Raw genomic sequence first — 57,671 nt, 5'->3', positions numbered from 1 at the left:
CGGCACCGCCAGCAGGCCGCCTACCGGATCGTCAGCCAGTTCCGCCAACAATTTGTCGAGGTCATCACGGCTCAGGTTAGGCCGCGCAGCGTCGTGCACCAACACCCAGTCGTCATCACTGGCGCCCAGGGCGTTGAGTTGCAGCAGCGCATTGAGCACCGAGCCGGAACGTTCCGAGCCCCCGTCGGCACGCTGGATACGCGGGTCAGTGGCGCATGCCAAGGTGGGCCAATAAGGATCGTCAATTGCAAGACTGACCACCAGGCCCTTGAGGCGTGGGTGGTCGAGAAAACAGCCGAGGCTGTGTTCGAGAATAGTGCGCCCGCCCAGTTGCAGGTACTGCTTGGGACGGTCTGCGGCCATACGGGCACCGACGCCCGCGGCAGGGATCACGGCCCAGAAGGCCGGTAAATCGTGGCTCATTGGGCCAACTGGTAGAGGGTCTCGCCCTCCTTGACCATGCCCAACTCATGACGAGCCCGCTCTTCAACGGTCTCCGTGCCTTTTTTCAGCTCAAGCACTTCAGCGTCCAGGACACGGTTGCGCTCCAGCAGGCGTTCGTTTTCGGCACGCTGGTCGGCAATTTGCTGGGTCAGCTCTTCCACCTGCGCAAAGCTGCCATTACCGACCCATAGGCGGTACTGCAGGCCAGCCAGCAACAAGAGTAAGACGAGGAACAACCAATTGGGACTGCGCATCGAAATCCGGGTATCCAGTGAAAAAAGACAGTCATGCAAACCTTTTGCAGCAACTGATAGCACAAAGCCTGGAAAAACCAGGCTTGCGCTTGTCAGTCAGCAGATTAGCGCCGAAATTCACATTTTCGTGAGATTTCTGACGCAATCCGCCGACTTTTTACCATTTACTGCTTAGCCGCGAAACTCGCCGCGACCGTTGTACTTGGCTTTACCTGCCAATTGCTCTTCGATGCGCAGCAATTGGTTGTACTTGGACACGCGATCGGAACGGCACAGGGAACCGGTCTTGATCTGGCCCGCCGAAGTACCCACGGCCAGGTCGGCAATGGTGGAATCTTCGGTTTCGCCGGAGCGATGGGAGATCACGGCGGTGTAGCCCGCGGCCTTGGCCATCTGGATGGCTTCCAGGGTTTCGGTCAGGGTGCCGATCTGGTTGAACTTGATCAGGATCGAGTTGGCGATCTTCTTGTCGATGCCTTCTTTCAGGATCTTGGTGTTGGTCACGAACAGGTCGTCACCCACCAGCTGGATTTTTTCGCCGATCTTGTCGGTGAGGATTTTCCAGCCATCCCAGTCGGACTCGTCCAGGCCGTCTTCGATCGAGATGATCGGGTAGCGCTGGGTCAGGCCTTTGAGGTATTCAGCGAAGCCTTCGGAGTTGAACACCTGGCCTTCGCCGGACAGGTTGTACTTGCCGTCTTCATAGAATTCGCTGGCGGCGCAGTCCAGGGCCAGGGTCACGTCGGTGCCCAGCTTGTAGCCAGCGTTGGCCACGGCTTCGGAGATGACTTTCAGTGCGTCTTCGTTGGAGGCCAGGTTCGGCGCGAAACCGCCTTCGTCACCCACGGCAGTGCTCAGGCCACGAGCCTTCAGTACAGCCTTGAGGTGATGGAAAATCTCGGTACCCATGCGCAGGCCTTCGGAGAAGGACTTGGCGCCAACCGGCTGTACCATGAATTCCTGGATGTCGACGTTGTTATCTGCGTGCTCGCCACCGTTGATGATGTTCATCATCGGCACCGGCATCGAGTAGACGCCCGGGGTGCCATTCAGATTGGCAATGTGTGCGTACAACGGCAGGTCCTGGTCCTGCGCAGCCGCCTTGGCAGCTGCCAGGGACACCGCGAGAATGGCGTTGGCGCCGAGGCTGCCTTTGTTTTCAGTGCCGTCGAGCTTGATCATCGCGTGGTCCAGGGCTTTCTGGTCCAGCGGGTCCTTGCCCAGCAACAGGTCACGAATCGGACCGTTGATGTTGGCTACAGCCTTGAGTACACCCTTGCCCAGGTAACGGCTCTTGTCGCCATCACGCAGTTCCAGCGCCTCGCGCGAACCGGTGGAAGCACCGGACGGCGCGCAGGCGCTGCCGATGATGCCGTTATCGAGAAGCACGTCGGCTTCGACGGTGGGGTTGCCACGGGAGTCGAGAACTTCACGACCTTTGATGTCGACGATTTTTGCCATTGTTGTAAACACTCCAAAGTTGACGAAAACGACGCAGCTGAAGGAAATCTTTTGACCGACCGCAAGGGTGGAACAACGGGGCAGGCTTGCAGACGACAAGGCTCAGGCCCGGGGGCCTGAGCGTAAAGCGTGGGAAATTCTACCGGAGAAATGCCAGTTACGCGGTCTCTACCGTCGGAAAACTCTTGACCAGCTCGTCCAACTGCTTGAGTTGGGCCAGGAATGGCTCCAGCTTGTCCAGGCGCAGGGCGCATGGGCCATCACATTTGGCGTTGTCCGGGTCCGGGTGAGCTTCAAGGAACAGGCCCGCCAGGGACTGGCTCATGCCCGCCTTGGCCAGGTCCGTCACCTGGGCACGTCGCCCGCCAGCGGAGTCCGAACGACCACCGGGCATTTGCAGCGCGTGGGTCACGTCGAAGAACACGGGGTATTCGAACTGTTTCATGATGCCGAAACCGAGCATGTCCACCACGAGGTTGTTGTAGCCGAAGCTCGAACCCCGCTCGCAGAGGATCAACTGGTCGTTACCCGCTTCCACGCATTTGCTCAGGATGTGTTTCATCTCCTGAGGAGCGAGGAATTGGGCTTTCTTGATGTTGATCACAGCGCCGGTCTTGGCCATGGCGACCACGAGGTCGGTCTGGCGCGACAGGAAGGCCGGCAACTGGATGATGTCGCACACCTCGGCGACCACGGCAGCCTGATCAGGCTCGTGGACGTCGGTGATGATCGGCACGCCGAAGGCTTGCTTGATGTCCTGGAAGATCCGCATGCCTTCTTCAAGGCCCGGGCCGCGATAGGAGGTCACGGACGAACGGTTGGCCTTGTCGAAGCTGGCCTTGAAGACGTAAGGGATACCCAGTTTCTGGGTGACCCGCACGTACTCCTCACACACCTGCATCGCCATGTCACGGCTTTCCAGCACGTTCATGCCGCCGAACAGCACCATGGGCTTGTCGTTGGCAATCTCGATGTCGCCTACGCGAATGATCTTCTGGGCCATCAGGTTTACGCCTTCTTCTGATGTTGCGTCAGTGCTGCTTTGACGAAACCACTGAACAACGGGTGACCGTCGCGCGGCGTCGAGGTGAACTCCGGGTGGAACTGACACGCCACGAACCACGGATGATCCGGTGCCTCGACCACTTCAACCAGCTTGCCATCACCGGAGCGGCCGGAGATTTTCAGGCCAGCTTCTTTGATCTGCGGCAGCAGGTTGTTGTTCACTTCATAGCGGTGGCGGTGACGCTCGACGATCACGTCCTTGCCGTAGCAGTCGTGTACCAGCGAGCCAGCTTCCAGCAGGCAATCCTGTGCACCCAGGCGCATGGTGCCGCCCAGGTCGGACGTTTCGGTACGGGTTTCAACGGCGCCAGTGGCGTCTTCCCACTCGGTGATCAGACCCACGACCGGATGGCCGCTGCTGTGATCGAACTCGGTGGAGTTGGCGTCTTTCCAGCCCAGCACGTTACGGGCGAACTCGATAACGGCCACTTGCATGCCCAGGCAGATACCCAGGTACGGCACCTTGTTTTCACGGGCGTACTGCACGGCAGTGATCTTGCCTTCCACACCACGCAGGCCGAAACCGCCGGGAACGAGGATAGCGTCAACACCTTCGAGCAGCGCGGTGCCCTGGTTCTCGATGTCTTCGGAGTCGATGTAGCGCAGGTTGACCTTGGTACGGTTGCTGATACCGGCGTGGCTCATTGCTTCGATCAGCGACTTGTACGCGTCCAGCAGTTCCATGTATTTGCCGACCATGGCGATGGTGACTTCATGCTCTGGGTTGAGCTTGGCGTCGACAACCGCTTCCCACTCGGACAGGTCTGCACCCCCGCACTGCAAGCCGAAACGCTCGACCACAAAATCATCCAGGCCTTGCGAATGCAGGATGCCCGGGATCTTGTAGATGGTGTCGGCGTCTTCCAGGGCAATCACCGCACGTTCTTCAACGTTGGTGAACTGCGCAATCTTGCGGCGCGAGGAAATATCGATCGGGTGATCGGAGCGGCATACCAGCACATCCGGCTGCAGGCCGATGGAACGCAGTTCCTTGACCGAGTGCTGGGTAGGCTTGGTTTTGGTTTCGCCGGCAGTGGCGATGTACGGCACCAATGTCAGGTGCATCAGCATCGCGCGCTTGGCGCCGACTTCGAAACGCAACTGGCGGATGGCCTCGAGGAACGGTTGGGACTCGATGTCACCCACGGTGCCACCGATCTCGACCATGGCCACGTCGGCATCGCCTGCACCCTTGATGATGCGGCGCTTGATTTCGTCGGTGATGTGCGGGATCACCTGGATGGTTGCACCCAGGTAGTCACCACGGCGCTCTTTGCGCAACACGTGCTCGTAGACACGGCCGGTGGTGAAGTTGTTGTTCTGGGTCATGGTCGTGCGGATGAACCGCTCGTAGTGGCCCAGGTCCAGGTCGGTCTCGGCGCCGTCGTGGGTGACGAACACTTCACCGTGCTGGAACGGGCTCATGGTGCCCGGGTCGACGTTGATGTACGGGTCCAGCTTGAGCATGGTGACCTTAAGTCCCCGCGCCTCCAGGATGGCCGCCAATGAAGCGGAGGCAATGCCTTTCCCCAATGAAGAAACAACACCGCCCGTGACGAATATGTAGCGCGTCATGAAAAACCCTAGAAGTCTGCGTTAAAGCGGTCCGAGCCGCCGGGGAAAGCGAAGGAAGGCCGAAGCCCCCGATCACCTGCATTAATCACAGTGCACCTTTCAAAAAAACCGCCGCGTTGTGACAGACCAGCAATGAAACACCGGTACGTTGATCGCTACACATTTTTTGGAATCGCCCAGCAAAGACTGCTTGGTAATCGGCAACGACTGCGATTCAGGCGAATCCACAGAAGTTGTATCAAGAAGGGAGCGTAGTCTACCGGAAAGGCGCTATCAGCTCAAACCTTGATCGCAGGTCTGTGGCAACCAATCCAATTGCACCTCACCCATCGACCGGGCCCATGCCCCCGCAACGCTTGGCACAGCCAGCAATTGCTCGCCCCGATAGACCAGCGGCAATCTGCCACGGACGAAGCCCGGCATGCCGCTTTCATTCAGCAGACGCTTGAGATCGCGCCGGCCTCGGCCCGGTACGTCGATGATTTCGCCACCCTGGCGATAACGCACCTGCAGCGGGCCTTCGGGAGCCTTGCCGATAAATCTCAGTTGGCCATTACCCGATAACTCTAGTGGATTTTGCGGATCGGGCCAGCTCTCCGATGCGTCGGAAAACTCCGACCATGTTGTGGGCAACCACCAGATGCGTTCACCGCTACGCTGCATTTGGCCGTCGGCCAGGCGCCACAGAGGCTGTGCGTCACGCTTGGCATCGCGCAGGGCATGCCAACCGGCCCAGTGATCGCTGTCGGGTAAACGGGTCAGTGGCATGAGCCAATGCCGCAGGGCGTTACGCTGGCGGGCATCGGACAATTCACGCAATGGTTCAAGCGCCAGGGACTGCAGAGGCAACCAGGGAAACGCAGAAGGCTGATCGGCGCGCTGCAGGTCCATCAGCGCCAATTCGTCGAGCAGCCCCTGAGCCTCAGCCATGTGTTCAGCCGTGCGAGCCAGGTGGGTGATGGCCTGGGGCCAGCGCTCCGTCACGGCAGGGAGTACACGGTGACGCAAGTAATTGCGGGAAAACCGGGAATCAACGTTGGAGGGGTCTTCGATCCACTGCAACTGATGCTGATGGGCGTAGGCTTCCAGCTCGCTACGGGTGCACGCCAGCAACGGCCGCACCAAGCGGCCTTGGGCCAACGGGCGATGCTCAGGCATAGCCGCCAACCCTCGCACACCGGCGCCACGCAGCAGGCGAAACAGCAGGGTTTCGGCTTGATCGTCGCGATGCTGGCCAGTGAAAAGCACCTCCCCTGCCCCCATGATTTGCATGAACGCTTGGTAGCGCGCATCGCGCGCCGCACGTTCAATGCTCGCGCCGGGCCTCACCTGCACGCGCATGACGCGCAAGGGTACGCCCAGGCTGTCGCAGACCGATTGGCAATGAGCAGGCCACGCCTCGGCAGCAGCTTGCAGGCCATGGTGGACATGGACGGCGCTGACAGGAGGCAGATTTTCGATGTTGGCCAGTGAGACCAGGAGGTGCAGCAGGACGGTGGAGTCGAGACCGCCGGAGAACGCGATATGCCAGGCCGGGGCGTTGCGCCAGGGGGCCAGGGTGTGCAGGAGTGTGGCCGGCAGGGTTGGTTTCATCACACGTCACCGCCGCAAAGCTTGAATACGTTCGTCAGCATACACAAAGCAAATGTGGGAGCCGGGCTTGCCCGCGATGCAGGCACCTCGGTGTATCAGTGATACCAAGGTGATGCTATCGCAGGCAAGCCAGCTCCCACACAAGCCGGCTACTACATTGGGTACAGCGTCGGCTTAGAGGCCGTAGCTCATCAGGCGCTCATAACGACGAGCCAGCAGCGCTTCGTTATCCAGCTTCTTGAGCATCGCCAGTTGCGACCCCAACTCGGCACGGATGGTCGCAGCAGCGGCAGCCGGATCACGGTGAGCGCCGCCCAGTGGCTCGGCGATGACCTTGTCCACGATACCCAGGCCTTTGAGGCGATCGGCGGTGATGCCCATGGCTTCGGCAGCGTCCGGCGCCTTTTCGGCGGTTTTCCACAGGATCGAGGCACAACCTTCCGGCGAGATCACCGCGTAGGTCGAGTACTGCAACATGTTCAATTGGTCGCAGACACCAATGGCCAGGGCACCGCCGGAACCACCTTCACCGATCACGGTGGCAATGATCGGGGTTTTCAGGCGCGCCATGACGCGCAGGTTCCAGGCAATCGCTTCGCTCTGGTTGCGCTCTTCGGCGTCGATACCCGGGTAGGCACCCGGCGTGTCGATGAAGGTCAGGATCGGCATCTTGAAGCGCTCGGCCATTTCCATCAGGCGGCACGCCTTGCGATAGCCTTCCGGGCGCGGCATGCCGAAGTTGCGGCGTACTTTCTCGCGCACTTCACGGCCTTTCTGATGACCGATCACCATAACCGGCTGATCGTCCAGGCGAGCGATACCGCCCACAATGGCCGCGTCGTCGGAGAAGTGACGGTCGCCGTGCAACTCGTCGAACTCGGTGAAGATGTGTTCGATGTAGTCCAGGGTGTAGGGACGGCGCGGGTGGCGAGCCAGGCGCGCGATCTGCCAGCTGGTCAGCTTGCCGAAGATGTCTTCGGTGAGCGTGCTGCTCTTGTCTTGCAGGCGAGCGATTTCATCACCGATGTTCAGCGAATTGTCATTGCCGACCAGGCGCAGCTCTTCGATCTTGGCTTGCAGGTCAGCGATCGGCTGTTCGAAATCAAGAAAATTCGGGTTCATAAGCGTCCGTCTTGGGTCGACGGCCAAGGGGTGCCTGGCCAGCCGGTTGTCTATTCGCGCCCTACCTTAAGGGAGAGGCGCGTTTAGGTCGAGATTAAATGTTTAGTCGAGATCAGATCTATCTGACCGTCAACGGTATTGGAGGAAGACGTTGTCTCGCCCGAACTGGTCACGCAAAGCTTGAATCAAGCCATCAGCGGGATCAATTCGCCACGTCTCACCAAACTGCAACATGGCCTTGGCATCGCTGCCGGTGTACTCCATGGTCACCGGGCATGCGCCACGATGGCGTTTTAGCAGGTCACCCAACCAGCGTAGCTGATCGCCTTTAAGCGCTTCGGTTTTGACCTTCAGGCGCAGGCTTTCGGCCAGGTTGGTGCGGGCGTCTTCCATGCTCATCACGCGCTTGATGCGCAGGCGCAGGCCACCGGAGAAGTCATCATTGCTGACCTCCCCTTCCACCACCACCATGGCGTCGGTCTGCAACAGCGATTGGGCGGAGTGAAACGCGTCGGCAAACAATGACGCTTCGATGCGGCCCGAGCGGTCATCGAGGGTGATGAAGCCCATCTTGTCGCCCTTCTTATTTTTCATCACCCGCAGGGCGATGATCATACCGGCGACGGTCTGGGTATCCCGCGCCGGTTTGAGGTCGATGATGCGCTGACGGGCAAAACGGCGGATTTCGCCTTCGTACTCGTCAATCGGGTGACCGGTGAGGTACAGGCCCAAGGTGTCTTTTTCACCCTTGAGGCGTTCCTTCAGAGTCAGCTCCTTGGCCTTGCGGTGATTCGCGTAGACATCCGCATCCTCTTCGACGAACAGCCCGCCAAACAGGTCGGCGTGGCCGCTGTCATGGGTACGAGCGGTCTGCTCGGCGGCCTTGATCGCCTCTTCCATGGCGGTCAGCAGCACCGCCCGGTTACGATCGATATTGGCCTGGTAAGCCTTGGGCTCATCATGAAAATACGGGCCAAGACGGTCGAGTGCGCCGCTGCGGATCAGGCCATCGAGGGTACGTTTGTTGATGCGCTTGAGATCCACCCGCGCGCAGAAATCGAACAGGTCCTTGAACGGCCCGTCCTGACGCGCTTCGGTAATGGCCTCCACCGGACCTTCGCCCACGCCTTTGATCGCGCCGAGGCCATAGATGATGCGGCCTTCGTCGTTCACCGTGAACTTGAACTCCGAAGCGTTCACGTCCGGCGCGTCGAGGCGCAGCTTCATGGTGCGCACTTCCTCGATCAAGGTCACGACCTTGTCGGTGTTGTGCATATCCGCCGAGAGTACCGCCGCCATGAACGGTGCCGGGTAGTGGGCTTTCAACCAGGCGGTCTGGTACGACACCAGGCCATAGGCGGCGGAGTGGGATTTGTTGAAGCCATAACCGGCGAATTTTTCTACCAGGTCGAAGATGTTACCGGCCAGGTCGGCATCGATGTTGTTGGTGGCGCAACCTTCAATGAAACCGCCGCGCTGCTTGGCCATTTCCTCGGGCTTTTTCTTACCCATGGCGCGACGCAGCATGTCCGCACCGCCGAGGGTGTAGCCGGCCATCACCTGGGCGATCTGCATCACCTGTTCCTGGTACAGGATGATGCCGTAGGTCGGCGCCAGTACGGGCTTGAGGCCTTCATACTGATAGTCGGAATGCGGGTAAGCCAGCTCGGCGCGGCCGTGTTTACGGTTGATGAAGTCATCCACCATGCCCGATTGCAGCGGGCCCGGACGGAACAGGGCCACCAGTGCGATCAAGTCTTCCAGGCAGTCGGGCTTGAGCTTTTTGATCAGCTCCTTCATGCCCCGGGATTCAAGCTGGAACACCGCCGTGGTTTCGGCTTTTTGCAGCAGGCTATAGGTCGGTTTGTCGTCCAGCGGGATAAACGCGATATCCAGCGGTTCTTCGCCGACCTTGGCACGGTCGCGGTTGATGGTCTTGAGTGCCCAGTCGATGATCGTCAGGGTCCGCAGGCCGAGGAAGTCGAACTTCACCAGGCCGGCGGCCTCCACGTCGTCCTTGTCGAACTGGGTGACCAGGCCGTCGCCTTCTTCATCGCAATAGATCGGCGAAAAGTCGGTGAGCTTGGTCGGCGCAATAACCACGCCACCAGCGTGTTTACCGACGTTACGCACCACGCCTTCGAGCTTGCGCGCCATGTCCCAGATTTCGGCGGCTTCTTCATCGACCTTGATGAAGTCGCGCAGGATTTCTTCCTGCTCGTAGGCTTTTTCCAGGGTCATGCCGACTTCGAACGGGATCATCTTCGACAGGCGGTCGGCCAAACCGTAGGACTTGCCCTGCACCCGCGCCACGTCGCGAATTACCGCTTTGGCGGCCATAGAACCGAAGGTGATGATCTGACTTACTGCGTTGCGGCCGTATTTCTCGGCCACGTATTCAATGACGCGGTCACGACCATCCATGCAGAAGTCGACGTCGAAGTCGGGCATGGATACCCGTTCCGGGTTCAGGAACCGTTCGAACAGCAGGTCATATTCAAGCGGGTCAAGGTCGGTGATCTTCTGTACGTAGGCCACCAGCGAGCCAGCACCTGACCCCCGGCCCGGACCTACCGGCACGCCGTTGTTTTTCGCCCACTGGATAAAGTCCATTACGATCAGGAAGTAGCCGGGGAACCCCATCTGGATGATGATATCCAGCTCGAAATTCAACCGATCGACATACACCTGGCGCTTGGCTTCGTAGTCCTCGGTGGTGTCCTTGGGCAGCAGGACGCTGAGGCGTTCCTCCAGGCCATCGAACGACACTTTGCGAAAGTATTCGTCGATGGTCATGCCATCGGGAATCGGGAAGTTGGGCAAAAAGTGCTTGCCCAGCTTTACTTCGATGTTGCAGCGCTTGGCGATCTCGACGGAGTTTTCCAGGGCCTCGGGCAAGTCGCTGAACAGCTCCGCCATTTCCTCGGCGCTTTTGAGGTACTGCTCTTCGCTGTAGTTCTTCGAGCGGCGCGGGTCATCCAGGGCCCGGCCTTCACCGATGCACACACGGGTTTCGTGGGCTTCGAAGTCTTCTTTCTTGATAAAGCGCACATCGTTGGTCGCCACCAGCGGCGCACCCAGCTTATCGGCCAGGGCGACGGCAGCGTGCAGATGTTCTTCATCGTTGGGACGGTTGGTGCGCTGGACTTCCAGGTAGAACCGGCCTGGGAACACCTGCATCCACTCACGCGCCAGCACTTCGGCTTCCTGAGGGTTGCCGCCCAGCAGCGCGATACCGATTTCGCCCTCTTTGGCCGCCGAGAGCATGATCAGGCCTTCGCTGGCTTCGGCCACCCACTCGCGCTCGATGATGATCGAGCCGTTACGCTGGCCATCGATAAAGCCACGGGAGATCAGTTCGGTGAGGTTGCGATAACCCACGCCGTTCATCGCCAGCAGGCTGATGCGGCTCAGGGGGTTATCCGGGTCTTTGTTGGACAGCCAGAGGTCGGCGCCGCAGATCGGCTTGATGCCGGCGCCCATGGCGTTCTTGTAGAACTTGACCAGGGAACACATGTTGTTCTGGTCGGTAACCGCGACCGCAGGCATGTTCATGCCCACCAGGGTTTTGACCAGCGGTTTGATCCGTACCAGGCCGTCGACCAGGGAGTACTCAGTGTGCAGGCGTAGATGAACGAATGAAGCCGGCATAGTGATCCTGTCTTGATACATGAAAACAACAAGGCCCGGATTGTACCGGGCCTGGGTAAAAACATCAGCCTTGCTGCTAAACCTCGATCAGGCTTTCACGGGCCTCATAAGCCTGGCGCACCGGGGCAAACGAGCGGCGATGGATCGGGGTGGGGCCGAGCCGAGCCAGAGCTTCCAGATGAACGGGGGTCGGGTAGCCTTTATGGCCACCAATGCCGTAGCCGGGATAGATCAATTCGAACGCGGCCATTTCACGGTCGCGGCTGACCTTGGCCAGGATCGAGGCAGCCGCAATGGCCGGAACCTTGCTATCGCCCTTGACCACCGCTTCGGACGGCATTGTCAGTTTAGGGCAGCGGTTACCGTCGATCATCGCCATTTTCGGGGTGATGTGCAGCCCTTCCACAGCACGCTGCATCGCCAGCATGGTGGCGTGCAGGATATTCAGCTCGTCGATTTCTTCGACTTCAGCCCGGGCGATATGCCAGCTCAGGGCTTTTTCACAGATTTCGTCATAGAGTTTTTCGCGACGGGCTTCGGTGAGCTTCTTCGAATCGTTGAGCCCCAGGATCGGGCGGTTCGGATCAAGGATCACCGCCGCCGTAACCACTGCGCCACAGAGCGGACCGCGCCCGACTTCGTCAACACCCGCCACCAGTTCGTGGGCCTGGGCAACGAGGCTGAAATCCAGGCCCATTTGCATGGTCATAAGGCTTCCTGTTTATGGCCGATCAAGGTCAACACGGCGTCGGCCGCCTGGTTCGAGGCATCACGGCGTAACGTGCGGTGAATATCGTCGAAACCACGGGTCTGCTCTTCGCCGCCGTCAATCAAGGGTAGTAGGGTTTGCGCAAGCGCTTCGGGCGTTGCATCGTCCTGCAACAACTCCGGGACCAGCAGGCGCTGGGCCAGCAGGTTGGGCAAGGAAATGTAAGGGCTCTTGACCATGCGCTTGAGGATCCAGAAGGTCAGTGGCGCCAGGCGATAGGCCACGACCATCGGCCGCTTGTACAGCAAGGCCTCAAGCGTGGCAGTGCCCGAGGCGATCAACACCGCATCGCAGGCTGCCAGGGCCAGGTGGGACTGGCCATCGAGCAGCGTCAACGGCAGGCTGCGACCTTCCAGCAGGGTTTCGATCTGGGCACGGCGTTGTGGGCTGGCACAGGGCAGTACAAAGCGGATCCCCGGCTTTTGCGCCTGGAGACGTTCGGCGGCATCAAAAAACAGCGCTCCCAAACGTCCTACCTCGCCGCCACGGCTCCCTGGCATCAACGCAACCAAGGGGCCATCGCGCAAGCCCAGCTCGGCACGCGCAGCCGCACGATCAGCTTGCAAGGGAATGGCGTCAGCCAGGGTGTGGCCGACAAACCGCACCGGCACGCCCTTCTCTTCGTAGAACCGGGCTTCGAATGGCAGCAAGGTCAGCATCAGGTCGCAACCTTCGCGGATTTTCAACACACGCTTCTGGCGCCACGCCCACACGGATGGGCTGACGTAGTGCACGGTCTTGATCCCGGCCTGGCGCAACTTGAGTTCGATATTGAGCGTGAAATCCGGCGCATCGATGCCGATAAAGACGTCAGGCTGTTCTTCGATCAGTGTCTTGATCAACAGCTTGCGGCGAGCCAGCAGCTCACGCAGGCGCCCCAAGACTTCCACCAGCCCCATGACCGACAGGCGCTCCATGGGGAAGTAGGAGGTCAGGCCTTCGGCCTGCATCAACGGGCCACCGACCCCGATAAATTCCACCGCCGGATGTTGGGCCTTGAGCGCCCGCATCAAGCCGGCACCCAGGATATCGCCGGAAGCTTCACCGGCCACGAGCGCAATACGCAGAGTGGCCATGATCAGCGAGTGATGCCGCGAGTCGAGGTCTGGATGGAGTCACGGAACACCGCGACTTCCGAGAACTGCGTGGCAGGCTCGGCCAACTCGGCCAAGGCCTGTTCCACGGTCAACCCTTGGCGGTAAACCGTCTTGTAGGCACGGCGCAGGGCGTGGATGGCGTCTTCGCTGAAACCGCGACGACGCATGCCCTCGAAGTTCATGCTACGGGCTTCGGCAGGGTTGCCGAACACCGTCACGAACGCCGGGACATCCTTGCCGATGGCGGTGCCCATGCCGGAAAAGCTGTGGGCGCCGATGTGGCAGTATTGATGCACCAGGGTAAAACCGGAGAGGATCGCCCAGTCATCAACGTGCACATGGCCTGCCAACGCAGTGTTGTTGACCAGAATACAATGGTTGCCGATCACGCTGTCATGGCCGATGTGCGCATAGGCCATGACCAGATTGTGATCACCCAAGGTGGTTTCGGCGCGATCCTGCACGGTGCCGCGGTGAATGGTGACGCCTTCACGAATGATGTTGTGGTCACCGATGACCAGGCGTGTTTCTTCACCCTTGTACTTCATGTCCGGGGTGTCTTCGCCTACCGAGGAAAACTGGTAGATACGATTGTGTTTGCCAATTCGGGTGGGACCCTTGAGGATCACGTGCGGCCCGATGACAGTCCCCTCGCCGATTTCCACACCTGCGCCGACGATCGACCAAGGGCCGACCTCAACGTCGGCGGCCAGTACGGCCGACGGATCGATGATTGCGCGAGGGTCAATCAAACTCATAGTTTGCGTTCCGCACAGATGATCTCGGCAGAGCACACCGGCTTGCCATCTACCGAGGCCTGGCATTCAAACTTCCAGATCTGGCGTTTGCAACTGATGAACTTGGCTTCCAGGATCAACTGGTCACCCGGGGTGACCGGGTTGCGAAAACGCAGTTTGTCGGAACCCACGAAATAGTAAAGCGTGCCGTCGGCAGGCTTGAGGTCGAGCATTTTGAAACCAAGGATACCGGCAGCCTGGGCCATGGCTTCGATGATCAACACACCTGGCATGATTGGATGCGCAGGAAAGTGACCATTGAAGAATGGTTCGTTGATGCTGACATTCTTGTAGGCACGAATGCGCTTTTCCTCGACGTTGAGGTCCACTACGCGGTCCACCAGCAGGAACGGGTAACGGTGAGGCAGGTATTCGCGAATCTCGTTGATGTCCATCATTTCGGGGGGAAGCCTGTAATAAAGATTGGGGGCGGGCGCACCAGGCGCACGCCCCGCTAGCAAATCAAGGAGGCCGTCTAGCGGCCGCGCACACTTGATATGGAAATGGTATCAGCCTTCTGATGAAGCATTACCGCCAGGGGTCACGTCCCCGACACGCTTTTCAAGCTGTTTGATACGTCGTGCCATGTCGTCGATCTTCCTCAAACGCGCGGCACTCTTGCGCCATTCGGCCGCAGGTTGCATCGCGGTACCGGATGAATAGGCCCCTGGCTCTGTGATCGAGTGGGTCACCATGGTCATGCCGGTGATGAAGACGTTGTCGCAAATGTCGATATGCCCCACCAGCCCCACGCCACCGGCGAGCATGCAATGCTTGCCGATCTTGGTGCTGCCGGAAATACCCACGCAGGCGGCCATGGCGGTGTGATCGCCAATCTGTACGTTGTGAGCGATCTGGATCTGGTTATCGAGCTTCACACCGTTACCGATCACGGTATCGGCCAAGGCTCCGCGATCCACAGCAGTGTTCACACCGATCTCCACATCGTCGCCGATCAGTACGCCACCGACCTGGGCAATCTTGTGCCAGACACCTTTGGAGTTGGCAAAGCCAAAGCCTTCGCCGCCGATAACAGCACCGGACTGTATGACCACACGTTGACCAATACGCACATCGTGGTAGAGAGTCACGCGGGGGGCTAGCCAACCATCGGCACCAATTTCACAGCGTGCACCGATAAAGCAGTGGGCACCCACGGTGACACCAGCACCAATACGCGCCCCGCTCTCGATCACGGCAAACGCACCGATGCTGGCGGCAGGGTCAACCTGGGCATCCTCGGCGATCACGGCAGACGGGTGAATACCGCCAGCCGCCTTCGGCTTGGGATCGAACAGGTGCGACGCCTTGGCGTACGACAGGTACGGGTCGGCCACCACCAGCGCATCCCCGGTAAACCCTTCGGCGTCAGCGGCCTTCAGCAACACGGCTGCGGCCTGGCAGTCGACCAGGTATTTACGGTATTGAGGATTTGCGAGGAAGCTCAACTGAGCTGGGCCAGCCTCCTGCAAGGTGGCTAGCCCAGTGATTTCTTTCTCCTTGGAGCCACGTAAGGTGGCCCCCAGGAACTCGGCCAACTCGCCGAGCTTGATAGTCGCTGTCATGGTTTACTTCAGCTGGTTCATGCGCTCGATCACCTGGCGGGTGATGTCGTATTGAGGCTTGACGTCGATCACGGCGCCACGCTCGAACACCAGGTCAAAGGCACCCTTCTTGATGACTTCTTCCACAGCGCTGTCCAATTTAGGCTTGAGCTGCTTGAGCATTTCGCGGTCGGCCACAGCCTTGGCTTCGTTTAGCTCCTTGGATTGGAACTGGTAGTCACGGGCCTTTTGCTTGAATTCAAGCTCCAGACGCTCGCGCTCGCCTTGCTGCATCTTGTCGCCACCGGCTACCAGGCGGTCCTGGATACCCTTGGCGCTGCTTTCCAGCGTCTTGAGCTTGGTCAGTTGCGGACCGAATTTCTTCTCGGCATCCACGGCGTATCGCTTGGCCGCATCGGACTCCAGCAGGGCCATCTGATAGTTCAGGACCGCGATTTTCATTTCGGCGAAGGCCGGGGTGGTGACCAGCACAGTGGCCAGCAAGACCAATTGAGTCAACTTACGCACGATGTACTCCTACAGAATCCGTTGTCGTTATCTTAGGTCAGACGCTTAGAACGTCTGGCCGAGGGAGAATTGGAAAATCTGGGTTTCAGCGTTATCCGGTTTCTTGATCGGCATGGCCAGAGCAAAGCTCAACGGGCCCAGCGCAGTCACCCAGGTCACACCCACGCCCACGGAGCTCGCCAGGTTGCTGAGGCTTACGTCGTTGCACTGAGTGTTGGACTTCAAGCCACTTGGGTTCTTGATCTGTTCGCACTTGGAGTCGAACACGTTACCCACGTCCCAGAAGACAGAAGTACGCAGGGAACGCTGGTCCTTGACGAACGGCAGCGGGAACAGAATCTCCGCACCACCCTGGATCAACACGTTACCACCGAATGGCAGCGGGTCGTTGTCCGAGTCAGCGACAGTGCCCTGGTTACCAGTCCGGTCAACACCGCGGCTTGGCGTACCACGCGGACCCAAGGTGCTGTCCTTGAAACCACGTACCGAATTGAAACCACCTGCATAGTAGTTTTCATAGAACGGCAAGCCATCGGTCGAACCATAACCGTCGCCATAGCCCAGCTCTGTGTGCAGGCGCATGGTGTAGTTATCGCTCAACGGCTGGAACAACTGGCCACGGTAGTCGAGCTTGAAGAACGACAGGTCGCTGCCCGGCGTGGTGACTTCCGCAGTCAGGCTCTGGGAGTGGCCGCGGGTTGCCAGTACGCCTTTGTTCAGGGTCGACTCGGACCAACCGGCAGACGCCTTGAAGTTCAGGAACTTGTCGCCTTCACGACGGGTGAAGTCGAAGATTTCGTCCACGGTGTACACACCGGTCTTGATCTCATCCTGCTGGGCGGTAAGGCCAAAGGTCAGGCGCGAGGTTTCGCTGATCGGGTAACCCACGTTGACACCAGCACCCAGGCTGTCGATCGCATAGCTTGCAACGTCAACATCGAGGTCTTTGTAGTCGGTGGTGCGGTAGAAGGCGTTGTAGCCCAGGCTCACGCCGTCTGCAGTCCAGTAGGGGTCGGTGTAGCCGAAGTTGTATCGGCTCTGGTATTCGCTGCGGGTCAGGCCGATGGACACACGGTTACCGGTACCCAGGAAGTTGTTCTGCGTGATGGAACCACCCAGGATCAAACCGGCGCTCTGGGCGAAACCGACACTGGCAGTGATCGAACCCGAGGCTTGTTCTTCAACGGCGTAGTTCACGTCAACCTGGTCATCCACACCCGGTACGGCCGGGGTTTCGACGTTGACTTCCTTGAAGAAGCCCAGGCGCTCAAGACGGGTCTTGGATTGGTCGATCAGGTAGGTCGAAGCCCAGCCACCTTCCATCTGACGCATTTCACGACGCAGCACTTCGTCCGCAGACTTGGTGTTGCCTCGGAAGTTGATGCGGTTGACGTAGGCACGCTTGCCCGGATCGACGACGAAGGTGATGTCCACGGTGTGGTCTTCATCATTCGGGGTCGGCACGCCGTTGACGTTGGCGAAGGTATAGCCTTCGTTACCCAGGCGGCGGGTGATCAGCTCAGAGGTAGTGGTCATCAGCTTGCGCGAGAACACCTGGTCCTTCTGCACCAGCAACAGGGACTTGACCTGGTCTTCAGGCACTTTCAGGTCACCGCTGAGCTTGACGTCACGAACCTTGTACTTCTCACCTTCGTTGACGTTGACGGTAATGTAGACGTGCTTCTTGTCCGGGGTGATGGACACCTGGGTCGAAGCGATGTCCATGTTGATGTAGCCACGGTCCAGGTAGTAGGAGCGCAGGCGTTCCAGGTCACCGGAGAGTTTTTCACGGGCGTACTTGTCATCGTTCTTGAAGAACGACAACCAGTTGGTGGTCTTGAGTTCGAACAGGTCGACCAGGTCTTCATCAGGGAACTTGGTGTTGCCCACGACGTTGATGTGCTGGATGGCGGCCACGGTGCCTTCGTTGATGTTGACCTTCAGGCCCACACGGTTACGAGGCTGGGGGATCACTTCGGTTTCCACGGTCGCGGAGTAGCGGCCCTGGGCGACGTACTGGCGTTGCAACTCGTTACGCACACCCTCAAGGGTTGCACGCTGGAAGATCTCGCCCTCGGCCAGGCCCGATTGCTTCAGGCCCTTCATCAGGTCTTCAGTGGAGATGGCCTTGTTACCTTCGATCGCGATACTCGCGACGGAAGGTCGCTCGACGACCGTGATGACCAGGACGTTACCTTCGCGACCCAGTTGGATATCTTGAAAGAACCCCGTTTTGAACAGCGCACGAGTGGATTCCACCAGGCGACGATCATCCGCCTGTTCCCCGACGTTCAACGGCAAGGCACCAAAGACGCTACCCGCGGAAACCCGCTGGAGGCCGTTGACGCGAATATCGGAGATGGTGAAGGACTCGGCGTGAACTTCGGCGATCATCAATACGGTGAGAACCGCAGTTAGCAGCAGACGTTTCATGAAGTCCTTTCTTATTCCAACTGGCAATAAACAAACTGCCGCAAAATGCGGCAGATTCGCAATTCAGCGAAGCGTTACAGACGTCCCAGATCGTTGACCAGGGCTAACAACATCACCCCGACCACCAAACTGATACCAATCTGTATCCCCCAACCCTGCACCCGATCCGACAAGGGGCGACCACGCACCCACTCGACCAGATAAAACAGCAGATGCCCCCCATCCAATACTGGAATGGGCAGCAAATTCAGAACCCCAAGGCTAATACTCAGATAAGCCAGGAAATTCAGGAAATCCGCGACACCCGACTGGGCAGAAGCGCCCGCCACTTTAGCAATGGTTATCGGTCCACTCAAGTTTTTTACCGAGAGCTCACCGAACAACATTTTCTTGAGGGATTCGAGGGTCAGCACGCTCATGGTCCAGGTGCGTTTCGCACCCTCGCCAATCGCGGCCAAAGGCCCGAAACTGACCTCTCGCACCATCGATGGCGGCCATTCGACACCTTTGACCCCGGCACCCAGGTATCCGCCGGCCGCCTTGGCTTCCCCTCGCACCGACAAGGTCACGGGGACGTCGATTTGAGCACCCTCGCGCTCAACCTTCAGCACAATTTTGGTATCAGGGCGCACACGCACCAGGTCGACCACCTGCTGCCAGTCACCCAGCGCCTGACCATCAAGGGCCAACAGGCGATCACCGGTTTTCAGGCCAGCAGCCTGGGCCGGCCCCTTTGGATCGAGTTCGGCCAGCACCGGCGGCAAGGCCGGACGCCAAGGGCGGATCCCCAGGGATTTGATCGGATCGGGCTCATCGGCGCCCTTGAGCCAATGGTCCAGCGCCAATGCCCGCGGGGTTTCGGCGCTGGAGTCCTGGTCACGCACCACCACATTGACGGTGCCGCTTTCACCCAGGCGACGCACCAACTGCAAATTGACCGCGCCCCACCCTGTGGTGGGTTCGCCATCAATCGATACAATTTCCTGCCCTGCCGTCAGGCCCGCCTTGGCCGCGATGCTGTCGGCTTCGACCGCGCCAATGACCGGGCGCACCTGCTGGCTGCCCAGCATGGCCAAAACCCAGAAGAACACCATCGCCAACAGGAAGTTGGCAATCGGCCCCGCCGCGACAATCGCGATACGCTGACGAACGGTCTTGCGATTGAAGGATTGGTCCAATTGGTCTGCAGGCACTTCGCCTTCCCGCTCATCGAGCATCTTGACGTAGCCGCCCAACGGGATAGCAGCAATGACAAACTCAGTGCCGCGGCGATCATGCCAGCGCAACAACGGCATGCCGAAACCGACGGAAAAGCGCAATACCTTGACGCCGCAACGACGCGCCACCCAGAAGTGGCCGAATTCGTGGAAGGTCACCAACACACCCAGAGCAACCAGGGTGCCGACAATCATGTAGAGCGCACTCATCTAATTTCTCCGCATTTCAATCCAATGCCTGAAGACTCAAACCTGCCCGCGGCCTAACCCGCATTGCGATCCAACCAATGCCCGGCCAGGGCTCGGGCCTTGGTGTCGGCCTCAAACACCGCCTCCAGGTCATTCACTGCCACTACCGGCTCACGCGCCAGGACGTCCTCGATGATACTCGCGATCTGCGGAAAGCGGATGCGCCGTTCAAGAAACGCCGCCACGGCCACTTCGTTGGCCGCGTTAAGCATCGCCGGGGCACTGTTACCCGCCTCGGCCGCTTGCCGCGCCAGGCGCAAACAAGGGAAACGCTGCTCGTCTGGAGCTTCGAAGTCCAGGCGCGCAATTGCAAACAGGTCCAACGGTGCTACGCCGGAATCAATCCGCTCAGGCCACGCCAAGGCGTTGGCGATCGGTGTGCGCATGTCCGGGTTACCCAACTGCGCCAACACCGAGCCATCCACGTAATCGACCAGGGAATGGATCACACTTTGTGGATGAATGACCACCTCAACCTGGTCAGGCCGCGCATCGAACAGCCAGCATGCCTCGATCAACTCCAGGCCCTTGTTCATCATGCTCGCCGAATCCACGGAGATTTTGCGCCCCATGGACCAGTTCGGGTGAGCGCATGCCTGATCGGGAGACACATGGTCCAGCTCGGCCGACGGAGTCTGGCGGAATGGGCCACCCGATGCCGTCAGCAAAATCCGGCGCACGCCGACCTGGCTCAAGCCGCGGGCAAAATCACCGGGCATGCACTGGAAGATGGCGTTGTGCTCGCTGTCCAGAGGCAGCAGCACCGCGCCGCTCTTACGCACCGCCTGCATAAAGAGTGCGCCGGACATGACCAAGGCTTCTTTGTTGGCCAGCAGGATTTTCTTGCCAGCATCGACTGCCGCCAAGGTCGGGCGCAAACCGGCTGCACCGACAATCGCCGCCACGACGGTATCCACGTCCGCATCGGCCGAGACCTGGCACAACCCTGCCTCGCCGACCAATACCTGAGTAGCCAGCCCGGCAGCCCGCAGATCCTCCTGCAGATTACGAGCCGCAGCCGCCTCAGGCACCACGGCAAAGCGCGGCGAGTGACGCACGCACAAGGCCAGCAACTCGCGCAAACGCGTGAAGCCGGTCAGGGCGAAAACTTGATAGCGATCGGGGTGACGCGCTATGACATCAAGGGTACTGAGCCCGACCGAGCCGGTCGCGCCCAGCACCGTAACCTGCTGCAGGCGGCTCACGAAGCGATCATCCACAACAGCACGGCAAAAATAGGCAGCGCAGCGGTGAGGCTGTCGATACGGTCAAGCACACCGCCATGGCCTGGCAGCAGGTTACTGCTGTCCTTGATGCCCGCCTGGCGTTTGAACATGCTCTCGGTAAGGTCGCCCACCACCGAGATGAAGACGACAATAGCCGTCCCCAGCAAGGCCAGAAGCACTTCCTTTACCGACCAGTCACGCACCACACCGACCACCAAGGTGATCAGCAGCGTCAAGGCCAGGCCGCCGTATACGCCTTCCCAGCTCTTGCCGGGGCTTACGGCCGGGGCCAGCTTGCGTTTGCCAAAGGCTCTACCCGAGAAGTAGGCACCGATATCAGCACCCCATACCAACACCATTACAGCCAGGATCAATTCGTTGCCCAGCGGGTAACGCTTGATTTCCACCAGCCCTTGCCAGGCCGGCAACAGGATCGCCAGGCCGATCACCAGCTTGCAGGCCACGCTGGACCATTGGCCACTGGTGCGTGGATAGGTGAGTACCAGGAACGTCGCCAACGCCCACCACAACACTGCTGCTCCCAGCACCCAGGGCGCGATGTCCGGCAGGATGTACATGAAGAACAACAACAGCGCGACCACGGCGGCATAGGCCACACGCGGCAACTGGTTGACGAAACCTGCCAGGCGCGCCCATTCCCACGCCCCAAGGGTCACGACCAAGCCGATGAACAGCGCAAAGCCGGAACCGTCGAGCAGGAAAAAACCGCACAAGGCAATCGGCAGCAGGATCAGCGCTGTGATGATTCGTTGTTTAAGCATTTAAACCCGGGCTCCAGCTTCGATCTGCTCGCTCGTTTTACCGAAACGACGCTGACGGGAAGCGAAATCGGCCAGTGCATTACGCATGGCATCGTGTTTGAAGTCCGGCCAGAACAGGTCGGAGAAGTACAGCTCGGTGTAGGCCAGCTGCCACAGCAGGAAATTGCTGATGCGATGCTCGCCACCGGTACGAATGCACAAGTCCGGCAACGGTAGGTCGCCGGTCACCAGGCAGGTTTGCAACAGTTCGGGCGTGATGTCGTCCGGGCGCAGATGGCCGGCCTGCACTTCGCGGGCCAGCCGCTGTGCAGCCTGGGCGATATCCCACTGGCCACCGTAGTTGGCTGCGATCTGCAGTACAAAACGGTTACTGCCGGCAGTGATGGCCTCGGCTTCGCGCATGGCCGTTTGCAGCTCCGGATGGAACCGCGAACGATCACCAATGATGCGCAGACTGATGTTGTTGTCATTGAGGCGCTTGGCCTCACGACGCAAGGCCTTGAAGAACAGGTCCATCAAGGCGCTGACCTCATCGGCGGGCCGCTGCCAGTTCTCACTGGAGAACGCGAACAAGGTCAGCACTTCGACCTTGGCCTCGGCGCACACTTCAATCACCGCCCTTACCGCGTCAACACCCGCTTTATGCCCGGCAACACCCGGCATAAAGCGTTTTTTCGCCCAGCGATTATTCCCATCCATGATGATCGCGACATGGCGCGGCACCACGGAGGGCACAGTCTGCTTGGTCTTTTCCATGAAGGCGTCCTGACCCCTTATACGGCCATCAGGTCCTTTTCTTTTTCTTCGGTCGCCTTGGTAATCTGGGCTTCGGCGTCCTTGGTCAGCTTGTCGATATCAGCGATGGCACGGCGCTCTTCGTCTTCGCTGATTTCCTTATCCTTGACCAGTTTCTTCAGGTCGCCCAGCGCATCGCGGCGGATGTTACGCACGGCAACGCGCGCATCTTCAGCAGCACTGCGCGCCTGCTTGGTGAAGCCCTTTCGGGTTTCTTCGGTCAGGGCTGGCATGGAGATCAGCAGCAACTCGCCCAGGTTGGTCGGGTTGAGGTTCAGGCCGGCACTCTGGATAGCCTTGTCGACAGCCGCGAGCATGTTGCGCTCGAAGGCCACAACTTGCAGGGTGCGCGAATCCTTCACGGTCACGTTGGCTACACCGCTGAGCGGGGTGTCGGAACCGTAGTAAGGCACCATCACGCTGCCCAGGATGCTTGGGTGCGCCTTGCCAGTACGGATCTGGCCAAAGGCGTGGCTCAAGGATTCCAGGGATTTCTGCATACGCGCCTGGGCGTCTTTCTTGATTTCGTTGATCATTGTTGGCCTTCCTCGATCAGAGTCCCTTCTGCGCCGCCGTGTACGATATTCAGCAGGGCGCCGGGCTTGTTCATGTTAAATACGCGCAGCGGCATCTTGTGGTCGCGGCACAGGCAGATAGCGGTCAGGTCCATGACACCCAGCTTGCGATCCAGTACTTCATCGTAGGTCAGATGATCGAACTTCTCGGCATGCGGGTCTTTGAATGGGTCTGCAGTGTAAACGCCATCCACCTTGGTCGCTTTCAACACCACGTCGGCATCGATTTCGATAGCACGCAGGCATGCGGCCGAGTCGGTGGTGAAGAACGGGTTACCTGTGCCAGCGGCAAAGATCACCACTTCCTTGGAGTTCAGGTGGCGCATGGCTTTGCGGCGATCATAATGATCGGTCACGCCAACCATGGAAATAGCCGACATCACAATGGCCGAGATATTGGCGCGCTCCAAGGCGTCGCGCATGGCCAAGGCGTTCATCACAGTGGCCAGCATGCCCATGTGGTCGCCGGTAACCCGGTCCATACCGGCAGCACTGAGTGCCGCACCGCGGAACAGGTTGCCACCACCAATCACCAGGCCGACCTGCACACCGATACCGACCAATTGGCCGACTTCCAGCGCCATGCGGTCAAGCACCTTAGGGTCGATCCCGAACTCTTCCGAGCCCATCAGGGCCTCGCCGCTGAGCTTGAGTAGAATGCGTTTATAGCGAGCCTGATAACCACTGCCCTGCTGAGCCATTGCGAATCTCTCCTGCGGCGTATTTTTTAAAAATTCTTGGCGAGCCGTTTACGGCTTGCGTTCACTCTAGCTGGACGCTGTCACAGCGCCATCGGAACACGGCTTTGTAAGCCAGTTCCGAGAGGAAACCAAATAAAATTGGCCTTCCCATTTGAAAAGAGGCTGCGCGCGTGAGCGGGCAGCCTCTTTCGGCGACAGTTTGGAACTGTCTTATTGCTTGGCGGCAGCCAGCTGGGCAGCAACTTCTTCAGCGAAGTTGTCGACCGGCTTCTCGATGCCTTCGCCTACTTTGAAGTAAGTGAAGGAAACGATTTCAGCACCGGCTTTCTTGGCCAGTTCGCCAACCTTGATTTCAGGGTTCTTGACGAACGCCTGCTCAACCAGGCTTGCTTCGGCCAGGAACTTGCTGATACGGCCCTTGACCATGTTCTCAACAATGTTTTCTGGCTTGCCTTTGATTTTTTCTTCGTTCAGCTGCAGGAACACAGCTTTTTCACGCTCGATCGCTTCGGCCGAAACTTCCGAAGGCAGCAGGAACTCAGGGTTGCTCGCAGCAACGTGCATCGCGATGTCTTTGGCCAGTTCAACGTCGCCGCCTTTCAGAACAACTGCAACACCGATTTTGTTGCCGTGCAGGTAGCCACCAACTACGTCACCTTCAACGCGAACCAGGCGACGGATGTTGACGTTTTCGCCAACCTTGCCGACCAGTACCAGGCGAGCTGCTTCTTGAGCTTCGATCAGAGGCTCAACAGTGGTCAGCTTGTCAGCGAAAGCTTTTTCGACGCTGGCAGCAACGAATGCTTTGAAGTCATCCTGCAGAGCCAGGAAGTCGGTCTGGGAGTTCACTTCCAGCAGAACGGCGGATTTGCCGTCTTCTTTCAGAGCGATAGCGCCTTCAGCAGCCACGTTGCCTGCTTTCTTGGCAGCCTTGATGGCGCCGGAAGCACGCATGTCATCAATGGCTTTTTCGATGTCGCCGCCGGCCTTGGTCAAGGCCTTTTTGCAATCCATCATGCCTTCGCCAGTACGCTCACGCAGTTCTTTAACCAACGCTGCAGTAATCTCTGCCATTTCAAAATCCTCTTGGATAGGTTTTCAACCATTCCACCCGATCAAACGGGCGATCAATTCTTCCCGAATCTCCGTTGTAGGCCGCTGCACGTTACAAATAATGTAGCTGCGCTGCCGACAAATGGTTTTCGAGGTGGCAAAAAGGGGGCCAAGCCCCCTTTTTGCTTACTGAGTCAACGCCAGGGCGTCAGTTACTCAGCGGCAGCTACCGGAGCTTCTTCAACGAACTGCTCGGTACCGCCAGCAACGTGGTTGCGGCCACGGATTACAGCGTCAGCCATCGAACCCATGTACAGCTGGATGGCGCGGATTGCGTCATCGTTGCCTGGGATGATGTAGTCAACGCCTTCCGGGCTGCTGTTGGTATCGACTACGCCGATAACCGGGATGCCCAGCTTGTTGGCTTCGGTGATCGCGATGCGCTCGTGATCAACGTCGATCACGAACAGTGCGTCAGGCAGACCGCCCATGTCCTTGATACCACCCAGGGAACGATCGAGCTTTTCCAGGTCACGGGAGCGCATCAGCGCTTCTTTCTTGGTCAGCTTGGCGAAAGTACCGTCTTCGGCTTGTACTTCAAGGTCACGCAGACGCTTGATGGAAGCACGGATGGTTTTGAAGTTGGTCAGCATGCCGCCCAACCAGCGGTGATCGACGTACGGAGAACCGCAACGTGCTGCTTCTTCAGCAACGATCTTGCCAGCGGAACGCTTGGTGCCGACGAACAGGATCTTGTTTTTGCCCTGGGCCAGACGCTCTACGAAAGTCAGCGCTTCGTTGAACATTGGCAGGGTTTTTTCAAGGTTGATAATGTGAATCTTGTTACGCGCGCCGAAAATGTACTTACCCATTTTCGGGTTCCAGTAACGGGTCTGGTGACCGAAGTGCACACCGGCCTTCAGCATATCGCGCATGTTGACTTGGGACATGATAGTTCCTTAATAAGTCGGGTTTGGCCTCCACGTATCCCAATGACCAACCAGCGGCATCAAGGCCTCCGGCACCCAGGTCATCGTGTCGACACGTGTGTGGATTTAAGCTTTGCGGGGTATCCCCGGAAAGCGGCGCATTTTATACCACAGCATCGGCAAAAACGAAACCCGCAATCACATTTGCCGGTCGCCGCCTTTGCGTAAGCCCTTGAATACAGCCAACATGCCTCTACCTCATAGAGAGAAGCGATCACCAGACGCGCATGATTTGCCAGCATCGTCTGTTAGAATCGCGTTTTTTGGGACTTGCGCGAATGTTGTAACCCTTTGTCGCGCCCCCGTGAACCGTATTGATTTCAGCGCGTCGCGCTAGAGAGAGCCTGTATGACCGTTACCTTGAAAACCGCCGAAGACATCGCAGGCATGCGCGTTGCCGGCAAACTGGCTGCCGACGTGCTGGAAATGATCGCCGAACACGTCAAGCCCGGCGTCACCACCGAAGCGCTGGACCGTATCTGCCACGACTATATAGTCGACGTGCAAAAAGCCATCCCTGCCCCGCTGAATTACAAAGGTTTCCCCAAGTCGATCTGCACCTCGATCAACCACGTGGTCTGCCACGGCATTCCGGGCGACAAACCACTGAAAGACGGCGACACCCTGAACATCGACGTTACGGTGATCAAGGATGGTTACCACGGCGATACCAGCCGCATGTTCCACGTCGGTAACGTGCCAGTGTGGGCCGAGCGCCTGTCCCAGGTCACCCAGGAATGCATGTACAAGGCCATCGAGATCGTCAAACCCGGCTGCCGCCTGGGTGACATTGGCGAAGTGATCCAGAAGCACGCGGAAAAGAACGGCTTCTCGGTGGTGCGCGAATTCTGCGGCCATGGTATCGGCAAAGTGTTCCACGAAGAGCCGCAGATTCTGCACTACGGCCGTGCGGGCACCGGCATGGAACTCAAGGCCGGCATGACCTTCACCATCGAACCGATGATCAACCAGGGCAAGGCCGACACCAAGGTGTTGGGCGACGGCTGGACCGCCATCACCAAGGACCGCAAGCTCTCGGCCCAGTGGGAACACACCTTGCTGGTCACCGACACCGGTTATGAGATCTTCACCCTGCGCGCCGACGACACCATTCCACGCGTTTCGGCCTGAAGGCTGCCCAGGTTTTCCCACAGCGTGTTGTGACTGACTGATAGATAGAAAGGAAAGCCGATCGATGCCCCAGGTGGATCCCGAACTCTTCGACCGTGGCCAGTTCCAGGCCGAACTGGCATTGAAGGCAAGCCCCATCGCCGCCTTCAAGAAGGCCATCCGCCAAGCCCGCGAGGTGCTCGATGCGCGCTTTCGCAGTGGCCGGGATATTCGCCGCCTGATCGAAGACCGCGCCTGGTTCGTCGATAACATCCTGCAAAAGGCCTGGGAGCAGTTCAATTGGAGTTTCGACGCCGATATCGCCCTGGTGGCGGTCGGCGGCTACGGTCGCGGCGAACTGCACCCCTACTCCGACATTGACCTGCTGATCCTGCTGGACAAAGCCGATCACGAGACCTTTCGCGATTCCATCGAGCGCTTTCTGACGTTGCTGTGGGACATCGGCCTGGAAGTCGGCCAGAGCGTACGCTCGGTGGACGAATGCGCGGAAGAGGCCCGTGCGGACCTGACGGTGGTCACCAACCTGATGGAAAGCCGCACCATCTGTGGCCCCGAGCGCCTGCGCCAGCGCATGCTCGAAGTCACCAGCACCGCACACATGTGGCCAAGCAAAGACTTTTTCCTGGCCAAGCGCGCCGAACAAAAAGCCCGGCACCACAAGTACAACGACACCGAATACAACCTGGAACCCAACGTCAAAGGCTCACCGGGCGGGCTGCGGGATATCCAGACGATTTTGTGGGTAGCGCGCCGCCAATACGGCACGCTGAACCTGCGCGCCCTGGCTGGCGAAGGCTTTCTGGTGGAGAGCGAAAACACTCTGCTGGCCTCGTCCCAGGAATTCCTGTGGAAGGTGCGCTACGCCCTGCACATGCTGGCTGGTCGTTCCGAAGACCGCCTGCTCTTCGACCACCAGCGCTCTATCGCTACCCTTCTGGGCTTTGAAGGCGAAGATGCGAAGACCAGCATTGAAAGCTTCATGCAGCAGTACTACCGGGTGGTCATGAGCATTGCTCAGCTCAGCGACTTGATTATCCAGCACTTCGAAGAAGTGATCCTGGCTCCCGAAGATGAAGCGCCGCCGCAGCCGATCAACGCGCGTTTCCAACTGCATGACGGCTATATCGAAGCGCGTAACGACAACGTGTTCCGCCGCACACCGTTCGCCATGCTGGAAATCTTTGTGTTGATGGCCCAGCAGCCGGAGATCAAAGGCGTGCGCGCCGACACCATCCGCTTGCTGCGGGAAAACCGTCACCTGATCGACGACGACTTTCGCAACGATATCCGCAACACCAGCCTGTTTATCGAGCTGTTCAAGTGCCGCATCGGCATCCATCGCAACCTGCGGCGCATGAACCGCTACGGCATTCTCGGGCGCTACCTGCCGGAGTTCGGCTTTATCGTCGGGCAGATGCAACACGACCTGTTCCATATCTATACCGTCGATGCCCACACCCTGAACCTGATCAAGCATCTGCGTAAGTTGCAGTACACCCAGGTGTCAGAGAAATTCCCGCTGGCCAGTAAGCTGATGGCCAAGCTGCCCAAGCCCGAGTTGATTTACCTGGCCGGCTTGTACCACGACATCGGCAAGGGCAGGCATGGCGACCACTCGGAGATCGGCGCGGTCGATGCCGAAGCCTTCTGCCAGCGCCACCAGTTGCCGGTGTGGGACAGCCGCCTGATTGTCTGGCTGGTGCAGAACCACCTGGTGATGTCGACCACGGCCCAGCGCAAGGACTTGTCCGACCCGCAGGTGATCCACGACTTTGCCGGCATCGTCGGCGATGAAACCCGCTTGGATTACCTGTATGTGCTGACCGTCTCCGACATCAACGCCACCAACCCGACGCTGTGGAACTCCTGGCGCGCCAGCCTGTTGCGCCAGCTGTACACCGAGACCAAGCGCGCCCTGCGCCGTGGCCTGGAGAACCCGGTGGACCGCGAAGAGCAGATCCGCCGTACCCAAAGCGCAGCCCTGGATATCCTGGTGCGCGGCGGTAACGACCCGGACGACGTCGAGCAACTCTGGTCGCAACTGGGTGACGATTACTTCCTGCGCCACACCGCCGGCGACGTGGCCTGGCACAGCGACGCGATCCTGCAGCAACCCGCCGATGGCGGCCCGTTGGTCCTGATCAAGGAAACCACCCAGCGCGAATTCGAAGGCGGCACGCAGATCTTCATCTACGCCCCCGACCAGCACGACTTCTTTGCCGTGACCGTGGCGGCCATGGACCAGCTCAACCTGAACATCCATGACGCCCGGGTCATCACCTCCAGCAGCCAGTTCACCCTCGACACCTACATCGTGCTCGACACCGACGGCGACTCAATTGGCGATAACCCGGCGCGGGTGAAAAAGATCCGCGAAGGTCTTACCGAAGCCCTGCGCAACCCCGACGACTACCCCACCATCATCCAGCGCCGGGTGCCGCGCCAGCTCAAGCACTTTGCCTTTGCGCCCCAGGTGACCATCTCCAACGACGCACAGCGACCGGTGACGGTGCTGGAGCTCAGCGCACCGGATCGCCCGGGCCTGCTGGCACGCATCGGCGGGATTTTCCTGGAGTTCGACCTGTCGTTGCAGAACGCCAAGATTGCGACCCTGGGCGAGCGTGTGGAAGACGTGTTCTTTATCACCGATGCCGATAACCAGCCGCTGTCCGACCCGCAGCTGTGCCTGCGTTTGCAAGCGGCGATCGTGGAGCAATTGAGCGTGAGCCAGGAACCCGGCGTCGAGCTGACACGCCTGACCATTTGAATTTTTAACTTTGTGAACAGGAGTCATGTGGGAGCTGGCTTGCCTGCGATGCAGACACCTCGGTGCGTCAGGTCGACCGCAGTGAGGCCATCGCAGGCAAGCCAGCTCCCACAGGATCCGCGCTCACCGTGACAGAGGCTTATATGAACAACGCCCTTAACCAGTTGCAGCCCTACCCCTTCGAGAAACTGCGCGCTCTGCTCGGCAGCGTGACGCCGAACGCGGACAAGCGCCCGATTGCGCTATCCATCGGCGAGCCCAAGCACACCTCACCGGCCTTCGTTGCCGAGGCCTTGAGCAATAACCTCGATCAAATGGCGGTGTACCCCACCACCTTGGGTATTCCGGCCCTGCGCGAAGCCATCGGCGCCTGGTGCGAACGTCGCTTCAACGTGCCCAAGGGCTGGCTGGACCCGGCACGCAACATCCTGCCGGTCAACGGTACGCGCGAGGCGCTGTTTGCCTTCACCCAGACCGTGGTCAACCGTGGCGACGACGCGCTGGTGGTGAGCCCCAACCCGTTCTACCAGATCTACGAAGGCGCCGCGTTCCTGGCCGGGGCCAAGCCGCATTACCTGCCGTGCCTGGACAGCAATGGCTTCAACCCGGACTTCGACGCCGTCTCCCCCGACATCTGGAAACGTTGCCAGATCCTGTTCCTGTGCTCCCCAGGCAACCCGACCGGCGCGCTGATCCCGGTCGACACCCTGAAAAAACTCATCGCCCTGGCCGACGAATATGACTTCGTCATCGCCGCCGACGAGTGCTACAGCGAGTTGTACTTCGACGAGCAAACCCCACCGCCGGGCCTGCTCAGCGCCTGCGTCGAGCTGGGGCGCCAGGACTTCAAGCGTTGCGTGGTGTTCCACAGCCTGTCCAAGCGCTCCAACCTGCCAGGCCTGCGCTCAGGCTTCGTGGCCGGCGACGCCGAGATCCTCAAGGCCTTTTTGCTGTACCGCACCTACCACGGCTGCGCGATGCCCGTGCAAACCCAGCTTGCAAGCATTGTGGCCTGGCAGGACGAAGCCCACGTACTGGCCAACCGTGACCTGTACCGCGAGAAATTCGACGCGGTGCTGGCGATCCTCAAGCCGGTGCTGGACGTGCAAAGCCCGGACGGCGGCTTTTACCTGTGGCCGAATGTAGAGGGTGACGACGCCACTTTCTGCCGCGATTTGTTCGTGGAAGAACATGTGACGGTGGTGCCGGGCTCTTACCTGTCGCGCGAAGTGGACGGCTTTAACCCTGGCGCGGGGCGTGTGCGCCTGGCATTGGTTGCGCCGTTAGCCGAATGCGTGGAAGCGGCTGAGCGGATTCGCGACTTTATCCAGCGTCGCCGTTAAGGGCCTACCGGTCACTTCATGTGACCCAAATTCGCCTCGCTCATATCCAACTCCGCCAACACCTCCCTCAACACGTCATCACCAATCTGGTGATGACGGCTCAAGCTGTACAACTCCAACCGTTGCGCGCGTAGGGCCTTGAGCCGCAGCTTGCGCTCCAATTGGTCCATCTGCAGCGCCAGCGCCTGGGCTTCAGCCGAATCATTAAACACGTCCAGTTGATGACGATACTCCGCCATCAGCCGCGCCTTGAGCTCGGTGGCCAGTGCCGCTTGAGCGGCGTCCGGTGTTTCGGCTTCAGCGGGTTCCTGGGCCTCCAGTGCATGGATTGCAGCCACGGCGGTCTTTTTCCAGGCCTCGCGCACTTCGTTGTGGCGTTTTTCATCCGGGCCTTTTTCGACGCCACGCAGCAGTAACGGCAGCGCGATGCAGGCAGCGACCAGCGACAGCAGGATCACCCCGGCAGCGATAAAGATCAGCAGGTCACGCTCAGGGAAATCCTGGCCCGGCGCCAGCAACAAGGGCACCGACATGACGCCCGCCAGGGTCACCGCTCCGCGAACACCGCCGACGGTCAGTAACCAGCAGGAGCGGGCCGTCGGCACCAGGGTCAGCGCGCTTTTGCCACGCAGCCTGCGCAGCAACCCCGACAGCCGCCAGATGCTCTGCACCCAGATAAAGCGCAATACCACCAGCACCAGGAAGATCGCCACCACATCCAGGCAGCGATACATCAAGGTGGGCCACAGCGTGGTTTCATGACTGACCACAGCCTTGATGATGTCCGGCAATTGCAGGCCGAGCAGCAGGAAAATCAGGCCATTGAAGGCAAACTCCAGCAGCGACCAGACGCTGCGGTTGAGCAAACGCGTGCTGGTCTGGCGCGGCAGCAGGTCGAGCCAGCTTTGCATCATGCCCGCCGCCACCGCCGAGAGAATGCCGGACGCGCCCAGGCGTTCAGCCAGTACGTACGCAGCAAAGGGCAGCAGCAACATGAACACCACATGGGTCGCCGGGTCATCCCAACCGCGCGCGATCATCCAGGCGCGCAGGCGGCCGACCAGCCAGCTCAGCGCCACGCCGATCGCCAACCCACCCACTGCCACCAGTACAAACGTCAGGCTGGCATCCGCCAGGGAAAAGACCCCGGTCAACGCCGCGGCCAGGGCAAATTTGAAGGTCACCAGGCCCGACGCGTCATTCATCAAGGCTTCGCCCTGGAGCATGTGCATCAGCGGCTTGGGCAAACGATTCTGGGAAATGGCCGACACTGCCACGGCGTCCGTCGGGGATAAAACCGCTGCCAGGGCAAAGGCCACCGGCAAGGGGATCGAGGGCAGCAACCAATGAATAAAGTAACCAGCGCCCACCACGGTGAACAGCACCAGCCCCACCGCCAACGTCAGGATCGGACCACGCAGGCGCCACAACTCGCGCTTGGGCATGCGCCAACCATCGGAAAACAGCAGCGGTGGCAGGAACAGAAACAGGAACAGCTCCGGGTCCAGCGCCACATGCAGCCCCAACGTGGGCCAGGCCAGCAAGGCGCCGGCGGCGATCTGCACCAGGGGCAACGGCAGTGGGATGATGCGCCCGACCAGGCGCGAAAGGCTGACCAGCATCAGCAGGATAAGAACGGTGTAGGCGGTTTGCATAACGCGGGTTTCCCGGACAATCGACTTGCAACGACACATCAGGCAACAACTGGCCGTTGAAGTGCCATATTACCCGGCTATGTTACCTGGCTATGTTACTCGCCTATGCTGCGCACTGGCACTTTGCGCAAAAGTCGCACGCTGTTGACGAGCGGCGCCGAAACCCGCTGGTCGTGGCATAATCGGCGATCTTTCATTTTCATACGTCCAAAGGGGGGCAATTCCTTGAGTGCTTCAAGCAAAACCTTGCACCTTTTCGGCATCAAAGCCTGCGACACCATGAAAAAGGCGCGCACCTGGCTCGATGAGCACGGGGTGAGCTATGAGTTCCATGACTACAAAACAGCCGGTATCGACCGCGAACACTTGACCCAATGGTGCAACGAGCACGGTTGGCAGGTGGTTTTGAACCGTGCGGGCACCACCTTTCGCAAACTCGAAGACGAACGCAAAGCCGATCTCGATCAGTCGAAAGCCATTGAATTGATGCTCGCACAACCCTCGATGATCAAGCGCCCGGTGCTCGATCTCGGTGACAGAACCCTGATTGGCTTCAAGCCAGATAGTTATTCGGCGGCCCTCAAGTAGGCCAGCCTTCCATTTTTGTAGAGGTAACAGCATGTCCAATTCCCTGTTCAGCCTGGGCTTCGGCGTCGGCACTCAGAACCGCCAAGGTGCTTGGCTGGAAGTGTTTTACGCACAGCCCTTGCTCAACCCGTCGGCTGAAATCGTTGCCGCCATCGCACCGATCCTCGGTTACACCGAAGGCAACCAGGCGATCACCTTCACCGTGAGCCAGGCCCTGCAACTGGCCGACGCGCTCAAAGGCGTCGATGCTACCCAGGCCGCCCTGCTCAGCCGCCTGGCCGAAAGCCACACGCCGCTGGTCGCGACCTTGCTGGCCGAAGACGCAGCGCTGACCTCCACGCCTGAGGCCTACCTCAAGCTGCACCTGCTGTCCCATCGCCTGGTCAAGCCCCACGGCCTGAGCCTGGCCGGGGTGTTCCCGCAGTTGCCGAACGTGGCCTGGACCAGCCAGGGCGCTATCGACATCAATGAACTGGCCGAGCGCCAACTGGAAGCGCGCCTGCGTGGCGACCTGCTGGAAGTGTTCTCGGTGGACAAGTTCCCGAAAATGACCGACTACGTCGTACCGGCTGGCGTGCGTATCGCTGACGCTGCTCGTATCCGCCTGGGCGCGTACGTAGGCGAAGGCACCACCGTGATGCACGAAGGCTTCGTCAACTTCAACGCGGGCACCGAAGGCCCGGGCATGATCGAAGGCCGCGTATCGGCGGGCGTATTCGTCGGCAAGGGCTCGGACCTGGGCGGCGGTTGCTCCACCATGGGCACCCTGTCGGGCGGCGGCAATATCGTGATCAAGGTGGGCGAAGGCTGCCTGATCGGCGCCAACGCCGGTACCGGTATCCCATTGGGCGACCGCAACACCGTGGAGTCGGGCCTGTACATCACCGCCGGCACCAAGGTTGCCCTGCTGGATGAGCAGAACCAACTGGTCAAGGTGGTCAAGGCGCGTGAGTTGGCTGGCCAGCCAGACCTGCTGTTCCGTCGTAACTCCGAGACCGGTGCCGTGGAGTGCAAAACCCACAAATCGGCCATCGAACTGAACGAAGCGCTGCACGCTCACAACTAAGCAGCCACTCGATGCCACTAGCGGGCCGCACCTTCGGGGGCGGCTCGCTTATACGAGTCTTGATCACCATGCTTGTGCCCTCCCCCTGGCGCGCCGATTTCCCGGCCATCGCCACCCTGCAACGGCAAGACCAGACCTATCTGGACAGCGCCGCGACCACGCAAAAACCCCAAGCCCTGCTGGATGCCATCAGTCATCACTACGCCAATGGCGCAGCCAATGTGCACCGTGCTCAGCATTTGCCTGGAGCCCATGCGACCCAGGCGTTCGAAGACAGCCGCAGCAAGGTCGCGCAGTGGTTGAACGCAGGTGACAGCGGGCAGGTCGTGTTTACCCACGGCGCAACCTCTGCGCTGAACCTCCTGGCCTATGGCCTGGAGCACTTATTCAATGCGGGCGATGAGATTGCCATCAGCGCCCTGGAACACCACGCCAACCTGTTGCCCTGGCAGCAATTGGCCAAACGCCGCGCACTCACACTGGTGGTCTTGCCTCTGGACGATGACGGCGTCATCGACCTGGACGCCGCGGCCAGCTTGATTGGCCCACGCACACGCTTGCTGGCGGTGAGCCAGTTATCCAACGTGCTCGGTGCCTGGCAGCCGCTGCCAGCCTTGCTGATGATGGCCCAGGCACACGGCGCCCTCACGGTGGTGGACGGCGCCCAAGGCATCGTCCATGGCCGTCACGACGTGCAGGCCCTGGGCTGCGACTTCTACGTATTTTCCAGCCACAAACTCTACGGCCCGGACGGCGTGGGTGTGCTGTATGGCCGTAATGAGGCCCTGCACCACCTGCGCCACTGGCAGTTCGGCGGCGAGATGGTGCAACAGGCCGACTACCACAGCGCCAGCTTTCGCCCCGCGCCGCTGGGTTTCGAGGCCGGCACTCCTCCGATTGCCAGTGTGATCGGCCTGGGCGCGAGCCTGGATTACCTGAGTTCACTGGATCCCTCGGCGGTGATCGCCCACGAAGCCGCCCTGCATGACTACCTGCTGCGTGGGCTTAAGGCCCGCAATGGCGTACGCGTGCTGGGATCGCCGCAGGTGGCGCTGGTGAGTTTTGTGGTGGAGGGCGTGCACAACGCCGACCTCGCCCACCTGCTGACCGAGCAAGGCATTGCTGTGCGTGCCGGTCACCACTGCGCAATGCCGCTGTTGAAGGCGATGAATCTGTCAGGCGCCATCCGCGTTTCACTGGCGCTCTACAACGATTCCGACGACCTGGAGCGCTTTTTTGAAGCGTTGGACCAGGCGCTGGACATGCTGCGATGAGCTTGCCGCTGGAGGCACACGCCGCACTGCAAGCGTTCCAGGCCATTGGCAGTTGGGAGCAGCGCGCCCGGGTGCTGATGCAATGGGGTGAACGCTTGCCCGCCCTGGCCGATGATGAAAAGGTCGACGCCAACCTGGTGCAAGGTTGCGAAAGCCTGGTGTGGCTGGTGGGGCGTTTGCAGGACGGCCATTGGCAGTTTACGGCGAGCAGCGAGGCGCGGATGATTCGTGGGTTGGTGGCGTTGCTGCTGGCGCGGGTCAATGGGCTGTCGGCTGATGAACTGCAAGCGGTTGACCTGCCTGACTGGTTCAATCAACTGGGCTTGTCGCGCCAGTTATCGCCGTCGCGCAGCAATGGCTTGAATGCCGTACTGCAACGCATGCGAGACCTGACGCGTACACAGAAATAATGTGGGAGCTGGCTTGCCTGCGATAGCGGCGAATCAGTCAGTATTTTCAGTGGCTGACACACCGCTATCGCAGGCAAGCCAGCTCCCACAATTTGGATCTATGTTCGGCAATGAGATTTAGCTGGGTTTGATGCGCTCCGACGGCCTGCGCACTCCCGCCACGATCTTGTCTACCGCCTTGGTGGCCGCCACCATGCCGAACGTGGCTGTGACCATCATCACCGCGCCAAACCCGCCCGCGCAGTCCAGCTTCACGCCATCACCGACAAAACTCTTCTGCAGGCAGATGCTGCCATCAGGCTTGGGGTAGCGCAGTTGCTCGGTGGAAAACACGCACGGCACGCTGTAATGACGAGTCACGGTGCGCGAAAAGCCATAATCGCGGCGCAAGGTAGAGCGCACTTTCGAGGCCAACGGGTCATTGAAGGTGCGGTTCAGGTCACACACCTGGATCAGCGTGGGGTCAATCTGCCCACCGGCGCCGCCGGTGGTGATGATCTGGATCTTGCGGCGCTTGCACCAGGCAATCAGCGCCGCCTTGGCGTTGACCGCGTCGATGCAGTCGATCACACAGTCGATAGTCGGCGTGATGTACTCGGCCATGGTATCGCGGGTGACGAAGTCTGCCACCGCGTGCACGGTGCAATCGGGGTTGATGCCGCGCAGGCGCTCAGCCATCACTTCGACCTTGGGCTTGCCCACGGTGCTGTCCAGGGCATGCAACTGGCGGTTGCTGTTGCTGACGCAGACATCGTCCAGGTCAAACAGCGAAATCTCACCCACCCCGCAGCGGGCAATCGCTTCTGCCGCCCAGGAACCCACGCCGCCGACGCCGACAATCGCCACATGGGCCGCTTTCAAGCGTTCCAGGCCCTCAAGGCCGTACAAGCGGGCAACGCCTGCAAACCGCGGATCTTCTGTACTCATCATCATTACCCCAAAAACCGGCGCGCATTATAGGGCTACGCAGCAGCAAGTTTTAAGCTACAAGTTACAAGTGAAGAACTTAGATGGAGTTTCGCAGACTAACGTCCGGCTTTTCTCTGTCTGCTGTACGCTCAGGGAAGCGCCAGTGTAGGATGCGCGCCGTTCGGCGCAGGCCGACACCTCTTTCGTTCCGCACCCTTTGGAACCCGACATAACCATGGCATCGCGTAAATTTGGACTCAACCTGGTGGTGGTGCTGGCAATTGCCGCGCTGTTCACCGGTTTCTGGGCGCTGATCAACCGCCCGGTCACCGCTCCCAACTGGCCCGATCAGATCTCCGGCTTTTCCTACTCGCCGTTCCAGCAAGGCCAGTACCCGCAGAAAGGCCAGTACCCTACCGACGAACAGATGCGTCAGGACCTTGCGATCATGAGCAAGCTGACGGACAACATCCGTACCTACTCGGTGGACGGCCCCCTGGGGGATATTCCCAAGCTGGCCGAAGAGTTTGGCCTGCGCGTGACCCTGGGGATCTGGATCAGCCCGGACCTTGAGCGTAACGAGCGGGAGATCCAGCGCGCTATCGAGATCGCCAACACCTCGCGCAGTGTCGTGCGCGTAGTGGTGGGCAACGAAGCGTTGTTCCGGGAAGAAATCACCCCCGAAGCCCTGATCGTGCTGCTCGACCGCGTGCGCGCCGCCGTGAAAGTCCCGGTGACCACCTCCGAGCAATGGCACATCTGGGAAAAGAACCCGCAACTGGCCAAGCACGTCGACCTGATCGCCGCGCACATCCTGCCATTCTGGGAATACATCCCAATGGACAAGGCCGGCCAGTACGTCCTCGACCGCGCCAAGGACCTGAAGAAAGCCTTCCCGAAAAAGCCACTGCTGCTGTCGGAAGTGGGCTGGCCGAGCAACGGCCGTATGCGCGGCGGCAATGAATCGTCGCCGGCAGACCAGGCGATTTACCTGCGTACACTGGTCAACAAGCTCAATCGCCAGGGTTACAACTACTTCGTGATCGAGGCCTTCGACCAGCCGTGGAAGGTCAGCGATGAAGGTTCGGCGGGTGCGTATTGGGGTGTATTCAACGCCGCGCGCCAGCAGAAATTCAATTTTGACGGCCCGGTGGTGGCGATTCCGCAATGGCGGGTACTGGCCATCGGTTCGGTGGTGCTTGCGCTGCTGTCCCTGACCCTGTTGATGATCGATGGCTCGGCCCTGCGCCAGCGTGGCCGCACCTTCCTGACCTTTATTGCGTTCCTGTGCGGGTCGGTGCTGGTCTGGATCGGCTACGACTACAGCCAGCAATACAGCACCTGGTTCAGCGTGACGGTCGGTGTGTTGCTGGCACTCGGCGCCCTGGGCGTGTTCATTGTGTTGCTGACCGAAGCCCATGAGCTGGCGGAAGCAGTCTGGACCCACAAGCGTCGGCGTGAATTCCTGCCCGTGGAAGGCGATTCGGACTACCGCCCGAAAGTGTCGATCCATGTGCCGTGCTACAACGAGCCGCCGGAAATGGTCAAACAGACCCTCGACGCGCTGGCCGCCCTCGACTATCCGGACTACGAAGTCCTGATCATCGACAACAACACCAAGGACCCGGCGGTGTGGGAGCCGGTGCGCGATTACTGCGAAACCCTGGGCCCGCGCTTCAAGTTCTTCCACGTCGCGCCCCTGGCCGGTTTCAAGGGCGGCGCGCTGAACTACCTGATCCCGCACACCGCCAAGGATGCCGAAGTGATCGCGGTGATCGACTCGGACTACTGCGTATCGCCCAACTGGCTCAAGCACATGGTGCCGCACTTCGCCGACCCGAAAATCGCCGTGGTGCAGTCGCCCCAGGATTACCGCGACCAGAACGAAAGCACCTTCAAGAAGCTCTGCTACGCCGAATACAAGGGCTTCTTCCATATCGGTATGGTCACCCGTAACGACCGCGACGCGATCATCCAGCACGGCACCATGACCATGACACGCCGCTCGGTGCTCGAAGAGCTGGGCTGGGCCGACTGGTGCATCTGTGAAGACGCCGAACTGGGCCTGCGTGTGTTCGAGAAAGGCTTGTCGGCGGCGTACTACCACGACAGCTACGGCAAGGGTTTGATGCCGGATACCTTTATCGACTTCAAGAAACAGCGTTTCCGCTGGGCCTATGGCGCGATCCAGATCATCAAGCGCCACACCGCCAGCCTGATACGTGGCAAGGACACCGAGCTCACCCGCGGTCAGCGCTACCACTTCCTCGCGGGCTGGTTGCCGTGGGTGGCCGATGGTATGAACATCTTCTTTACCGTCGGCGCCCTGTTGTGGTCTGCGGCGATGATCATCGTGCCGACTCGGGTCGACCCGCCATTGCTGATTTTCGCGATCCCGCCGTTGGCGTTGTTCGTGTTCAAGGTCGGCAAGATCATCTTCCTCTACCGTCGTGCGGTAGGCGTGAACTTGAAAGATGCGTTCTGCGCGGCCCTGGCCGGTTTGGCGTTGTCCCATACCATCGCCAAGGCGGTGCTGTATGGTTTCTTCACCACCAGCATTCCGTTCTTCCGCACGCCGAAAAACGCCGATAACCACGGCTTCTGGGTGGCGATTTCCGAAGCCCGCGAAGAAATGTTCATCATGCTCCTGCTATGGGGCGCGGCGCTGGGGATCTACCTGGTGCAAGGCCTGCCGAGCAACGACATTCGCTTCTGGGTCGTGATGTTGCTGGTGCAGTCGCTACCCTATGTGGCGGCGCTGATCATGGCGTTCTTATCGTCGCTGCCCAAACCTTCGGCGGCGCCCGAGCCCGCACCGGCGGCGTAAAAAGTGACGCAATGCACTAAACGGCGGCCCTTGGCCGCCGTTTTGCTATAAGATAACGGCCCTTTTGTGAGACTTGGCCTGGCCCAATTCTATGTGGGAGCTGGCTTGCCTGCGATACAGACGCCGCGGTCTGACAGGCACACCGCAGCGATGCTATCGCAGGCAAGCCAGCTCCCACATTGGAGTTGCGTCGCTCCAGGCTCTGTATTTCCACATTCGTCCTGCGCCCATCACACGCTTTCCGGAGTTCCCCCCATGACGGCCCATGCCGACCTTTCGCCGACCCTTCAACTGGCCATCGACCTGATCCGTCGCCCGTCGGTCACGCCGATCGATGCCGATTGCCAGAAGCTGATGATGCAGCGCCTGGGCGACGCCGGTTTTGCGCTTGAACCGATGCGCATCGAAGATGTGGACAATTTCTGGGCCACCCATGGCAAGCATGAAGGTCCGGTGCTGTGCTTTGCCGGTCACACCGACGTGGTGCCGACCGGTCCGGTACAGGCCTGGCAGAACGATCCGTTCGACGCGTTGATCGATGAAAACGGCATGCTCTGTGGCCGTGGCGCGGCTGACATGAAAGGCAGCCTGGCAGCGATGCTGGTGGCAGCGGAACGTTTCGTCACCGACTACCCGGACCACAAGGGTTCGGTCGCCTTCCTGATCACCAGCGACGAAGAAGGCCCGGCGCACCATGGCACCAAGGCGGTGATCGAACGTCTGGCCGCGCGCAAGGAACGCCTGGACTGGTGCATCGTCGGCGAACCGTCGAGCACGACCCTGGTGGGCGATGTGGTCAAGAACGGCCGTCGCGGCTCCCTCGGTGCCACCTTGACCGTGCGCGGTGTACAGGGCCATGTGGCTTACCCGCATCTGGCGAAGAACCCGATCCACCTGGCTGCGGCGGCCCTGGCTGAATTGGCTGCCGAGCATTGGGATGACGGCAACGCCTTCTTCCCGCCGACCAGTTTCCAGATTTCCAACCTCAATTCGGGTACCGGCGCCACCAACGTGATCCCCGGCGACCTGACGGCGGTATTCAACTTCCGCTTCTCTACCGAGTCCACCGTCGAGGGCCTGCAACAGCGGGTCGCGGCGATCCTGGATAAACATGGCCTGGACTGGCATGTGGACTGGGCGCTATCGGGCCTGCCGTTCCTCACCGAGCCGGGTGCGCTGCTGGATGCGGTATCTGCCAGTATCAAGGCGATCACCGGGCGTGAGACCAAGGCATCCACCAGCGGCGGTACCTCCGATGGGCGCTTTATCGCCACGCTGGGCACCCAGGTGGTCGAGCTGGGCCCGGTCAACGCGACGATCCACCAGGTCAACGAACGCATCCTGGCCAGCGACCTCGATGTGCTGACCGAAATCTACTACCAGACCCTGATCAAGTTGCTCGCCTGATGCTTGCCTGCCCCATTTGCAGCGCACCGCTCAATGCGGTGGACAGTGGCGTGGCGTGCCCGGCCGGGCACCGTTTCGATCGCGCGCGCCAGGGTTACCTGAACCTGTTGCCGGTGCAGCACAAGAACAGCCGCGACCCAGGCGATAACCTGGCCATGGTCGAGGCGCGCCGCGACTTCCTCAACGCCGGGCACTACGCCCCGGTGGCCAAGCGCCTGGCCGAACTGGCCGCCGAGCGTGCACCGCAGCGCTGGGTCGACATTGGGTGTGGCGAGGGTTACTACACCGCGCAAATTGCCCAGGCCCTACCCCACGCCGATGGCTATGCCCTGGATATCTCCAAGGAAGCGGTCAAGCGCGCGTGCAAACGCAGCCCGGCGCTGACCTGGTTGATCGCCAGCATGGCCCGCGTGCCATTGGCCGATGCCAGCTGCCAGTTCCTCGCCAGCGTGTTCAGCCCGTTGGATTGGCAAGAGGCCAAGCGCCTGCTCAGTCCCGGCGGCGGTTTGATGAAGGTCGGCCCGACCAGCGGCCACTTGATGGAACTGCGCGAGCGTCTTTACGACGAGGTACGCGAGTATACCGACGATAAACATCTGGCCCTGGTGCCGGATGGCATGCACCTGGCACACAGTGAAACACTGGAATTCACCCTGAGCCTGGCCGAAGCCCAGGACCGCGCCAACCTGCTGGCGATGACGCCCCACGGCTGGCGAGCCAGTGCCGAGCGCCGCCACGAGGTGATCGAGGCGGCCGAGCCGCTGCAGGTCACGGTGTCGATGCGTTACGATTATTTCGTGCTTCAATGACTGACGTTCACCCACCCGCGAATGGATTTTCGAATCCCGCAACGAGGAACATCCATGCGCCAACCCGATATTGAGATTTACCTGAAGGACGCCGACGTCGATCACAAGGCCATCGCCGCCTGGCTGGGCGCCGCCCTGGGCCCGTGCACCGACTGGGTCCAGAAAGGCCAGACCTACAAGTGCAAGGCCGGCAGCGTGCCGGTGACCTGGCTGCCCAAGGCAGTGGGCAAATGGAACAGCCTGTACCTGGAAAGCGACCAGACCCCGTGGGACGACGACATCGCCTGCGCCCGCGCCGCGTTTGTCGCGCTGAACGTCGAAGTGCGCTGCGCGCCGGGCACCTGGGTTGAAGAAGAGGGTGAGGAAAGTGCCGACACCTGGATTCGCATCAGCGTAGACGGTGAAGAACAGATCACTTGGAAAACCGCCTGACAGCCCATTGCCAACCCAATCAATGTGGGAGCTGGCTTGCCTGCGATGCAGACACCTTGGTCTATCAGTCAGACCACAGTGATGCTATCGCAGGCAAGCCAGCTCCCACAGTTGATTGGGTTATCAAGACCAAGTTGTTACAGGCCGACCACGTCCTCCGCCTGCAAGCCCTTCTCGCCGGTCACCACCGCGTATTCCACCTGCTGGCCTTCGGCCAACGAGCGGTGGCCTTCACCGCGAATGGCGCGGTAGTGCACAAACACATCCTTGCCATCTTCACGCTGGATAAAGCCGTAGCCCTTTGCATCGTTGAACCACTTCACATTGCCGGTTTCACGCGTTGTCATCTGTTCACTCCCACTGGTTTTTTTATTGTTGAGTCGCTCGCATTGAACTGCCGAGTATAAGACAGGCTCAAAAACCATCAACTCAACTTTACATCGCTGCTTTTTTGCCGATTTTCGGCGAATACGGCACACTACCCGCCCGAGCGCCTGCTCGGTTTTTTCCACTTGAAGCAGTTCGCCTATGACCCGCTCCCCGTTCCGCCGTCTGGTGTTTGGCACCTTGCGCCGACTGTTGTACCTCTGGGTTCGCTCAGAGACGATCAACCAGTCGTCCCTCACCCTTAACCTGGACCGCAGCCGGCCGGTTTTCTACGTCCTGCAATCACCCTCCCTCACCGAGTTGGCAGTGGTCGACGCCGAGTGCACCAAGGCCGGCCTGCCACGCCCGGTGCTGCCAGTGTCAGTGGGGCCGTTGATGGAGCCTGCGGCGTTCTTCTACCTCACGCCGGATCCGGATTGGCTTGGGCGCCAGGACAAGCGTGGCGCACCACCCACCCTGACGCGGCTGGTCAATACCCTCACCGAACACGCCGAAGAGAATGCACAAATCATTCCGGTCAGTGTGTTCTGGGGCCAATCCCCCGAAAGCGAGTCCAGCCCCTGGAAGCTTTTATTCGCCGACAGCTGGGCGGTCACCGGGCGTCTACGCCGGTTGTTGAGCATCCTGATCCTGGGGCGCAAGACCCGTGTGCAATTCTCCGCGCCTATCAACCTGCGCGAATTGATCGAGCACAATAAAGGCCACGAACGCACCGTGCGCATGGCCCAGCGCATCTTGCGTGTGCACTTTCGTAACCTGAAGACGGCGGTGATCGGCCCCGACCTGTCCCACCGCCGTAATCTGGTGAAGGGCCTGGTCAATATGCCGCTGGTGCGCCAAGCCATTGCGGATGAGGCCGAACGCGAAAAGATCGCCCCGGAAAAAGCCAAGGCCCTGGCCCTGCGCTATGGCAACGAAATTGCCTCGGACTACACCTACACCGCGATCCGCTTCCTGGAAGTGGTCTTGAGCTGGTTCTGGAACAAGATCTACGACGGCATCAAGGTCAATAACATCGAAGGCGTGCAAAAGGTGGCCCAAGGCTACGAGGTAATCTACGTGCCTTGCCACCGCAGCCATATCGACTACCTGCTGCTGTCCTACCTGCTGTTCAAGAACGGCCTGACCCCACCGCATATCGCCGCCGGCATCAACCTCAACATGCCGGTGATCGGCAGCCTGCTGCGCCGTGGCGGTGCGTTTTTCATGCGCCGCACCTTCAAGGGCAACCCGTTGTACACCTCGGTGTTCAACGAATACCTGCACACCCTGTTTACCAAGGGCTTCCCGGTGGAGTACTTCGTCGAAGGCGGCCGCTCGCGCACCGGGCGCATGCTACAACCGAAAACCGGGATGTTGGCGATCACCCTGCGCAGCTTCTTGCGCTCCTCGCGCATGCCTATCGTGTTCGTGCCGGTGTATATCGGTTATGAGCGTGTCCTCGAAGGCCGCACTTACCTGGGCGAACTGCGTGGCGCCAGCAAGAAGAAAGAGTCGATCTTCGATATCTTCAAAGTGGTCGGCGCGCTCAAGCAACGCTTCGGCCAAGTGGCAGTCAACTTTGGCGAACCGATCAAGCTGGCAGAGTTCCTCGACGCCGAGCAACCGGACTGGCGCGCCCAGGAACTGGGGCCGAACTACAAACCGGCCTGGCTCAACGAAACCACCAATCGCCTCGGCGAACAGGTGGCGCGTCATTTGAACGAAGCCGCTGCGGTGAACCCGGTGAACCTGGTGGCGCTGGCCCTGCTGTCCACCACCCGCCTGGCCCTGGATGAACAGGCCATGGCCCGCCAGCTGGACCTGTACCTGGCGCTGTTGCGTCGTGTGCCCTACTCGCCCCACACCACCCTGCCGGAAGGCGATGGCCTGGCGCTGATCAAGCACGTCAAGGACATGAACCTGTTGTCCGAGCAGAGTGACGCCCTGGGCAAAATCGTTTATCTGGATGAGCAGAATGCCGTCCTGATGACCTACTACCGCAACAACGTGCTGCACATCTTCGCCCTGCCGGCGTTGCTGGCGAGCTTCTTCCAGAGCAGCTCGCGGATGAGTCGCGAACAGATCCTGCGCTACACCCACGCGCTTTACCCGTACCTGCAATCGGAACTGTTTATTCGTTGGTCCTTGGACGACTTGGACAACGTGGTCGATCAATGGCTGGACGCGTTTGTCGAACAAGGCCTGCTGCGTTTCGAAAACGCCGTGTACCTGCGCCCGGCGCCGAGTTCGCGGCACTTTGTGCTGCTGACGCTGCTGTCCAAGAGCATCGCCCAGACCCTGCAACGCTTCTACATGGCGATCTCGTTGCTGCTCAACAGCGGCCAGAACAGTATCAGCGCCGAAGAGCTGGAAGACCTGTGCACGATCATGGCCCAGCGCCTGTCAATCCTGCACGGCCTCAACGCTCCGGAATTCTTCGACAAGAGCCTTTTCCGACATTTCATCCAGACGTTGCTGGAGCAAGATGTGCTGCGCCGCGATGAAGCCGGCAAGCTGGGCTATCACGACCTGCTCGGCGAACTGGCAGAAGGTGCGGCCAAACGCGTGTTGCCGGCGGATATTCGCCTGTCGATCCGCCAGGTGGCCTTGCACCGCGTGGACGGCGCAACCGAGACCGCGCCTGAACCGGTTGCCACCCCTCCTGAAGAAAAGCGCTAAATTGAACGAGGCGTCGGGCGGATTCCGGCGCCGTTGAAAAGGAGTTGCACCGTGAAAAAACTCATCCTTCTGGGCCTGACCGCCCTGCTCGGAGCCTGCCACTCGATGACCCCAACCCCAAAGGCCAGTCTGGACGGCGAAGTGTTCTACCTGCAACGCATCGCCCTGCCGCCGGCCGCCACCTTGAGTGTCAGCCTGCAGGACGTGTCCCTGATGGACGCCCCGGCCGTGACCCTCGCCGAACAGAAAGGCCCGGTCAAAGGCCAGGTGCCGCTGCCGTTTCACCTGAGCTATGACCCGGCTCAGGTCAAACCGGGCCACACCTATTCGGTCAGCGCTCGTATCGAGCTGGACGGCAAGCTACTGTTTATCACCACCGAGCGGCACACCGTGCAACTCAACGGCCAGGACCCACAACCGCTGCGCCTGCGGGTAGATGCGGCCGCACATTGATCATTCCCACTTCATAAGGAAGCGCCCATGCTCCGCAAATCTCTTCGCCTCACCGCCCTGTGTGCTGGCTTGCTGTTCGGCGCCAACGCCATGGCCCTGGATCTGGGCAGCCTGTCCCAGGGTGACGCCAGCGGCGGCCTCAAGGATGCCTTGACCCAAGGTGCACAGATTGCTGTGAAACAACTAGGGACGCCCGGTGGTTTCAGCAACAACCCGGACGTGAAGATCGGCCTGCCGGGCAAACTCGGCAAAGTCGCGGACAAGCTTAAAATGTTTGGTATGGGTGACCAGGTCACGCAACTGGAAACCAGCATGAACAAGGCCGCAGAAACCGCCGTGACCCAGGCCCAGCCAATTCTGGTCAACGCCGTGAAGAACATGAGCGTGACCGACGCCAAGGGCATTCTCAGTGGAGGCCAGGACTCCGCCACCCAGTACCTGAACAAAAGCAGCCGTGAAGAAATTCGCGCCAAGTTCCTGCCCATCGTCAAGGCCGCCACCGACAAAGTCGGCGTGGCTCAGCAGTACAACGCTCTGGCCGGCAAGGCCGCAGCCTTTGGCGCCGTGGATGCCAAGAGCGCCAACGTCGAAAACTACGTGACCGAGCAGGCGCTGGATGGTTTGTTCAAGATGATTGCGCAGCAGGAAGAAACCATTCGCAAGAACCCGGCGGCGGCAGCCACCAGCTTGGCCAAGAAGGTGTTTGGGGCACTTTAAGCTTTCGCCAGCGACTTGTACTGGGACGTAACGCGGCAAACACTCTGCGGGTGCAGAGTGTTTGCAACGGCTGAATATCAGAACTCAGCGCATTCAACGGCCGATTTGAGCGTTGGTATTCGCATTGCTGTTCGCGTTGGAAACGCTGTTGTTGATCGTAAAATTAGTGGTGGGCTGGGGATGATCGTATTTGAACGATTTGAGCGCGTCCGAAAGCTCACGCCGACTGACGGAGTCATTATGTGAATGTTTGGCGCAAGCGCCGCCCATCTGACCGCCGCCCAGCATCATGCCGAATGCCGAGTAAAAATTTCCCAATGCTTGTAGGAACATATCTATTTCGCCTCTATGAACGTTCTGGAAATGTTATCCACGTGATAAAAACCACCGAATAAAGTACCTGCGAACAGGTAACTATCTGTGGCAAGCCTGAAAAAAAGGTTCCCATTGGGCCCGCCCAAAAACAGTCACAGATTTACTCCACGTCCTTCCTGATCCTGAACCAAGCCGCGTACAACGCCGGCAAGAACAACAGTGTCAACGCCGTCGCCACGATCAACCCGCCCATGATCGCCACAGCCATGGGCCCGAAGAACACACTGCGCGACAACGGAATCATCGCCAGCACCGCTGCCAGCGCCGTCAGCACAATCGGGCGAAAGCGTCGGACGGTGGCTTCGATAATTGCCTGCCAGGGTGCCAGGCCGGCCTTGATGTCTTGTTCTATCTGGTCCACCAGAATCACCGAATTACGCATGATCATGCCCGACAGCGCGATGGTGCCGAGCATGGCGACGAAACCGAAGGGTTGGCGGAACACCAACAGGAACAGGGTCACGCCGATCAGCCCCAACGGTGCGGTGAGAAAGACCATGGCCGTGCGCGAAAAGCTGCGCAGTTGCAGCATCAGCAAGGTCAGCACCACCACGATAAACAGCGGCACGCCGGCCTTCACCGAGTTTTGCCCCCGCGCAGAGTCTTCAACCGTACCGCCCACCTCCAACAGATAGCCGTCCGGCAGCTCGGCTCGCACATCGGCGAGCGTCGGCAAGATCTGCTGCACGAGGGTCGCCGGCTGTTCCTTGCCATAGATATCGGCCCGTACGGTCACTGTGGGCAGACGGTTGCGACGCCAGATGATGCCTTCTTCGAATCCATATTCGAGGGTGGCAATTTGCGACAGCGCCACGCTTTTACCATTGTCGGTGGGCACGGCCAGGCTCGGCAGGCGCGACAGCTCGCTACGCTCATGCACCGTGCCGCGCAGGAGGATCTCGATCAATTCGTTGTCCTCCCGATACTGGCTGACGCTGGCGCCGGTCAGGGAACTCTGCAGGAATTTCGACAGGTTGGCAGTGCTCACACCCAGGGCACGGGCACGGTCCTGGTCGATATTCAGGTATACGATTTTGCTCGGTTCTTCCCAGTCCAGATGCACATTCACCACATGGGTATTTTCGCGAACCTTGGCCGCCACTTTGCGCGCCAGCGAACGGACTTCTTCGATGTGCTCGCCAGTCACACGAAACTGCACGGGGTAGCCTACGGGCGGGCCGTTCTCCAGGCGCGTGACCCGCGAACGCAGGGCGGGGAATTGCTCGTTGAGGGTTTCGATCAACCAGGTGCGCAGGCTTTCTCGTTCCTCGATGGTGTTAGCCAGCACCACAAACTGGGCGAAGCTGGCAGCGGGCAATTGCTGGTCCAGTGGCAGGTAAAACCGTGGCGAACCGGTGCCCGCGTAGGCGACATAGTTATTGATGCCGGCATGCTCCTTGAGCAACGCCTCCAGGCGCTTGACCTGTTCGGCGGTGTTGCTCAGGGAAGCGCCTTCGGCCAGTTTCAGGTCGACCATCAACTCCAAGCGACCGGAAGCCGGGAAGAACTGTTGCGGCACGAAGCGAAACAGTGCAACCGAGCCGATAAACAGCAGCAGGGTCAGCACGATCACGGTTTTACGCCGCTGCACGCACCACTCCACCAGACGCCTTACACGCTGATAGAAGGGTGTGCCGTAAGGGTCCGGGCCGTCGGTGCCGTGTTTGGCCGCATGAATCTTCGCCAGGTCGGGCAGGAGTTTTTCCCCCAGGTAGGGCACAAACACCACGGCCGCCACCCAGGAGGCCAGCAGTGCAATGGTCACCACCTGGAAGATCGAACGGGTGTATTCACCAGTGCTCGATTGCGCGGTGGCAATCGGCAAGAAGCCTGCGGCCGTGATCAGGGTGCCGGTGAGCATGGGGAATGCGGTGCTGGTCCAGGCGAAACTCGCGGCTTTGAGGCGGTCGTAGCCCTGTTCCATTTTGATCGCCATCATTTCCACGGCGATGATCGCGTCATCCACCAGCAAGCCCAGGGCCAAGACCAAGGCGCCCAGGGAAATCTTGTGCAGGCCGATGCCCAGGTAATACATGGCGGCAAAGGTCATCGCCAGTACCAGCGGAATCGCCAGGGCGACGACCATGCCGGTGCGCACGCCGAGGGAGAAAAAGCTTACCAGCAAAACAATCGCCAGCGCTTCAGCCAATACCTGGACGAATTCGCCGACGCTGGTCTTCACAGCTGCCGGCTGGTCCGACACCTTGCGTAGCTCCATCCCTGCCGGAAGGTTCTTTTGCAGGCGTGCGAATTGCGCTTCAAGGGCCTTGCCCAGTACGAGGATGTCGCCACCGTCGCGCATGGCCACGGCCAGGCCGATGGCATCTGCGCCCATGTAGCGCATGCGCGGTGCCGGTGGGTCGTTGAAGCCTCGATGGATGTCAGCCACGTCACCGATGCAGAAGGTGCGATCCCCCACGCGTATCGGAAAGTTGCGGATCTCCTCTACTGTCTTGAAGTTGCCCGAAACGCGCAGTTGCACGCGCTCGGTGGGGGTTTCAAAGAAGCCGGCGGTGGACACCGCATTTTGCTCCTGCAACGCCTGTTGTACCGCAGCCAGAGGCAAGCCGAGGGTGGCGAGCTTGAGGTTGGACAGCTCGATCCAGATCTTCTCGTCCTGCAGGCCGAGCAGCTCGACCTTGCCCACATCCGGGACGCGTTGCAGCTGGATCTGGATGCGGTCGGCGTAGTCCTTGAGCACCGCATAGTCAAAGCCGTCGCCGGTCAGGGCGTAGATATTGCCGAAGGTGGTGCCGAACTCGTCGTTGAAAAACGGCCCCTGGATATCCGGCGGCAAGGTGTGGCGGATGTCGCTGATTTTCTTGCGCACCTGGTACCACAACTCAGGAATCTGCGCCGAACGCATCGAATCACGGGCAATAAAGGTGACCTGGGATTCACCAGGACGGGAGAACGACACGATGCGTTCATACTCACCGGTCTCCATGAGTTTTTTCTCGATTCGCTCAGTGACCTGGCGCGAGACCTCCTGGGCCGTGGCTCCAGGCCAGTTGGTCTTGATCACCATGGCCTTGAAGGTAAAGGGCGGGTCTTCGCTTTGTCCCAACTTGGTGTAGGACAAGGTGCCAACCACGGCCAGCAGGATCATCAGGAACAGTACAATCTGGCGATTACGCAACGCCCATTCGGAAAGATTGAAACCCATGGGGACTACTCCTTGGCCGCCAGATTCACTACACGGTTGGAGCGATCCACCGGGCGCACGGGTTGGCCCTCATGGAGCACATGCACGCCTGCGGCCACCACCCAATCGGTGGCGGCCAAGCCTTCGAGTACCGGCACGGTGTTTTCGCCAAACGCACCAATGCGTACAGGGGTGCGTTCAAGGGTGTTGTCCGGTTTTACACGCCAAACGTAGGACGCACCGTTCTCGGCACTCAGGGCAGACAGCGGTACCGATAGGGGAATGACACCGTCGACCTGGATGAAAACCCGTGCGCTTTGGCCCAGTTCGGCGGGCACTTTGCCGCCGGTGAAGGCTACGCGCGCGGCGAAGGTGCGAGACTTGGGGTCGGCGGCAGGCGACAGTTCACGAATGCGCCCGGCGAAGCGTTGCTCTGGCTGGCTCCACAACTCCACCGACACCGGCTGGCCGATCTTGAAGCGGCCAAAGCCCTGCTCGGGCAGGCTGATCAAGACTTCACGCTCGCCATCGGTGGCCAGGGTGAACACCGTCTGGCCAGCGGAAACCACTTGCCCCACCTCGACGGCACGCTTGGCGACTACCCCATCCTGAGGCGCACGCAGCACGGCGTAGCCGGCCTGATTGCTGGACACATCGAACTCGGCCTTGATCTGCTTCAGGCGTGCTTCACCGGCTCGGTAGAGGTTTTCGGAATTGTCGTACTGCGACCGACTGACCATCTGACGGTCCATCAAGGTCTTGTAGCGATCTCGCTCCGCACGTACCAAGCTCAGATTGGCCTCTGCGGCGGCTACTTGGGCGCGGGTGGCCTCCAGTTGCAGGCGCACGTCCTGGGGGTCGAGTTCGGCCAGCGGCTGGTTGGCCTTGACCCGTTCGCCCTCCTCCACCAGGCGCTTGCTGACTTTGCCGCCGATGCGAAAGGCCAGGTCCGGCTCATAACGGGCACGCACCTCACCGGGGTAGCTGTCCATTGCCTGCGCCGACGGCTGCGGTTGCACCACCATGGCCGGGCGCACGGTGGTCTGGGCCGCTTCTTCATGGCCGCAAGCGGCCAACAGGAAGATCAGGCTGACAGGCAAAGCAAGGGGCAGGAAAGCGCTGCGCATGCTGAAGGACCTTTCGCAAATAGAGCTTGGAATAATTATACTGGCCGGTATGTTATTAATACCAAACTCACCAGTCCAGTATTAAAGGTGAAAATGTCCGACAATCCTCTGAACACCGCAAGCCCCGGGCGCCCCAAGGACATGGCAAAACGCCAGGCAATCCTCGAATCGGCAAAATCGCTGTTCCTGGACAAGGGCTATGCAAACACCAGCATGGACGCCGTCGCCCTGGCGGCCGGCGTATCGAAACTCACGGTCTACAGCCACTTCACCGACAAGGAGACGCTGTTCACCGCGGCGGTAGTGGCCAAATGTGAAGAGCAATTGCCGGTGATGTACTTCGAGCTTCCCGAAGGCATGCCCGTCGAGACGGTGTTGCTCAACATCGCACGCGGCTTTCATCGGCTGATCAACAGCGAGGAGTCGGTAAACCTGCATCGCCTGATGATGACCACCGGCAATCAGGACGTGAAACTCTCCCAGATCTTCTTCAACGCCGGCCCCATGCGCATGCTGCAAGGCATGGAGCGCTTGCTCGGCAAGATTGACCAGGGCGGCGCGCTGAGCATCGACACACCGTTCAAAGCCGCGGAACACTTCTTTTGCCTGCTCAAGGGCACGGCGAACTTTCGCTTGTTGTATGGCTGCGGCGGACAATTGAGCGCGCAAGAGGCCGAAGAGCATGTGCAGGACGTGGTGCAGTTGTTTATGCGGGCCTATCGCAGCACGGGGCTCGACAGCACCGCATAGGCGGTAGCAACCGACGGTAACCACGATGCGAAGCGAGTCGCTCTTGATCTGCTCTTGATCTGCTTTTGATTTTGATCTTAAGCGCCCCGTCAAACCACGCTGGCCGGAATTCGACAGGGATTTGGGGGGTAAACCGGCAGGGATGCCGGTTTAGCCGCCCCGCGCCATGGATGGCGCGTGGCGGCGGCCCCCCAACTCACTGGCGGATTACGGGCACACCGAGCCCAGGCGAGGTGCCGAGTGGTGGGGCAAGAGCGTTTTGCTTACTTTTGCGCTTTTCAAAAGTGAGCCGCTGTCAGAGCGGAACCCTAGGTGGCCGTTACCGCAGGAATGGATATGTACACAATCCAACTGTGTTGACTGCCAGGCAGCCTTCGCGAGCAAGCCCGCTCCCACAGTTTGGATAGCGGGGCGTCAGGTAGACAGGTGTCGGCTTTCAGGCCGTCATCGCAGGCAAGCCAGCTCCCACATTTGGATTGCGGCGCGCCAGAGAGATAGGCATCGGCTGTCAGGCCGTCTTCGCAGGCAAGCCAGCTCCCACAGTTGGATCTCGCCGCACCTGGGAGATAAGTGCTGCTGTTTGCAGCTTACGGCTTGAGCGCTTTCTTGGGATAAATGTCGTAGCGGCTGGACTTGCCATCCAGCGCATGGCTCGGCTTCGGCCCCTCAATGCAGGGTGCCTTGCGCGGACGCTTGACCACCACACGATGGCTGGCCAGGGCCAGAGCCGCCGCGAGCAACGCCGGGGCATCCGGGTCATCGCCCACCAATGGGCGGAACAGGCGCATTTCCTTCTTCACCAGGGCGGTTTTCTCACGGTGCGGAAACATCGGGTCCAGGTAGATCACCTGAGGCGGCTCGCCCTGCCAGTTGAGCATCACGTCGATGGAGTTGCCCTTGAGCAGCTTCATGCGCGCCACAATCGGCGCCACGTCAAAATCCTCGGCAGCGCGGGCCAGACCATCTTCGAGCAAGGCGCCGATCAGCGGCTGGCGCTCGATCAGGCTCATCTCACACCCGAGGCTGGCCAGCACGAACGCGTCCTTGCCCAAGCCAGCCGTGGCATCCAGCACCCGCGGGCGCACGCCCTGGGCGATGCCCACCGCCTTGGCGATCATCTGCCCGCTGCCGCCACCATACAACCGCCGATGCGCCGCGCCGCCTTCGACAAAGTCGACCCGCACCGGCCCTGGCGCATCAGGCCCAAGCTGTTGCAACTGCAAGCCGTGCTCCCCCACTTGCAGGGAAAAATCCGCATCGGCCACCTGCAGAGGCAACCCCAGCAGCGAAGCCCACTGTTCAGCGCGGGCCTGGAAGCTGTCAGCCAAGGCTTGGACCTGGATGCGGCTGGCCGCTGGTTGTTCGTTCATCAATCGCCACGCTCAAAAATATTAAGGATCGGCAAACAACGGCCGATAAAAATCACAGTCAGGTATTTTGCCAGAGCTGAGCGTCGACCGAGAAAAATGTCAGACATTCTTCCCCTTTCCATCGGTGTACTGCCGACCCACAACCATTACGGCCTGCGCAATACCCAAGCGCTGGCCGGGGTGAGTCATGTGTGGCAGGACTTCTTCGCCCGTGCGTTGGCCGAGCAGCTCGGTGAAACGTCGGACGCGCTCGCCGCCAAGACGCCTGCCCCGGCAGACCCGGCGGTTGAACCCCGCGAAGGCGCCGACCTGCTGGCGCAGATCCTCACCCAGCGTGAGTGCGATGTGAAAGACACCGAGATCGCCCCGCCGGAACCGCTCTTCCTGCCAATTGCCGAGTTCGAAACCGAGCTGCTGCCACCGGCCGCGACGCCGTTCCCGGAAGAAGAAGTCATCGTCCAGCAACGCCAACAAGCGTTTGAGAGCGAGTGGGTGCGCCCCATTGTGCTGAACGCCGGCCAACCGCTACCCGCGCCAGGCCCGGCGCCACAACCACGCCCCCTGCACCTGCCGATTGCCGAATTCGAGCTGGACCTGCTGCCACCGGCCGCCACGCCGTACCCCGAAGAAGAACTGCTGGCGCAGCAAAAGGCCCTGGATTTCGATTACTACTGGGCGCGCCCGCTGGTGACCCACAACCTGCGCCTGGCCGCCTGAACCTTAGCGACACACCCACCAACGCCCCATGTCCAGATGGAAATGGTTGCGATGGGCGGCGTTGTAGTCCGGGCTCAACACCACGTTGAAATCATCACAGGCGCCATCGCGTACCAAGCGCAGGAAACGCGCACTGTCGCCCTGGCCCGGCCAATCCTTGAGCACGCTGATGCTGCGCCCATCCGCCAGGCGAAAACCGGCGATATCCAGGGCATTGGCCGACGCATGCTGGCTGAGTCGACCGTCGGCACGGTTGTAGATATTACGGCAGGCAAAACTGCCCAAATGCTCGACGCGGCTCACCGCTTGGCCAAACACGGCCTGGGCCGCCGGTTGCAGGCTATGTCGCTCGAACAAGGCGAACGCCACCGCCAGCGGGCAACTGGCAAGAAAGCTGCTGCTCAAGGCCACGTCAGCGCCCTGCACGCGCAGGACACTGCGCAAGGGGCACGCTGCATCAGTCGGTGTATCGGCCTGGCGGCTCACGCGCAGACCAGAGGTGTTCAACACCTGGTCACACAGCGCTGGATCATCCTGCAAACGACTGAGCTTGTAGCGCGTCAACAGGTTGGGGCTCGCTCGCACATCCAAGGGCGCCCAGGGGTTCCATTCAGGCGGCATCGGCACCCAACCGCGCCAGACAGCCAACGCAAATGCCCCCACCAACAACAGCAACACACTCAATGTCTTGACCACACCCACGGCTCAACCCTCAAAGTAGTCCGAGCTGCTCCGCCACGGGTTCTCGATGCAAGGCAGGCAGCGGCGGTAGCCCTGGCAGGCGCACCATCAGCTTGGCGTGGAAGCGCAGCGCCAGCTGTGCCGCGAGACGGTTGTCCGACGTGTGCAGGAACATATAGGGCGTGCGGCCCTCTTCGATCCAAGTGGCAATCTTTTCCACCCAGGGAATCAGGAACGGGTCATTGGCCTCAAGGTCCGGATGCCCGATGAAGCGCACCTGGGGAAACTGCGTCAGGGCCGCCGGGCGCGGTGGCACCCGGGGCTTTTTTGACTGGGCATGCAGCACCGCTTCCGAGGTAGAAGTACAACTGAACAGTGCACGGGGATCGAGGCAGATGCGCTCGACACCGCGATCGCGCAACAGGCGGTTGAGCATGCGCTCAGCATCACCCTTGGCAAAGAACTGTTCATGACGCACCTCCACGGCCAGCGGCCGATCAATGCCATCGAGAAATCCAGCCAGCTCCGCCAGGCGTGGCGGCGTAAAGCTCTTCGAGAGCTGCAGCCACAGCGGTGAAACGCGCTCACCCAACGGGCTCATCAAGCCGACAAAACTTTCTGCCGCCGGCAACTGTTCACGTAAATCGCCAGCATGGCTGATATCGCCGGGGAATTTGGCGGTGAAGCGAAAATCATCAGGCATGATTTCGGCCCAGCGCTGCACAGTGGCGGCCGAGGGGCGAGCGTAAAAAGTGGTATTGCCCTCAACGGCGTTGAAGACCTGGGAATAGAGCCCGAGGTAATCGCTGGAACGTGCCTCAACGGGATACAGGTACTCGCGCCAGGCGTTTTCACTCCAGGACGGGCAGCCGATGTAATAAGGCAAACGCATCAGATATGGATATCGAGACCCAGCACTTCCATATCCCATTCGACAAAGCCGGCAGTGGTCAGGTAGCTGGCCAGGGCGGTGGCAACGCTTTTGCTCATGGAACGGGGAAAGACCATGTCTTGCTGACGGGCAGGAACGCCGCTGATACGTGCGCTCGAGGCGCCTGGAGCTTTGGAAGGCGTATCGGTGTGTACTTCGATGAAGTCCGGTGAATCCTCGACGGACTCGTCTACCGTCACGCTCGCCTTGCGCGGCTTACGCTTGAGGGGGTACGACTGTGAGGAAAAACCGTCTATACGCATACATGCAGACTCGGTATCAATGATGGCAATTTAGCGGCACTTTCCATGGCGCGCAAATGCTCTGGTGATAACTAGAACACATAATTTGTAAAAGGTTTAAAAACCCAGGCAAATTCTGACGATTGGCGAAATTTGCCGCGTAACGCCCACATTTTTGGCGTCAAATAATCCCGCGTTCGGCCTTGGTCTGCGCGACTTTATCGCGCAGGTACACCGGTGCTGCCTGGTCCGCCGCAATCGCCTCGCCGCGCTCGAATGCGAAACGTGCCAACGCCAGCAGGTCTTCGGCGTGGGGCAACATCGCTGCGTCCTGCTCGGCACACGACACCTTGATGCGCTCGCCATAACCCCAGCCCGTGCCGGCACCGAACCAATCACCGCTGGCGTCAGCGGGCAACTGCGCAGCTTCGGGGGCAAGCACCGCTTCCGCACCGACCAGGCGCATTTCGCCTGCGGTCTCACGGTAGCAACCCCAGTAAACCTCATCCATGCGCGCATCAATTGCCGCTGCCACCTGCGATGCCCCGTGCTCACGCAACGCACGCTGGGCCAGTACCGCCAGGTTGGACACCGGCAACACCGGGCGCTCCAGCGCAAAGGCCAGGCCCTGCACCACGCCAATGGCAATGCGCACGCCAGTGAATGCACCGGGGCCACGGCCGAACGCGATGGCATCCACGGCAGCCAGGGTGGTACCGGCGTCTTCAAGCAGTTGCTTGATCATCGGCAACAATTTCTGCGCGTGCAGGCGCGGGATCACCTCGTAGTGGCTCGTGACCTTGCCATCGTGCAGCAAGGCAACGGAGCAAGCTTCAGTCGCGGTGTCCAGGGCCAGCAGGGTGCTCATCGGTGTGGGTGTCCAAGTCGGAAAAAAGTGCGCCAGTATAAACAACAACGGCCCGCAAGCGGGCCGTTGTCTGTGCCGCCGATTAAGGGATCAGCTCAGTGCTTGCAGCACCTTGGCGGTGATGGCCTCTACCGAGCCCACACCAGGGATGTGGCTGTATTTCGGCTTGCCCTGGGCTGCGGACAGCTTCTGGTAGAAGTCCACCAGGGGCTTGGTCTGGGAATGGTAGACCGACAGGCGATGACGCACAGTTTCTTCGGTGTCGTCTTTACGCTGCACCAGGTCTTCGCCAGTGACATCGTCCTTGCCTTCGACTTTCGGCGGGTTGTAGACGATGTGGTACACGCGGCCCGAGCCTTCGTGAACGCGACGGCCAGCGATACGCTGGACGATCTCTTCGTCTTCAACTGCGATCTCGACCACGGCGTCCAACTCCACGCCCGCCTTCACCAAGGCTTCAGCCTGGGGAATGGTGCGTGGGAAGCCGTCGAACAGGAAACCGTTCTTGCAGTCTTCCTGGCTGATGCGTTCCTTGACCAGGTTGATGATCAGGTCATCGGAGACCAGGCCGCCGCTGTCCATCACGCTCTTGGCGATCAGGCCCAGCTCGGTGCCAGCCTTGACGGCCGCACGCAGCATGTCGCCGGTGGAGATTTGTGGAATGCCGAATTTTTCAGTGATGAACTTTGCCTGAGTACCTTTACCGGCC

At 60.2% G+C, this 57,671-nt stretch carries 51 protein-coding genes (2 of these 51 running past the window's edge); 16 read left to right on the top strand and 35 right to left on the bottom strand.

The features are described 5' to 3' along the window. The 23 genes from ispD to rpsB form a co-directional block, all read right to left on the bottom strand. On the bottom strand, positions 1 to 423 hold the 5' portion of the coding sequence (ispD, locus tag GH769_RS03145) for a 2-C-methyl-D-erythritol 4-phosphate cytidylyltransferase (protein WP_014717241.1). The gene continues 285 nt to the left of window position 1, outside the view; the window shows 423 of its 708 coding nt (coding positions 1-423); the start codon lies at positions 421 to 423; the stop codon falls past the left edge of the window. Next, positions 420 to 698 (bottom strand): cell division protein FtsB, encoded by a 279-nt coding sequence (gene ftsB / locus GH769_RS03140; RefSeq protein ID WP_003189195.1) that lies wholly within the window; start codon positions 696 to 698, stop codon positions 420 to 422. Before ftsB ends, ispD begins: the two co-directional genes overlap by 4 nt. A 171-nt stretch (positions 699 to 869) precedes the next feature. Continuing rightward, the gene (gene eno / locus GH769_RS03135) at positions 870 to 2,159 is read right to left on the bottom strand and encodes a phosphopyruvate hydratase (RefSeq protein ID WP_003189193.1); all 1,290 of its coding nucleotides are present in this window, start codon (positions 2,157 to 2,159) and stop codon (positions 870 to 872) included. 157 nt (positions 2,160 to 2,316) lie between these two features. After that, a complete protein-coding gene (kdsA, locus tag GH769_RS03130; RefSeq protein WP_014717240.1) occupies positions 2,317 to 3,162 on the bottom strand; it encodes a 3-deoxy-8-phosphooctulonate synthase in 846 nt (281 codons plus the stop codon). Positions 3,163 to 3,167: 5 nt separating this feature from the next. After that, complete coding sequence (locus tag GH769_RS03125; protein ID WP_003189189.1) at positions 3,168 to 4,799, bottom strand: CTP synthase; 1,632 nt, start codon at positions 4,797 to 4,799, stop codon at positions 3,168 to 3,170. 273 nt (positions 4,800 to 5,072) lie between these two features. After that, positions 5,073 to 6,392: a tRNA lysidine(34) synthetase TilS gene (tilS, locus tag GH769_RS03120; RefSeq protein ID WP_020300969.1), complete on the bottom strand. Its 1,320-nt coding sequence runs from the start codon at positions 6,390 to 6,392 to the stop codon at positions 5,073 to 5,075. 174 nt (positions 6,393 to 6,566) lie between these two features. Continuing rightward, positions 6,567 to 7,514 (bottom strand): acetyl-CoA carboxylase carboxyltransferase subunit alpha, encoded by a 948-nt coding sequence (locus GH769_RS03115; protein WP_003189182.1) that lies wholly within the window; start codon positions 7,512 to 7,514, stop codon positions 6,567 to 6,569. A 129-nt stretch (positions 7,515 to 7,643) separates the two neighbouring features. Continuing rightward, positions 7,644 to 11,165 carry a DNA polymerase III subunit alpha gene (dnaE, locus tag GH769_RS03110; protein WP_003189180.1) on the bottom strand — a complete coding sequence of 1,174 codons (3,522 nt, stop codon included), beginning with the start codon at positions 11,163 to 11,165 and terminating at the stop codon, positions 7,644 to 7,646. A 76-nt stretch (positions 11,166 to 11,241) separates the two neighbouring features. Continuing rightward, positions 11,242 to 11,868: a ribonuclease HII gene (gene rnhB, locus GH769_RS03105; protein WP_161793220.1), complete on the bottom strand. Its 627-nt coding sequence runs from the start codon at positions 11,866 to 11,868 to the stop codon at positions 11,242 to 11,244. Positions 11,869 to 11,870: 2 nt separating this feature from the next. Next, positions 11,871 to 13,010 carry a lipid-A-disaccharide synthase gene (gene lpxB, locus GH769_RS03100; protein ID WP_020300968.1) on the bottom strand — a complete coding sequence of 380 codons (1,140 nt, stop codon included), beginning with the start codon at positions 13,008 to 13,010 and terminating at the stop codon, positions 11,871 to 11,873. 2 nt (positions 13,011 to 13,012) lie between these two features. After that, a complete protein-coding gene (gene lpxA, locus GH769_RS03095) occupies positions 13,013 to 13,789 on the bottom strand; it encodes an acyl-ACP--UDP-N-acetylglucosamine O-acyltransferase (protein ID WP_014717236.1) in 777 nt (258 codons plus the stop codon). Beyond that, positions 13,786 to 14,226 (bottom strand): 3-hydroxyacyl-ACP dehydratase FabZ, encoded by a 441-nt coding sequence (gene fabZ, locus GH769_RS03090; protein WP_003172281.1) that lies wholly within the window; start codon positions 14,224 to 14,226, stop codon positions 13,786 to 13,788. Before fabZ ends, lpxA begins: the two co-directional genes overlap by 4 nt. Before the next feature lie 111 nt (positions 14,227 to 14,337). Continuing rightward, a complete protein-coding gene (lpxD, locus tag GH769_RS03085; RefSeq protein ID WP_014717235.1) occupies positions 14,338 to 15,393 on the bottom strand; it encodes a UDP-3-O-(3-hydroxymyristoyl)glucosamine N-acyltransferase in 1,056 nt (351 codons plus the stop codon). 3 nt (positions 15,394 to 15,396) lie between these two features. After that, positions 15,397 to 15,900: an OmpH family outer membrane protein gene (locus tag GH769_RS03080; RefSeq protein ID WP_003189173.1), complete on the bottom strand. Its 504-nt coding sequence runs from the start codon at positions 15,898 to 15,900 to the stop codon at positions 15,397 to 15,399. A 45-nt stretch (positions 15,901 to 15,945) separates the two neighbouring features. After that, entirely contained in the window at positions 15,946 to 18,333 is a 2,388-nt protein-coding gene (gene bamA / locus GH769_RS03075) for an outer membrane protein assembly factor BamA (RefSeq protein ID WP_014717234.1), read from the bottom strand. A gap of 74 nt (positions 18,334 to 18,407) precedes the next feature. Continuing rightward, complete coding sequence (gene rseP / locus GH769_RS03070) at positions 18,408 to 19,760, bottom strand: sigma E protease regulator RseP (protein WP_014717233.1); 1,353 nt, start codon at positions 19,758 to 19,760, stop codon at positions 18,408 to 18,410. 53 nt (positions 19,761 to 19,813) lie between these two features. Then, a complete protein-coding gene (ispC, locus tag GH769_RS03065; RefSeq protein WP_014717232.1) occupies positions 19,814 to 21,004 on the bottom strand; it encodes a 1-deoxy-D-xylulose-5-phosphate reductoisomerase in 1,191 nt (396 codons plus the stop codon). Continuing rightward, on the bottom strand, positions 21,001 to 21,807 hold the full coding sequence (locus GH769_RS03060; RefSeq protein WP_032903249.1) for a phosphatidate cytidylyltransferase: 807 nt from the start codon (positions 21,805 to 21,807) through the stop codon (positions 21,001 to 21,003). The genes ispC and GH769_RS03060 overlap by 4 nt, the downstream gene beginning before the upstream one ends. Continuing rightward, on the bottom strand, positions 21,808 to 22,563 hold the full coding sequence (gene uppS / locus GH769_RS03055; protein ID WP_003189167.1) for a polyprenyl diphosphate synthase: 756 nt from the start codon (positions 22,561 to 22,563) through the stop codon (positions 21,808 to 21,810). Between the two features lie 17 nt (positions 22,564 to 22,580). Next, complete coding sequence (frr, locus tag GH769_RS03050; protein WP_032903250.1) at positions 22,581 to 23,138, bottom strand: ribosome recycling factor; 558 nt, start codon at positions 23,136 to 23,138, stop codon at positions 22,581 to 22,583. Beyond that, positions 23,135 to 23,878 carry a UMP kinase gene (gene pyrH, locus GH769_RS03045; RefSeq protein WP_003189161.1) on the bottom strand — a complete coding sequence of 248 codons (744 nt, stop codon included), beginning with the start codon at positions 23,876 to 23,878 and terminating at the stop codon, positions 23,135 to 23,137. The genes frr and pyrH overlap by 4 nt, the downstream gene beginning before the upstream one ends. A gap of 210 nt (positions 23,879 to 24,088) precedes the next feature. Beyond that, complete coding sequence (tsf, locus tag GH769_RS03040; protein WP_005785711.1) at positions 24,089 to 24,952, bottom strand: translation elongation factor Ts; 864 nt, start codon at positions 24,950 to 24,952, stop codon at positions 24,089 to 24,091. 191 nt (positions 24,953 to 25,143) lie between these two features. Next, positions 25,144 to 25,881, bottom strand: a complete 738-nt coding sequence (rpsB, locus tag GH769_RS03035; protein ID WP_003189158.1) for a 30S ribosomal protein S2 — start codon at positions 25,879 to 25,881, stop codon at positions 25,144 to 25,146. A gap of 387 nt (positions 25,882 to 26,268) precedes the next feature. Here rpsB and map point away from each other — a divergent pair, with 387 nt between their 5' ends. The 3 genes from map to dapC all read left to right on the top strand — a co-directional run bounded on the left by map (position 26,269) and on the right by dapC (position 31,161). Next, entirely contained in the window at positions 26,269 to 27,051 is a 783-nt protein-coding gene (gene map, locus GH769_RS03030; protein ID WP_003189156.1) for a type I methionyl aminopeptidase, read from the top strand. Between the two features lie 64 nt (positions 27,052 to 27,115). After that, positions 27,116 to 29,818 (top strand): [protein-PII] uridylyltransferase, encoded by a 2,703-nt coding sequence (locus GH769_RS03025; RefSeq protein ID WP_014717230.1) that lies wholly within the window; start codon positions 27,116 to 27,118, stop codon positions 29,816 to 29,818. Positions 29,819 to 29,961: 143 nt separating this feature from the next. Next, complete coding sequence (gene dapC, locus GH769_RS03020) at positions 29,962 to 31,161, top strand: succinyldiaminopimelate transaminase (RefSeq protein WP_153649479.1); 1,200 nt, start codon at positions 29,962 to 29,964, stop codon at positions 31,159 to 31,161. 11 nt (positions 31,162 to 31,172) lie between these two features. On the opposite strand, the gene GH769_RS03015 is transcribed toward dapC, so the two are convergent. Further along, positions 31,173 to 32,816 carry a Na+/H+ antiporter gene (locus GH769_RS03015; RefSeq protein WP_014717228.1) on the bottom strand — a complete coding sequence of 548 codons (1,644 nt, stop codon included), beginning with the start codon at positions 32,814 to 32,816 and terminating at the stop codon, positions 31,173 to 31,175. A 279-nt stretch (positions 32,817 to 33,095) separates the two neighbouring features. Here GH769_RS03015 and GH769_RS03010 point away from each other — a divergent pair, with 279 nt between their 5' ends. From GH769_RS03010 to GH769_RS02995, 4 genes are all read left to right on the top strand, one after another. Further along, entirely contained in the window at positions 33,096 to 33,404 is a 309-nt protein-coding gene (locus GH769_RS03010) for an arsenate reductase (RefSeq protein ID WP_229999207.1), read from the top strand. A gap of 31 nt (positions 33,405 to 33,435) precedes the next feature. Next, a complete protein-coding gene (dapD, locus tag GH769_RS03005) occupies positions 33,436 to 34,470 on the top strand; it encodes a 2,3,4,5-tetrahydropyridine-2,6-dicarboxylate N-succinyltransferase (RefSeq protein ID WP_014717226.1) in 1,035 nt (344 codons plus the stop codon). Between the two features lie 68 nt (positions 34,471 to 34,538). Beyond that, positions 34,539 to 35,744 (top strand): aminotransferase class V-fold PLP-dependent enzyme, encoded by a 1,206-nt coding sequence (locus tag GH769_RS03000; protein ID WP_032903252.1) that lies wholly within the window; start codon positions 34,539 to 34,541, stop codon positions 35,742 to 35,744. Further along, positions 35,741 to 36,154: a SufE family protein gene (locus GH769_RS02995; protein WP_014717224.1), complete on the top strand. Its 414-nt coding sequence runs from the start codon at positions 35,741 to 35,743 to the stop codon at positions 36,152 to 36,154. The genes GH769_RS03000 and GH769_RS02995 overlap by 4 nt, the downstream gene beginning before the upstream one ends. A gap of 117 nt (positions 36,155 to 36,271) precedes the next feature. Here GH769_RS02995 and tcdA read toward each other — a convergent pair whose 3' ends face one another. After that, the gene (tcdA, locus tag GH769_RS02990) at positions 36,272 to 37,081 is read right to left on the bottom strand and encodes a tRNA cyclic N6-threonylcarbamoyladenosine(37) synthase TcdA (RefSeq protein ID WP_019817865.1); all 810 of its coding nucleotides are present in this window, start codon (positions 37,079 to 37,081) and stop codon (positions 36,272 to 36,274) included. Positions 37,082 to 37,298: 217 nt separating this feature from the next. Between tcdA and GH769_RS02985 the strand changes: the two genes are divergently transcribed. The 4 genes from GH769_RS02985 to GH769_RS02970 all read left to right on the top strand — a co-directional run bounded on the left by GH769_RS02985 (position 37,299) and on the right by GH769_RS02970 (position 42,538). Then, positions 37,299 to 39,890, top strand: a complete 2,592-nt coding sequence (locus GH769_RS02985; RefSeq protein ID WP_014717222.1) for a glycosyltransferase — start codon at positions 37,299 to 37,301, stop codon at positions 39,888 to 39,890. Between the two features lie 255 nt (positions 39,891 to 40,145). Then, positions 40,146 to 41,297: a succinyl-diaminopimelate desuccinylase gene (gene dapE / locus GH769_RS02980; RefSeq protein ID WP_005785553.1), complete on the top strand. Its 1,152-nt coding sequence runs from the start codon at positions 40,146 to 40,148 to the stop codon at positions 41,295 to 41,297. Beyond that, positions 41,297 to 42,106, top strand: coding sequence for a putative RNA methyltransferase (locus tag GH769_RS02975; protein WP_032903254.1), 810 nt, complete (start codon positions 41,297 to 41,299; stop codon positions 42,104 to 42,106). Before dapE ends, GH769_RS02975 begins: the two co-directional genes overlap by 1 nt. A gap of 54 nt (positions 42,107 to 42,160) precedes the next feature. After that, complete coding sequence (locus tag GH769_RS02970) at positions 42,161 to 42,538, top strand: hypothetical protein (protein WP_032903256.1); 378 nt, start codon at positions 42,161 to 42,163, stop codon at positions 42,536 to 42,538. 137 nt (positions 42,539 to 42,675) lie between these two features. Here GH769_RS02970 and GH769_RS02965 read toward each other — a convergent pair whose 3' ends face one another. Continuing rightward, positions 42,676 to 42,885, bottom strand: a complete 210-nt coding sequence (locus GH769_RS02965; RefSeq protein ID WP_003189131.1) for a cold-shock protein — start codon at positions 42,883 to 42,885, stop codon at positions 42,676 to 42,678. A 181-nt stretch (positions 42,886 to 43,066) separates the two neighbouring features. On the opposite strand from GH769_RS02965, the gene plsB reads away from it, so the two are divergent. Genes plsB through GH769_RS02950 form a run of 3 tightly spaced genes read left to right on the top strand, consistent with a single transcriptional unit; the run spans position 43,067 to position 46,756 of the window. Next, complete coding sequence (gene plsB / locus GH769_RS02960) at positions 43,067 to 45,586, top strand: glycerol-3-phosphate 1-O-acyltransferase PlsB (RefSeq protein ID WP_020300960.1); 2,520 nt, start codon at positions 43,067 to 43,069, stop codon at positions 45,584 to 45,586. A gap of 51 nt (positions 45,587 to 45,637) precedes the next feature. Further along, positions 45,638 to 46,039 carry a YbaY family lipoprotein gene (locus tag GH769_RS02955; RefSeq protein WP_014717218.1) on the top strand — a complete coding sequence of 134 codons (402 nt, stop codon included), beginning with the start codon at positions 45,638 to 45,640 and terminating at the stop codon, positions 46,037 to 46,039. Positions 46,040 to 46,066: 27 nt separating this feature from the next. Beyond that, on the top strand, positions 46,067 to 46,756 hold the full coding sequence (locus GH769_RS02950) for a DUF4197 domain-containing protein (RefSeq protein ID WP_003189124.1): 690 nt from the start codon (positions 46,067 to 46,069) through the stop codon (positions 46,754 to 46,756). Between the two features lie 93 nt (positions 46,757 to 46,849). On the opposite strand, the gene GH769_RS02945 is transcribed toward GH769_RS02950, so the two are convergent. The 3 genes from GH769_RS02945 to GH769_RS02935 all read right to left on the bottom strand — a co-directional run bounded on the left by GH769_RS02945 (position 46,850) and on the right by GH769_RS02935 (position 51,403). After that, on the bottom strand, positions 46,850 to 47,089 hold the full coding sequence (locus GH769_RS02945) for a hypothetical protein (protein WP_014717217.1): 240 nt from the start codon (positions 47,087 to 47,089) through the stop codon (positions 46,850 to 46,852). Positions 47,090 to 47,231: 142 nt separating this feature from the next. Continuing rightward, positions 47,232 to 50,297, bottom strand: a complete 3,066-nt coding sequence (locus GH769_RS02940) for an efflux RND transporter permease subunit (RefSeq protein ID WP_032903257.1) — start codon at positions 50,295 to 50,297, stop codon at positions 47,232 to 47,234. 5 nt (positions 50,298 to 50,302) lie between these two features. Then, positions 50,303 to 51,403, bottom strand: coding sequence for an efflux RND transporter periplasmic adaptor subunit (locus tag GH769_RS02935; protein ID WP_014717215.1), 1,101 nt, complete (start codon positions 51,401 to 51,403; stop codon positions 50,303 to 50,305). Between the two features lie 93 nt (positions 51,404 to 51,496). Here GH769_RS02935 and GH769_RS02930 point away from each other — a divergent pair, with 93 nt between their 5' ends. Continuing rightward, a complete protein-coding gene (locus tag GH769_RS02930) occupies positions 51,497 to 52,153 on the top strand; it encodes a TetR/AcrR family transcriptional regulator (protein ID WP_019817872.1) in 657 nt (218 codons plus the stop codon). A 587-nt stretch (positions 52,154 to 52,740) separates the two neighbouring features. Here the strand turns inward: GH769_RS02930 and GH769_RS02925 are convergent. Further along, positions 52,741 to 53,523 (bottom strand): class I SAM-dependent methyltransferase, encoded by a 783-nt coding sequence (locus GH769_RS02925; RefSeq protein WP_014717213.1) that lies wholly within the window; start codon positions 53,521 to 53,523, stop codon positions 52,741 to 52,743. Positions 53,524 to 53,619: 96 nt separating this feature from the next. Between GH769_RS02925 and GH769_RS02920 the strand changes: the two genes are divergently transcribed. Continuing rightward, positions 53,620 to 54,240, top strand: coding sequence for a hypothetical protein (locus tag GH769_RS02920; protein ID WP_032903259.1), 621 nt, complete (start codon positions 53,620 to 53,622; stop codon positions 54,238 to 54,240). 3 nt (positions 54,241 to 54,243) lie between these two features. Here GH769_RS02920 and GH769_RS02915 read toward each other — a convergent pair whose 3' ends face one another. The 5 genes from GH769_RS02915 to adk form a co-directional block, all read right to left on the bottom strand. Next, positions 54,244 to 54,942 carry an extensin family protein gene (locus tag GH769_RS02915; RefSeq protein WP_014717211.1) on the bottom strand — a complete coding sequence of 233 codons (699 nt, stop codon included), beginning with the start codon at positions 54,940 to 54,942 and terminating at the stop codon, positions 54,244 to 54,246. A 10-nt stretch (positions 54,943 to 54,952) separates the two neighbouring features. Further along, entirely contained in the window at positions 54,953 to 55,813 is an 861-nt protein-coding gene (locus tag GH769_RS02910; protein WP_019817731.1) for a DUF72 domain-containing protein, read from the bottom strand. Continuing rightward, positions 55,813 to 56,115, bottom strand: a complete 303-nt coding sequence (locus GH769_RS02905; RefSeq protein ID WP_020301144.1) for a hypothetical protein — start codon at positions 56,113 to 56,115, stop codon at positions 55,813 to 55,815. The genes GH769_RS02910 and GH769_RS02905 overlap by 1 nt, the downstream gene beginning before the upstream one ends. Before the next feature lie 160 nt (positions 56,116 to 56,275). Then, a complete protein-coding gene (tsaB, locus tag GH769_RS02900; protein WP_019817729.1) occupies positions 56,276 to 56,962 on the bottom strand; it encodes a tRNA (adenosine(37)-N6)-threonylcarbamoyltransferase complex dimerization subunit type 1 TsaB in 687 nt (228 codons plus the stop codon). Positions 56,963 to 57,052: 90 nt separating this feature from the next. After that, positions 57,053 to 57,671, bottom strand: partial view of an adenylate kinase gene (adk, locus tag GH769_RS02895; RefSeq protein ID WP_003189104.1) — the 3' portion only. 29 nt of this gene lie beyond the right edge of the window; only the last 619 of its 648 coding nucleotides appear in the window; the start codon falls outside the window, past its right edge; the stop codon is at positions 57,053 to 57,055.

Origin of the sequence: Pseudomonas sp. CFSAN084952, from assembly GCF_009648855.1 — a bacterium.
Classification (GTDB): domain Bacteria; phylum Pseudomonadota; class Gammaproteobacteria; order Pseudomonadales; family Pseudomonadaceae; genus Aquipseudomonas; species Aquipseudomonas paracarnis.
The sequence above is the reverse complement of the archived record's forward strand: the minus strand, read 5'-3'. Positions and strand labels throughout refer to the sequence as shown.

What these genes read in the sequence shown, in the direction of transcription:
- GH769_RS02910 (WP_019817731.1), bottom strand. Translation starts at nt 55,813, where the DNA reads ATGCGTTTGCCTTATTACATCGGCTGCCCGTCCTGGAGTGAAAACGCC.
- GH769_RS02930 (WP_019817872.1), top strand. Translation starts at nt 51,497, where the DNA reads ATGTCCGACAATCCTCTGAACACCGCAAGCCCCGGGCGCCCCAAGGAC.
- bamA (WP_014717234.1), bottom strand. Translation starts at nt 18,333, where the DNA reads ATGAAACGTCTGCTGCTAACTGCGGTTCTCACCGTATTGATGATCGCC.
- plsB (WP_020300960.1), top strand. Translation starts at nt 43,067, where the DNA reads ATGACCCGCTCCCCGTTCCGCCGTCTGGTGTTTGGCACCTTGCGCCGA.
- tsf (WP_005785711.1), bottom strand. Translation starts at nt 24,952, where the DNA reads ATGGCAGAGATTACTGCAGCGTTGGTTAAAGAACTGCGTGAGCGTACT.
- GH769_RS02935 (WP_014717215.1), bottom strand. Translation starts at nt 51,403, where the DNA reads ATGCGCAGCGCTTTCCTGCCCCTTGCTTTGCCTGTCAGCCTGATCTTC.
- GH769_RS02905 (WP_020301144.1), bottom strand. Translation starts at nt 56,115, where the DNA reads ATGCGTATAGACGGTTTTTCCTCACAGTCGTACCCCCTCAAGCGTAAG.
- kdsA (WP_014717240.1), bottom strand. Translation starts at nt 3,162, where the DNA reads ATGGCCCAGAAGATCATTCGCGTAGGCGACATCGAGATTGCCAACGAC.
- GH769_RS03010 (WP_229999207.1), top strand. Translation starts at nt 33,096, where the DNA reads ATGAAAAAGGCGCGCACCTGGCTCGATGAGCACGGGGTGAGCTATGAG.
- GH769_RS03115 (WP_003189182.1), bottom strand. Translation starts at nt 7,514, where the DNA reads ATGAACCCGAATTTTCTTGATTTCGAACAGCCGATCGCTGACCTGCAA.
- tcdA (WP_019817865.1), bottom strand. Translation starts at nt 37,081, where the DNA reads ATGAGTACAGAAGATCCGCGGTTTGCAGGCGTTGCCCGCTTGTACGGC.
- dapC (WP_153649479.1), top strand. Translation starts at nt 29,962, where the DNA reads ATGAACAACGCCCTTAACCAGTTGCAGCCCTACCCCTTCGAGAAACTG.
- GH769_RS03025 (WP_014717230.1), top strand. Translation starts at nt 27,116, where the DNA reads ATGCCCCAGGTGGATCCCGAACTCTTCGACCGTGGCCAGTTCCAGGCC.
- rnhB (WP_161793220.1), bottom strand. Translation starts at nt 11,868, where the DNA reads ATGCAAATGGGCCTGGATTTCAGCCTCGTTGCCCAGGCCCACGAACTG.
- uppS (WP_003189167.1), bottom strand. Translation starts at nt 22,563, where the DNA reads ATGGAAAAGACCAAGCAGACTGTGCCCTCCGTGGTGCCGCGCCATGTC.
- GH769_RS02920 (WP_032903259.1), top strand. Translation starts at nt 53,620, where the DNA reads ATGTCAGACATTCTTCCCCTTTCCATCGGTGTACTGCCGACCCACAAC.
- GH769_RS02975 (WP_032903254.1), top strand. Translation starts at nt 41,297, where the DNA reads ATGCTTGCCTGCCCCATTTGCAGCGCACCGCTCAATGCGGTGGACAGT.
- GH769_RS02945 (WP_014717217.1), bottom strand. Translation starts at nt 47,089, where the DNA reads ATGTTCCTACAAGCATTGGGAAATTTTTACTCGGCATTCGGCATGATG.
- frr (WP_032903250.1), bottom strand. Translation starts at nt 23,138, where the DNA reads ATGATCAACGAAATCAAGAAAGACGCCCAGGCGCGTATGCAGAAATCC.
- map (WP_003189156.1), top strand. Translation starts at nt 26,269, where the DNA reads ATGACCGTTACCTTGAAAACCGCCGAAGACATCGCAGGCATGCGCGTT.
- GH769_RS02965 (WP_003189131.1), bottom strand. Translation starts at nt 42,885, where the DNA reads ATGACAACGCGTGAAACCGGCAATGTGAAGTGGTTCAACGATGCAAAG.
- fabZ (WP_003172281.1), bottom strand. Translation starts at nt 14,226, where the DNA reads ATGATGGACATCAACGAGATTCGCGAATACCTGCCTCACCGTTACCCG.
- rpsB (WP_003189158.1), bottom strand. Translation starts at nt 25,881, where the DNA reads ATGTCCCAAGTCAACATGCGCGATATGCTGAAGGCCGGTGTGCACTTC.
- eno (WP_003189193.1), bottom strand. Translation starts at nt 2,159, where the DNA reads ATGGCAAAAATCGTCGACATCAAAGGTCGTGAAGTTCTCGACTCCCGT.
- GH769_RS02970 (WP_032903256.1), top strand. Translation starts at nt 42,161, where the DNA reads ATGCGCCAACCCGATATTGAGATTTACCTGAAGGACGCCGACGTCGAT.
- GH769_RS03060 (WP_032903249.1), bottom strand. Translation starts at nt 21,807, where the DNA reads ATGCTTAAACAACGAATCATCACAGCGCTGATCCTGCTGCCGATTGCC.
- lpxA (WP_014717236.1), bottom strand. Translation starts at nt 13,789, where the DNA reads ATGAGTTTGATTGACCCTCGCGCAATCATCGATCCGTCGGCCGTACTG.
- dapE (WP_005785553.1), top strand. Translation starts at nt 40,146, where the DNA reads ATGACGGCCCATGCCGACCTTTCGCCGACCCTTCAACTGGCCATCGAC.
- pyrH (WP_003189161.1), bottom strand. Translation starts at nt 23,878, where the DNA reads ATGGCTCAGCAGGGCAGTGGTTATCAGGCTCGCTATAAACGCATTCTA.
- tsaB (WP_019817729.1), bottom strand. Translation starts at nt 56,962, where the DNA reads ATGAGCACCCTGCTGGCCCTGGACACCGCGACTGAAGCTTGCTCCGTT.
- GH769_RS02925 (WP_014717213.1), bottom strand. Translation starts at nt 53,523, where the DNA reads ATGAACGAACAACCAGCGGCCAGCCGCATCCAGGTCCAAGCCTTGGCT.
- GH769_RS02940 (WP_032903257.1), bottom strand. Translation starts at nt 50,297, where the DNA reads ATGGGTTTCAATCTTTCCGAATGGGCGTTGCGTAATCGCCAGATTGTA.
- dapD (WP_014717226.1), top strand. Translation starts at nt 33,436, where the DNA reads ATGTCCAATTCCCTGTTCAGCCTGGGCTTCGGCGTCGGCACTCAGAAC.
- GH769_RS03015 (WP_014717228.1), bottom strand. Translation starts at nt 32,816, where the DNA reads ATGCAAACCGCCTACACCGTTCTTATCCTGCTGATGCTGGTCAGCCTT.
- GH769_RS02950 (WP_003189124.1), top strand. Translation starts at nt 46,067, where the DNA reads ATGCTCCGCAAATCTCTTCGCCTCACCGCCCTGTGTGCTGGCTTGCTG.
- rseP (WP_014717233.1), bottom strand. Translation starts at nt 19,760, where the DNA reads ATGAGTGCGCTCTACATGATTGTCGGCACCCTGGTTGCTCTGGGTGTG.
- ftsB (WP_003189195.1), bottom strand. Translation starts at nt 698, where the DNA reads ATGCGCAGTCCCAATTGGTTGTTCCTCGTCTTACTCTTGTTGCTGGCT.
- GH769_RS03000 (WP_032903252.1), top strand. Translation starts at nt 34,539, where the DNA reads ATGCTTGTGCCCTCCCCCTGGCGCGCCGATTTCCCGGCCATCGCCACC.
- dnaE (WP_003189180.1), bottom strand. Translation starts at nt 11,165, where the DNA reads ATGCCGGCTTCATTCGTTCATCTACGCCTGCACACTGAGTACTCCCTG.
- lpxB (WP_020300968.1), bottom strand. Translation starts at nt 13,010, where the DNA reads ATGGCCACTCTGCGTATTGCGCTCGTGGCCGGTGAAGCTTCCGGCGAT.
- GH769_RS03125 (WP_003189189.1), bottom strand. Translation starts at nt 4,799, where the DNA reads ATGACGCGCTACATATTCGTCACGGGCGGTGTTGTTTCTTCATTGGGG.
- lpxD (WP_014717235.1), bottom strand. Translation starts at nt 15,393, where the DNA reads ATGACAGCGACTATCAAGCTCGGCGAGTTGGCCGAGTTCCTGGGGGCC.
- tilS (WP_020300969.1), bottom strand. Translation starts at nt 6,392, where the DNA reads ATGAAACCAACCCTGCCGGCCACACTCCTGCACACCCTGGCCCCCTGG.
- GH769_RS02995 (WP_014717224.1), top strand. Translation starts at nt 35,741, where the DNA reads ATGAGCTTGCCGCTGGAGGCACACGCCGCACTGCAAGCGTTCCAGGCC.
- GH769_RS02985 (WP_014717222.1), top strand. Translation starts at nt 37,299, where the DNA reads ATGGCATCGCGTAAATTTGGACTCAACCTGGTGGTGGTGCTGGCAATT.